This window comes from Streptomyces sp. NPDC052042 (assembly GCF_044548345.1).
In the GTDB taxonomy this organism is placed as follows: domain Bacteria; phylum Actinomycetota; class Actinomycetes; order Streptomycetales; family Streptomycetaceae; genus Streptomyces.
The window spans coordinates 1-49,726 of the sequence record NZ_JBIUBU010000035.1; the positions used below are offsets into that span (position 1 = coordinate 1).

Genomic DNA, 49,726 nt, shown 5'->3' on the forward strand with positions numbered 1-49,726 from the left:
ACCTCTTGGAGGTTTTTGGTGCCGTGTTGTTCGAGTTCGGCGCAGACGTGGTCGAGGGCGGCGGCGAATACGGGGTTGGTTGCGTAGAGTTCCCGCCCCATGCCGGAGTATTGGGCCCCCTGCCCGGTGAAGAGCATCGCCAGACGACCACCGCCATCCGCGCTGCCGATCCTCACTCCCTTGGGGACCTGCCCCTCGGCGAGTCCGTCAAGGGCTGAGGCCAATTGGTCCCGATCGCCGCACGGCACTGCCGCGCGATGCTCGAACCGGGTCCGTGTGGTGGCCAGGGAGTAGGCGACGTCCAACGGGTCGGCACCGGTGCGTTCCATGTGCTCACGCAGACGTGCTGCCTGCGCCCGCAATGCCCCGTCGGAGCGGGCGGAGAGCAGAAGCATCGGCGACGCGGAGAAGAGGCGTGACTCGTCACACTCCACAACGAGGCCACCAGGCTTCCCTTCAGCCGGCCTCGTCGCCCCGTCCAGCTCCTCCAACACCACATGGCAGTTGGTCCCTCCCATCCCGAACGCACTGACCCCGGCCAGCAGCGGGCCACTCTCTGCGTCCGACCGGAGCTCTGCGTAGCCCGTCTGTACCTTCAGCCGGAGCCGCTCCAGTGGTATCGCCGGATTGGGCGTCTCGAAGTTCAGGGAGGCGGGCAGGGCCCGTTCGCGCAGGCACAGCGCGGCCTTGACGAACCCGGCGATACCGGCGGCACCCTCCAGATGCCCGATGTTGGTCTTGACGGAGCCCACCAACAGCGGCATGTCCGTCGGCCGTCCCGCGCCGTACACCGCGCCGAGCGCGTGGGCCTCGACCGGGTCACCGGTGGGGGTCCCTGTTCCGTGCAGTTCGACGAACCGCACGTCCGCGGGGCGTACTCGGGCCTGGGCGCATGCCGCCCGGATCACTGCCTCCTGGCCGGCGCGGTCCGGGACGGTCAGCCCCGGGCCGCCGCCGTCGTTGCCGGTCGCGACGCCTCGTACGACGCAGTAGACCCGGTCGCCGTCGGCCAGCGCGTCGGCGAGGGGCTTGAGGACGACGACGGCGCCGCCTTCGCCGCGTACGTAGCCGTTGGCGCGGGCGTCGAAGGTGTGGCAGCGGCCGTCGGGCGACAGCGCGCCCATCCGCTCCATGGCGGCCGAACTCTCCTCGGCAAAGACGAGGTTGACGCCTCCGGCGACGGCGATCCGGGACGTTCCGGATCGCAGGCTCTCCACCGCGAGGGCCACGGCGACCAGTGAGGAAGACTGCCCCGTGTCGACCACCAGGCTCGGCCCGCGCGTGCCGAGGACGTACGACAGCCGGTTGGCGATCATCGAGTGCTGGAGGCCGGTGGCTGTATAGGTGCCGGCCGGTGCGCCGACGCGATGCAGCAGCGTCGCGTAGTCGTCGTTCATGGCGCCGACGAACACGCCGGCCGTCTCACCGCGCAGTGACTCCGGCACGATCCCGGCGTCCTCCAGGGCCTCCCAACCGAGTTCCAGCACCAGGCGCTGCTGCGGGTCGGTGGCGGCGGCCTCGCGGGGCGACATGCCGAAGAACGCGGCGTCGAAGTCGGCGGGAGAGTCGATCACGCCGCGCCGCCGCCCGTCGGCCGCCCGGCCCACCGCCTCGCCGCCGCTGCTCAGCAACCGCCAGAATTCCGCCTTGCCCGGTGCGCCCGGAAAACGGCATGACATACCGACGACGGCAATGGCGTCAGACCGGTCTTCGCTTTTCTTCGTGCCCTGCGCCTCTTGCGCCGCGGTGTCACCATGCTGTGCCATGGAATTCCTGCCCCTCCGATACGCCCGCGACGGACCAAAACCAGAACTCGCTGAGTGACTCAACAACACGGCGAAGGAACGCCACAACGCTGCCGCGGCGAATATGTCAGGTTCCGGGAAGAGACGAGTCGGAAGCCGCGAACGCGCCGGACGTGCCGGAAGACGGAGACGGCGAACGGGCCCGGACTCGGTCTTGACCAGGGTTTTCGAGTGGAGTCGTCAGTGTGTCAGGTCCGTCTTGGCGACGGACCCGCCGGTTCGTACACTCGGCCGGCATCGAGGGTCCCGAATACCTTTCGCAAGGAGAGTGCCGATGGTCGACAGCGTGACGGAGCCGAAGGAGCTCAATAAGGACGCGAACGCCAAGGAGCTGCTCGACTGGTTCACCCATAACCGGACCCACCATCCGGTTTTCTGGGACGATGGCCGTCAGGCATGGCAGGTCTTCCGCTATGACGACTACCTGACCGTCTCGAATCATCCGGAGCTCTTTTCCTCGGATTTCACCGAGGTCGCGCCGACCCCGCCCGAGTTGGAGATGATCATTGGGCCAGGCACCATCGGTGCGCTGGACCCGCCGGCCCACGGCCCCATGCGCAAGCTGGTCAGTCAGGCGTTCACGCCCCGGCGGATGGCCGCTCAGGAGCAGCGGATCAAGGTGATCGCCGAGGAGCTGCTGGATCGGGTGCGCGGTCGGGAGATCATCGACGTAGTCGGTGACATCGCCTACACACTGCCGGTGATCGTCATCGCGGAACTCCTGGGCATCCCGAGCAGCGACCGTGACCTTTTCCGGGAATGGGTCGACACCCTGCTCTCCAATGAGGGCATGGAGTACCCCGATCTCCCCGACAACTTCGCGGAGACGATCGCGCCCGCACTGCGGGAGATGACCGAATATCTCCTGGGGCACATCCGCGCAAAGCGGGAGAGTCCCACGGAGGACCTGATCAGCGGCCTGGTCCAGGCCGAACAGGACGGCCGCCGGCTCACCGACCTGGAGATCATCAATATCGTCTCGCTGCTGCTGACCGCAGGGCATGTTTCGTCAAGTACTCTGCTCAGCAACCTCTTTCTGGTACTGCAGGAGAACCCGCAGGCATGGGCGGATCTGCAGGCCGACCGCGAGCTGGTGCCGGGCGCGATCGAGGAGACGCTGCGCTATCGCAGCCCCTTCAACAACATCTTCCGTTTCCTCAAGGAAGACACCGAAATCCTCGGTTCCCCCATGCAGAAGGGGCAACTGGTGATCGCCTGGGGCCAGTCGGCCAACCGCGATCCCGAGCACTTCCCGGACCCCGACAGATTCGACATGCGGCGCTCCGGCGGCACCCGCCACATGGCTTTCGGCCACGGCATCCACCACTGTCTGGGCGCTTTCCTGGCCCGGCTGGAAGGCAAGGTGCTGCTGGAACTCATGCTGGACCAGATCACGGGGTTCCGTATCGATCACGACAACGCCCGCTACTACGAGCCGGATCAGCTCACCGCGAGGTACCTGCCCGTCCACATCGAGTGGCGCTGACGGGAGCCGCCGGCCCCGGGCTTCGCGGTCCGCGTGACGGTCGTGGAGTCGCGCCCGCCTGAGAGGAGCGCCGCCATCGCCGAGAAGACAGCCGAGTCGTCCAATGCCGTTCGTGTCGGCAGGATCAAGCCGTGCCGGCTGATCCGACTGGAACAGCACATCGATCCGAGGGGCAGCCTTTCCGTCGTCGAGGCCGGCACGACCGTGGACTTCGCCATCGAGCGCGTCTACTACATGCATGGTCAGAGCGAGTCCTCGCCGCCTCGCGGACTGCATGCGCACCGCACCCTGGAACAGCTGGTGATCGCCGTGCACGGTGCGTTCTCGATCACGCTGGACGACGGTTTCCGAAGCATCACCTACCGGCTGGACGAGCCGGGCGCGGGACTCTACATCAGCCCCATGGTGTGGCGGGTCCTGAAGGACTTCGCCGCAGACTCCGTCGCCCTCGTACTGGCCTCCCAGCACTACGAGGAGTCGGACTACTACCGCGACTACGACACCTTTCTCCGCGACGCCTGGAGCCTGAAGTGACCGAGGCCTTCACCGTGCCCTTCGTCGACCTCGCAGCGACATACCGCGAGGTGCGGGCCGACGTCGACGCGGCCCTGGCCCGGGTGGCCGCGTCCGGCCGCTATCTGCTCGGCGCCGAACTGAAGGCGTTCGAAGCGGAGTTCGCCGCGATGTGCGGGAACGAGCACTGCGTCGGCGTCGCCAGCGGCACCGACGCGCTGGAACTGGCGCTGCGTGCCCTGGGGGTCGGCCCCGGTGACGAGGTGGTGGTACCCGCGCACACCTTCATAGGCAGCTGGCTGGCCATCTCCGCCACCGGCGCGCAGCCGGTGCCCGTGGACCCGGACCCGGACGGGCTGTCCATGGACCCCGCCCGCGTCGAGGCGGCCGTCACCCCGCGGACCGCGGCCGTGATGCCGGTCCACCTGTACGGCCATCCCACCGACCTGGACCCGCTGCTGGCCGTCGCCGAGCGGCACGGCCTGGCTGTCGTGGAGGACGCCGCCCAGGCCCACGGCGCCCTCTACCGGGGGCGGCGGATCGGCTCCGGCCACGTGGCCGCGTTCAGTTTCTACCCCACCAAGAACCTGGGGGCCATGGGGGACGGCGGCGCGGTGGTCACCGGGGACGTCGCCCTGGCCGAGCGGATACGGCTGCTGCGCAACAACGGCTGCCGCGAGCAGTACCGGCACGAGGTGCGCTCGCCCCACTCCCGGCTCGACGAGTTCCAGGCCGCCGTCCTGCGGGCCAAACTGCCGCGCCTGGTCGCCTGGAACGCCCACCGGAGCCAGGTCGCCGCCCGCTACACCCGGGCGCTGGACTCCGTCGCGGGAATCACCGTTCCGGCCTGTGCGCCCTGGGCGGACCCGGTGTGGCATCTCTACGCGATCCGCAGCCCCGAGCGCGACGCGCTGCGCCGCAGGCTGCACGCGGCCGGTGTGGAGACCCACATCCACTACCCCGTACCGCCGCACCGGTCGCAGGCCTATGCCGACGACGCGGCCGGCGGGCCGGAGGGCACCCACCCGAACAGTGAACGCCTGGCAGCCGAGGCACTCAGCCTGCCCATGGGGCCCCACCTGGGCCGGGACGCGGTCGACGCCGTGGTGGACGCGCTGCGCGCCGCCGCCGAGCCGGTCGACGGCCGGCTCCTGCCGGTGAAGGGGCGGACATGACCGAAACCACGCGACGGCGTCCCGGCACCGACCGCGGTATCAAGGGGATCATTCTCGCCGGCGGAGGAGGCACCCGGCTGCGGCCGCTGACCGGGACGCTGTCCAAGCAGGTGCTTCCGGTCTACGACAAGCCCATGATCCACTACCCGCTCTCCGTGCTCATGCTGGCCGGCATCCGCGAGATCCTCGTCATCTCCTCGCCCGAGCACCTCGATCTGTTCCGGAGGCTGCTGGGCGACGGGTCCCGGATCGGCCTGGACATCACCTACGCCGAGCAGCCCGAGCCCCACGGCATCGCTCAGGCCCTCACGATCGGCGCGGGTCACATCGGCGATTCGCAGGTTGCGCTCATCCTCGGCGACAACATCTTCCACGGCCCCGGCTTCTCCTCCATCCTTCAGGGCAGCATCCGGCATCTCGACGGCTGCGTGCTGTTCGGCTACCCCGTCAGCGACCCACAGCGATACGGGGTCGGCGAGATGGACGACCAGGGGCTGCTGCTGTCGCTGGAGGAGAAGCCCGCCCGTCCACGCTCCAATCTCGCCATCACCGGGCTGTACCTGTACGACAACGACGTTGTCGACATCGCCGCGGACATCAAGCCGTCCGCGCGGGGCGAACTGGAGATCACCGATGTCAACAAGGTCTACCTGGAGCAGAAGCGGGCCCGGCTGATCGAGCTGGGCCGCGGCTTCGCCTGGCTCGACATGGGCACGCACGACTCCCTGCTCCAGGCGGGCCAGTACGTGCAGTTGCTGGGGCAGCGCCAGGGGGTGCGGATCGCCTGCATCGAGGAGATAGCACTGCGCATGGGCTTCATCGACGCCGATGCCCTGTGGACGCTGGGCCGTGAACTCGGCACCTCGGCGTACGGCGAATACCTGATGGAGGTGGCGTCCCAGGCGGCCGGAAGAAGCGGCCTCACCGACGGTCTCACGGCCCCCACGAGCCGGGAGCGTGCGGACCGGACGTGGCGGGAGCCCCTCAGGAAAGGACGATGACCTCCGTGTCGACATCTGCGGATCTGCGTAACCTGTCCGACCTGTGGCTCCGCCGCTACCGTCGGAGCACCGCGCCCGTGGTGCGGCTGGCCTGTTTCCCGCACGCGGGCGGATCGGCGAGTGCCTTCCTGCCGCTGATCCGGGAGCTGCCGCAGGAGGTCGACGTGCTCGCCGTGCAGTACCCGGGTCGGCAAGACCGCCGGGCGGAGCCCCTGATCGACAACATCGAGAACCTGGTCTCCCCGCTCGTCGAGGTGCTGCGGTCGCAGACCGGCCCGCCCCTGGTGCTCTTCGGGCACAGCATGGGGGCCACCGTCGCCTACGAGGTGGCGCGGGCCCTGGAACAACGGGGGGTGGGGCCGGCCGCGTTGGTGGTCTCCGGCCGCCGGGCCCCCACCACGAACGTCGGGAGCCTGGTGCACCTGTACGACGACGACCGGCTCATCGACGAACTGCGCTCCCTGGACGGCACCGACCGGGGCCTGCTCGCCGATCCCGAACTCCTGGAGTTGGTGCTGCCCGCGATCCGCAACGACTACCACGCGGTGGGGAATTACGTCCACCGTCCGGGCACACCGCTCTCCTGCCCGCTGACGGTGCTCACCGGCGCCGCCGACGCCAATGTGAGCGCGGGGGAGGCGTCGGCCTGGAGCGACGTGGCGGCGGGCAGCACGCACGTGCACACCTTCCCGGGCGGACATTTCTTCCTGTTCGAGCGGGCTGCCGAGGTCTGCTCGGTCATCATGGGCGCCATCGCTCCGCTGCTCCCGGGAAGGAACCGGGCGGCCCGACGCCCGGAACCCGGGGCGGTGGCCAAGGCCGACTACGTCGACCGAAGCCGCACGGCCGAGCGGGTGCGCATCTCGGCCGACGCGACCGACAGCCCGGTGCACCCGATGGCGGACGTGTCCGGGTGGCTGGACGGCTACGCGCGGGCGCACCACTTCCATGCCGAACCGATCCCGTTCGACCGGCTCAGGCGATGGTACTTCGAGCCCGGCACCGGCGACCTGCGCCACGAGACCGGGCGCTTCTTCGCCGTCGAAGGGCTGCGCACCAGCTCGGACAGCAGCCCCGCCGACCAGGTGCAGCCGATCATCGCGCAGCCCGAAGTGGGCCTCCTGGGCATCCTGGCTCACGAATTCGACGGCGTCCTGCACTTCTTGATGCAGGCCAAACCGGAGCCCGGCAATGTCAACGGGCTGCAATTGTCGCCCACGGTGCAGGCCACGCGCAGCAACTTCGACGAGGTGCACCACGGCCGTTCGACCCCGTTCCTCGACTGGTTCATCCAGCGCCCGGACCGGCGTGTACTGGCCGACAGCATCCAGTCGGAACAGGCCGACTGGTTCCTGCACAAGCGCAACCGCAACATGGTCGTGGAGACCGATTCGGTGGTGGATGCGGACGACTCCTTCCGTTGGTTGACACTCGGTCAGATCCGTCGGCTGATGCTGCGGGACGACCTGGTCAACATGGACACCCGCAGCGTGCTGGCCTGCCTGCCGACCGCGGGCGGGGCGCCGGACGGCGGGGAGGGGTTCGCGGATGCGCTGCGGCAGTCCTTCTACGGGAAGGCCGAGCCGCTGCACGAGCCGCACGCGGTCACCAGCTGTCTCACCGATGTGCGGGCGCTGCGGATCCTGCGTCAGCAGAGTGTGCCGCTTGAGCAGGTCTACGCGTACGGCTGGGAGCGGACGGAGACCACCATCCGGCACCGTAGCGGCCGGCATTTCGAGATCATGGCCGTCGAAGTCACCGCGGAACAGCGCGAAGTGGCGTCGTGGACCCAGCCGCTGCTGCGGCCCTGTTCCCAAGGGCTGGTGGCTCTGATCACCCGCCGCATCAACGGCGTGCTGCATGCCCTGGTGGCGGCCCGGTCCGGGGTCGGTACGCTGAACGTCGCCGAATTCGGCCCGAGTGTTCAGTGCAGGCCGGCCGAGCCGTGCGGCAGGGCGGTCCCGTACCTCGACTACGTCCAGGCCTGTGGACCCGAACGGATCCGGTACGACGTGGTCCATTCCGAGGAAGGCGGGCGCTTCTATCACGCGCGCAACCGCTACGTGGTGATCGAGGCCGGACCGGACGTCCCGGTGGACTGCCCGCCCGGCTTCCGATGGGCGACCCTCGGGCAGCTCACCGAACTGCTCGCGCACGGAAATTACCTCAATGTCGAACTCCGCACCTTAATCGCCTGTGCGCACGCAACCTACTGATTCCGCAGATTTGTTCGACAATGTGCGATTCCTGATGAGGCCGCAGCTCGCAGTCCGGGCTGCGGCCTCCTCGTCTTCGTCAGCGCGACTTGATTTCGTATCCGAGGTCAGGGCATGGTGGCGGCGAAGTAAAAAGAGGCAGTAAAGTGGCGCTGTTGGGGTTCCGGCAGGAAATGGCTGCGTTCCGGAGGCGCCCACCTAGGAGACACATGGCTGAAAATCGGCCGGGACGCAGGCGCGTGGCCGCATCGTATCCCCTCGGGACGCGGCAGCAGAACCCGATGCAACGGGCGGGTCGGAGTGAAGCCGACCGCAGGAGAAGGGTTCACGGACAGAACTTCCTCATCGACCGGGAAACAGTTCGGCGCTTTGCGCGATTCGCCGATCCGGATCCCGGGGAGGTCGTTGTCGAGATCGGTGCCGGGAATGGCGTTATCACACGCGAGATGGCGCGATTGTGTCAGCGAGTGGTGGCCTATGAAATCGACCGGAGCTTTGCGGACCGATTACGTCAGTCGACCGCTGCGGATCCGCGGATCGAGGTCATTACCGGCGACTTCTTGAAGTCCCGGCAGCCCGAAGGGGCATTCTCCGTGGTCGGCAACATCCCGTTCGGCAACACCGCGGACATCGTCGACTGGTGCCTGAACGCCCGCCGGCTGCGTACGACCACCCTGGTCACCCAACTTGAATACGCACGTAAACGCACCGGTGGCTATGGCCGCTGGTCGCGGTTGACCGTCTCCACCTGGCCGGAGGTGGAATGGCGGATGGGCGAGCGGATCAGCCGCCAGAGGTTTCGGCCCGTCCCCGCCGTCGACTCGGCGGTCCTGCGACTGGAGCGACGGCCGGAAACGCTGATCCCGCCACGTCTGATGCATGACTTCCGGGACCTGGTGGACACCGGGTTCACGGGCAAGGGCGGTTCGCTGGACGCCTCGTTACGCCGTCGCTTCCCGCCCCGACGGGTGGCCGCTGCGTTCCGGACGGCCCGCCTGGAGCGGGGCGTGGTCGTCGCCTACGTCACCCCGAACCAGTGGATCACCCTCTTCGAGGAACTCCTCGGCCGCTGAGCCGTCGCCTGTGCGGGGCGTGCCGACGGCACGCCCCGCACAGGTCCGCCCGCGAGCCCTCAGGGGGCGGCGGGTACGGAGGGCTCGGACCTCGACGTGGAGCCGGTGTCCGCGGCCCGCCGCGGCCGCCCCAGAGTCCGCATGATCGGTTTCTCCACGAAGAAGTGCAAGAAGGCGGACAGCCCCAGCGCCAGTGCGAAGGCGAGCACGGTCAGCCCGACGGCTGCCGGTGTGTCCCACTGCCGGAAATAGCCCTCGGCCCCGCCGGCGAAACGGTGGCCGTACTGGATGATCAGGTAGTGGACGACGTAGAAGGCGAAGGTGAGTTCGCCCAGCAGGACCATCGTCCTGGTGCCCAGCCAGGATCGGGCCCCCCGCACGTCACCGGCGGCCATCGAGGCGAGCAGCAGCGCGATCACCGGGATCGTCACCGCGCCCGGGTCGAAGTGGTTCGGCACCAGGAACGTCACCGCGAAAACCGCGGTGAACAGCGCGACGCAGGTGAGGGGCCTGGGCCCCTTCCAGTGCCCTCGGATCACGATCTGGGCCATGAGCATCCCGAGTACGAACTCCAGCAGCCGGACCGGCGGGAACATGTAGATGAACCACCACCGCAGCTCCGGCATGTTCGCGTCCCACGGCAGCGGAGCGCTGGTCGGCAGAAGCAGCGCGACCAGGGGTATGGCGACGATGGCGGCGGACACCCCGGCCACCCACCTCCACAGCCGGTCCGTACGGATCTTCGTGAGGAACGCGAACAGGAACGGGAACATGGCGTAGAAGAAGAGCTCGCAGGACAGCGACCACGCCACCGGGTTCATGCTGCCGTACTCGTGGTAGTCGGGGAACCACGACTGGATCAGCAGCAGGTTCGTGACCAGGCCGTCCCATACCGATCGGCCCATGTTGGGCTCGTTGAGGGCCAGCACGATCAGCAGCGTCACGAGGAGCACGGGCAGGTGCAACGAGTACGCCCGGACCGTGCGGCGTCGCCAGAAGTTCAGCCGGGACTTGTCGGGAAGACCGGCCCAGGTGAGGACGAAACCGCTGAGCATGAAGAAGAACGTGACCGTCAGCGGACCCAGCCGGTTCAGCGGGAACTGCAGGACGGAATTGATCTCGGTGTTCGTGAAGAACGGCTGTGTCGATATGTGGGACGTGAATACCACCAGAGCGGAGATGAAGCGCATCCCGCCGAGCGTGGGGAGATGTTTCGGCAGTGGCATGTGAGGACCTCGCGGCGGGCGGACGGATGGAAGCAGATGTCTAAGCCACCGGTCACCCGGGGGGAAGCCGTATCTGACATAGAGCGGGCTCCGCCGCACGATGTGGTGTGCTCCCACCGCTGCTCGGTCGGCGATGGTGGTTTCGTCACCGTCCGCGACACGTATGTCATCGTCCGGATACACGTGTGACGGCTTGCCGCTGGCGCGGTGTGCGATATGCGTGTGAAAAGTGTGTGGCCTCGGCACCTGGATTCACGGAATGACATACCTGAGGCTGACCTGCAAGTCTTGGAATTCAAGCGCCTTGCGAGGGTCATGATGATCGGTATTTCGTGTGGCTCAAAACCGTCGGACTGCAAGGTGGCCGCCGGCGCGGACGACGACTTCGATTCCCATGTCACGGAGACCTGCTCGGAGCTGTTCAGCTCACTGCGCCGGGCAGACCAGCGGAAAAGAGGCGAACAGTACGTTCGCGGTCTGCTCACCGCCCAGGGACGCAAGACCGCCCGGAACCTCGCCGCGTTTGTCGGCGAAGGTGCCGCGGATCAGAATCTGCACCACTTCGTGGCCGGATCGACATGGGACTGGCGTTCCGTACGCGCCGCTCTGGCCCGCTATGTCGACCAGATGGTGTGCCCGGATGCCTGGGTGATCCGCCCGATGGTGGTCTACAAAGGGGGAGGGCGATCGGTCGGTGTGGGCCGGCGTTTCGTTCCGGACCTGGGGCGGGTGGTCAGCTGTCAGCAGAGCTACGGGCTCTGGCTCGCCTCCGACACCATGGCGGCACCGGTGAACTGGCATCTGACGCTGGGCCGTGAGCCGGGCGATCGCCACGACCGGCAGCTCAGTGCGCATGGCGAGGAGGAGCAGTTGGCTGACATGGTGGCGGAACTCGCCCGCGCCAACCGGGCGTTGGCACGCCCGGTGGTGATGGACGCGCGGATCGCCGCGCTGCCCCGGATGGTACGAGCGCTCACCGCGGCCGACCAATCGTTCCTGTTACGTGTCAGCGGCGACCTTCCGCTCGCCCCCGCCGGCCTTCGCGTTCAGCCGGGCCAGCCTCCGCAGGTCGCTTCGGCCCAGCACCTCATGGAACAGCTGAAGCGACTCAGTCGCCCCGTGGAGTGGCAGGGGTCCATCAGTTTCGTCGCACCGTACACCGTGGTGCTGACCGGTTCGCTGCCTCAGCGCACCCTGTTGCTGCTGGGGGTGTGGCGAGCCAACCGCAGGCGCCCGGCGGATCTGTGGCTCACCGACCTCACCTCCTGGAACCGCGGCGCACTGCTGCGGTTGGCATCGTTGACCGCGCGCGTGGACACCGACTTCGCCGGGGTCAGCGTGGGCGTGGGGATCCGCGACTTCGAAGGCCGCTCGTTCCAGGGCTGGCACCGGCACGTGACGCTGGCATCGATCGCGCACGCGCTGCGGCTGTCCGAGAACGGCGCCCGACGCGGACGCCTGGAGCCCTCCCTGGCCCGGTGACCGGGCCGCGGGCGCGGCCGCCAGGACCGGTGCCGCGCCCGTCACACCCGGTCGGCCGGCCGTTGCCTCGTCCTGCGGTTGCGCTCGCCCGTCAAGCGGCCCCGCGCCGAACGCACCTGATGCAGCCGCAGTGCGAGCTGGATGTCCAGCACGCGCTCCGGGGTCTGCCAATTCTCGCCCAGGAGCTGCGAGATGCGCTCCAGGCGCCGGGACACGGTGTTCGGATGGACCTGGAGGATCTCCGCGGCACGGGTGGGGCTCCTGCTGGACTCCAGAAAGACCCGCAGGGTGTCGACGAGATCGGTGTACCGGTCGCTGTCGTAGTCGACCACGGGACCGATGACCTGGTTGATGTACCCGGGCACGTCGTTGTCCTCGGCCAGCAGCATGCCGAGGAAGCCGAGGTCCGAGGCGCACGCGGTGCCGCCCTCGCCGCCGAGGGCGAGCAGTGTTTCCATGCACTGCGCGGCCTCGCGGTACGCGTCGCCGACGGCATCGACCGTGTCGGCGGGCCCGGCGGCCCCCACCGTGACCGGATGGTTCACCCGCGCCGACAGCTCCCGGCGGGCTTGCTGCGCCGCAGCGTCCGGGTTGTCGCCCTGCACGAGCAGGACGACCGAGTCGGCCCGTATGCTGCGCAGTCCGCCGAGTCGGCGCGCGTAGGCGGTGGCGCACGCCGCGAACTCCTCGGTGACCTGCCCGGGCCCGCGTGCGACCAGAACGACGTGGGGGCGCCCGAACGTGAGGGAGAACATCAGGGCGCGTTCCCGGCGCAGCTCGGGAGAGGGCGCAGCACCGACCAGCTCGTCGAAGAACTCCTGGCGGTATCGGTTCTTGGCCGGATTCCCGCGCCGCAGCCGCATATGCAGCGAGACGGCCTGAGAGATGACGACGAGCAGGGGGACGACGGCGTGCTCGGCCGCGTCGTCGGTGTCCGCCATCAGGAATCCGGCGTCCCATGCCTCGGGGTCCAGCGCGACCAGCCAGAAGCCGGAGGCGACTCGTACCGGGCGGCCGGAGCCCAGCGCGCTGCGACAGGCGGTGCGCAGGTCGGCGTGGGCGACGCGACGCAGCCGCCCGTGCTCGGCGAGCCGCTCGCCGAGCACGCCGCAGATGCCCACCCCGCCGCCCAGCGCGTCACCGGCCGTGCGCAGCAACGCGTCGAGCCCGCTGCCGTCGAGGAGGAGCGCGATGAGGTCCGACTGGAGCCGTGACGATCCACGGGTCGCCGCCAGGGCGGCGCTGGCGCTCGACACGTTGGCGCGCAACTGCCGTATGTCGCCGTGCAATTCTTCGACCAGGCTGACCCGCTGCATGGTGGCGGCGGCGAGGTCGGCGAGCGCACCCAGAAGGGTGACCTCGTTGGGGCTCAGGTACCGGACGTGGCGGTCCGCGACGAACAGGACACCCAGATGGTGGTCGCCCACGCGCAGCGGCACTCCGAGGACCGCACGTAGACCCTCCGCCCGGACGATCTCGTCGGTGACGTCGTCATGCGGGATGCCCGGATCGGCCAGGTAGTCGGAGGTCCAGAAGGGTGCCTGGCGGGCGCGCACCATGGCACCCAGCCCACTGTCCGCGGGAATCTTGAGCCCGACGAACAGCGGAGTGGCGTTCCCGTCCGCGCTCTCGACCACCGTCCCGGGGCCGCCCTCCACATCCGTGAGGACATAGGAGACGCCCGCCTTGAGCAGCAGCCGGGCCCGGCGGGGCACGGCGTCGAGGAGGTCCCGATGGTTCCGGGCGCCGGCGAACTCGTGCGCCGCGTCGACCAGCGTGAGCAACTCGGCCTCGCGGTCACGGCGATACTCGATCAGCGAGTGCGCGGTGAGCGCGAGTCGATTCAGCCGCTCCATGTGGCGTAACCGCTTTTCGTTCGCGCCCTGGCGTTCGGCTCGCGCGACGAGCTGGTCGTATTCTGCCCGGGGTGCGGACCGGGCCACTAACTCCAGGAACGCCAAGGAATCCTCTACCTGATTCTCGGCGTCTTCCCCGTCCGCAGAACCCAAATCGCCCATATACGCCCCCGCCCTTTGCATTGCCCAGTCTTTATGAAGGCTAGGTGGCGGCATTGTGCTTGTCCAGGGGGCCTCCGGAATGCGAAAGGTGCCGGGGATGCGTGAAATCGCTGTGTGTGTACCGTGCGCGGAAGGCTATCGATTCTTGGCCGCGGTGTCCGGCGCAGATGTGTCCGGAATTGGATGGCGAAACCGTAGGCACTCCGTGTAGGAGGGCAGGATGCCGCGGTCCGCGGCGGCGCCGAGCGTGGGGGCCGCAGCGTCCCGGGCGGACCGGATTGGCGGTTCCGACAGTGCCCAGGGCAGGCCCAGTTCGGGGTCCAGCGCATCGATGTCGATGATGGTGCCGGGTACGTATTCCCGTGTGCACAGGTAGTTCATGCAGGTGTCGTCCGCGAGCGTGAGGTAGGCGAGGCCCAGCCCGTCGGCCAGGCACAGCGCGGTGCCGGACTGCGCGTCCTGCTGTACGACGTCGTGGGCGCCGAAGGTCGGGGAGCCCACCCTCAGGTCCACGACGACGGTCAGCGCGGCCCCCCGCACACACGTGACGATCTTGCCCTGGCCGGGTGGCAGCGTGGTGCCGTGGATGCCGCGCAGGACGTTGCGCCCGGACACCGTGAAGTGGACCTGCCGGACCTCCAGGGGCTGCCCGGTGGCGGCCAGCAACGCCTCGTGCCGCAGTGCCTCGTAGAACCGGCCCCTGTGGTCCGGTATCGGCTCCGGCTCGACACGGTACGCGTCGAGCACCGCGGTCTCGGTGATGAGCATGATGCGCCCCTGCCGGTCGGAAGTGGTCGTGTGGGGAACGAAGGACGGGGCAGCCCTCAGACGGCGGGCAGCAGTCCCTCGACCGCGTCGGCGGCGGCCGCCGCGCCGCCGGCCGCCCGGATCTCGGCCCGCATCCACCGCAGCCGGTCCCGGAGCCCGGAATCGGCCAGCACCCTGCGGACGGTGTCCTTCAGGCTCTCGGCCGTCAGATCGGAGGTGAGGAGTTGGGCGCCGAGGCCGAGTTCGGTGATCCGCCGCGCCGTGGCCCGAGGCTCGGGCATGACCGGTACCGCCACGACCGGGACCTCGTACGAGAAGACCTCCATGGACGTGCTCATCCCGCCGTGGTTCACCACCAGGGACGCGCGCGGCAGCACGTCGTTGTACGGGACGAAGTCGCGGACTTCCACATTGGCGGGCAGCGAGCCCAGTTCCGGTGCGCTCAGGCCGCCGCCGAGCACGAGGACGACGTGCCAGGGCTCGTCGCGGAACGCCTCCACGCAGGTGCGGAAGAAGTGCGGCCGGGCGTTGTAGAGCGTGCCCAGGCTCACCATGATCAGCGGCCGGTCGTCGCCCGGCGCACGCCACGTGCCGTGCAGCGCGACGCCCGGCGGGCACGGGCCGACGAAGTGGTGCTGGTCGTCGAAGGTCTCGCCCGCGTACTGGAAGCTGCGCGGCATGTAGAGCAGGGCCGGCCCGCCGTGCAGGACCCCGGTGAAGGCGGTGAGGCCGGCCTTGGCCCCCTCGTCGTGCAGCAGCCCCTCGATACGGGCGAGAAGGTCCTGGAGCGCGGGATCGTCGGGCGGTCCGGCCGTGTCGACGGCGGGGTGCAGCGACCAGTGCTCGTTGGTGGCGTAGGTCGGGGTGCTGCGGATGACCGGGATGTCCCAGCGGTCCGCGAGCAGCCGCCCCGTCCAGTGCGAGGAGGGATCGTTCACGATCACATCCGGCCGGTCATCGGCGAAGACCGCCTCCAGCACCGGCAGCGTCTGCCGCGTCATGTCCAGCAGCCACTCCAGTACCCGGGTGAACTCGTCCTGGTCCGTGTAGGCGTCGGAGTCCTGCTGCGGCACCATCTGGGCGAGGAACCGCTCCCTGTCCATCGGGTAGGTGACGACCTCGGCCCCGACGAGGCGGGCCCGCTCGGCGAGATCCTCGGACAGCGCGTACGTCACCCGGTGCCCTCGGGCCACCAACTCCTCGGCCACCCCCAGCGTCGGATTCACATGACCGGCGGCCGGCAGGATGAAGAATGCGATGTGAGCCATGTGAGAAACCCCGGCAATTGTCGGCAGTGGCTGGGCGCCGGAATCTAAGGCGCGAGTACGGGGAGAACAAGACCGAGGTGACATAGTTCGGCGAATCCCGGCCGCATCGACCGTCATGTGACAGAGTCCCGCTGAGTCGGTGGTTCGCCCGCCCGGCCCCGGAGACAATCTCGGAATCACCGCCGTGGATTTCTTGGAACAGCGTCCGGGAACTGGAGGGTTTCGGTGTCCGACAACAAAACGGATGAGCCACTCGCCGTGGTGGGGGCCGGTGTCATGGGCACAGCCATCGCGGCCCTCGCCGTCGGCCACGGACATCCGGTGACACTGATCGACAGCTCACCGCAGGCGCGCGACGGCGCCCCTGACCGGGTCCGGCTGCATCTGCGCACCGCACAGATGATGGGCACGCTGCCCGACGGCCGACCCACGGGGCGGCTCACCCTGGCCAGCACACCCGACGCCGCGGCGGAGGCGTCCTCGGTGATCGAGGCGGTCACCGAGGACCCGAAGGAGAAGGCGGCGGTGCTGGCCGACCTGGCCGCCGCGACGAGCCCCGGCACCCTGCTGGTCAGCAACACCTCCGGTGTCCCCATCGATGAACTGGCCGGCGCCGTGCCGCGTCCCGAGGACCTGGTCGGGGTCCACTTCATGAACCCGGCCTACCTCATCAGGACCGTCGAGGTGATCCTCGGACCGCGCACCGGCGACGGCGCGGCGACGGCCGTGCACACACTCCTGGCCGGTCTCGGCCGCCGGGGGATCGTCGTCGGCGACGGCCCCGGTTTCGTCACCAGCCGGCTGCTGCACCGGATGATCAACGATGCGATCGAAGTGGTACGGGAAGGCCGTGCCACCCCCGAGACGGTGGACGCGCTGATGCGCGACTGCATCGGCCACCGCACCGGGCCGCTCGCCACCGCCGACCTGATCGGCCTGGACAATCTCGCCGACTCGTTGCGGGTGCTCCACGACCGGACGGGTGACACGGCCTTCCGCCCGAGCGAACTCCTGCTGGCCAAGGTCCGGCAGGGCCAACTCGGACGCAAGAGCGGCCGGGGGTTCTACGATTACGAGGAGGCCATACGATGACCGCGCCCTCCGGCAGGACGGATGCTGTCCACGCCGCCGGCCCGGTGCCGAGCGACGAGGACGTCGCCGCCGGGCTGCTCGACTTCCTGGCGGAGCGCACCCGGACCCGCTGGGAGCCCGACCAGGACCTGTTCGCCGTCGGCGGCATGTCGTCCCTGTTCGCCATGCAGCTCGTCGTCCACCTGGAGCAGACCCACGGGATCACCGTCAGCGGCGCCGATCTGATGCTCGACAATTTCCGCACGGTCGACGCCATGGTGCGGCTCGTGCGCAGGCTGCGCGCCCCCGCGGGCGGCGGCATGGACGGTACCGGATCCGCCGATGAGTGACGGGACTGCCGCAAAGGACGCCCGCCCGGCCCGGGAAGCCGCGGGGACGGCGGAAGCCGGGGAGGCCGAGGACCTGTTCACCGAGTTGGTCGGCGACAGCGCCGCCGACTGGGACCGCACAGGCGAGATCCCGCGGGACATCCTGCGCACGCTCGGCTCCCGGGGCGTGCTCTGCGCGCAGGCGCCCGTCGCACACGGCGGGCTCGGCTACTCCAGCAGGCGCAACGGGGAACTCACCGCCCATGTGGGCTCCCTGTGCAGCTCACTGCGCAGCGTCATGACCTCCCAGGGCATGGCCGCCTGGACGCTCCACCGCCTCGGCGACGCCGGGCAGCACGCGGCTTTCGTCCCCCGGCTCACGGGCGGGGAACTGGCCGCGGTGGCCTTCAGCGAGGCGGCCGCGGGCAGTGACCTGTCCGCCTTGGGCACCCGTCTCACCCGGGACGGCGACGAGATCGTCGTCGACGGCGCCAAGGTCTGGACGACCAACGCGGCCTACGCCGACCTGCTCGTGGTGTTCGGCCGTACCGAGGACGGCGTGGGGGCCGTCGTGGTGCCCGCGTCCGCCCCCGGCGTGCGGATCGAGCGGATCACCGACCCGCACGGTTGCCGGGCCGCTGGACACGCGAACATCCGGCTGGAAGAGGTACGGGTGCCGGCCGACTCCCTGCTGCGGGGCACGGACCGCACCTCCGCGCTGCTCGTCACCACGGCACTGAGCTACGGGCGGATGTCCGTGGCATGGGGCTGCGTGGGCATCCTGCGCAGCTGCCTGTCCGCCGCCGTACGGCACGCCGTCGACCGCGAGCAGTTCGGCACCCGGCTGGCAGACCATCAGCTCGTCGCCCGGCACCTCGCCGAACTGCTGATCTCCGAGCAGAACGCGGCCAGGGCCTGTGAGCACGCCAGCGACCTGTGGGACCGGGGGAGCCCCGACCTGGTGACCGCGGCCGTCCTGGCCAAGCACGTCGCTGCCACCGGCGCCGCCGCGGGCTCGGCACGGGCGGTGCAGGTGCTGGCCTCCGCCGGGGCCCATGACGGCCATGCGGTGGCGCGGGCCCATCGCGACGCCAAGCTCATGGAGATCATCGAGGGAAGCAACGAGATCTGCGAACTCATCCTGGCGCAGCACGCGGTGGCCACCGCACGATGACGCCCGGCCGCGCCCGGTCGGGGCACCCGGGCGCGCCCGGACACCACGCGAGGGGATACGAAGGGAACAGCATGCGCCGCGACGACGCCACCTCGACCACCACCACGCCCACGGTGAAGTGCCTGGTCTGGGATCTCGACAACACCCTGTGGCAGGGCACGCTGCTGGAGGACGGCGAGGTCCGGATCCGGCCGGGCCTGCGCGAAACAATCGCCGAACTCGACACACGCGGCATCCTCCAATCCGTGGCCAGCAAGAACGACCACGATCACGCCTGGGAAAAGCTCGAACAGCTCGGCATCGCCGAGTACTTCGTACTTCCGAGGATCGGATGGGGGCCCAAGTCGGCGTCGGTCCGCGACATCGCCGACCGGCTCAACTTCGCGATGAACACCATGGCGTTCATCGACGACCAGCCGGTCGAGCGGGCCGAGGTCACCCACGTCCTGCCCGAGGTCCGCGTTTACGACGCCGAGCACGCCCCCGACCTCACGGCCCGGCCCGAGTTCACCCCTGCCACGGTCACCGTCGACTCACGTCGTCGGCGGTCGATGTACCAGGCGTCGTTCCGACGCGACGCCCAGCGGGCCGAGTTCACCGGACCGGACGCGGACTTCCTGCGGTCGCTGGACATCAGGATGCGGATCGACCGCGCCACCCCGCAGCAACTGTCCCGGGTCGAGGAACTCACCCTGCGCACCAGCCAGATGAACGCCACCGGCGTGCACTACTCGGAGGACGACCTGCGGGCGCTGATCGACGACCCCGGGCACGAGGTGCTCGTCGTCACCCTCACCGACCGCTTCGGCCCCTACGGCGCGGTCGGCGTCGTCCTGCTCCAGCGCTGTCCCGGCACGTGGCGGATCAAACTGCTCGCCACTTCCTGCCGGGTGGTGTCTCTCGGCGCCGGTGCGGCGATCCTGCGCTGGCTGACTGACCAGGCGTACCGCGGACAGGTCCATCTGAACGCCGACTTCCGCGCCACCGAACGCAACCGGATGATGGAAGTGGCCTACCGCTTCGCCGGCTTCACCGATGACTCCTGCCCCTGTCAGAACGCCCTGGAGCGCACCGGCGGCATCAGCCCGCTGCATCTCGTGCCGGCCCTCCAGCCCGCCGCTGACACCCTCCATCTGGAGGCCCCCGATCTGGGGCGCCCCTGAGGGACCTCCGCGGCGTCGCGCCACCCGGCCCGCCCACCCGCCGCCACTGCCGAGTGCCTCGAAAGGACCCCGATGATCGTCACCGCGTGCCGTATCTGCGACAACAGGGAACTGCTTTCCGTACTGGACCTGGGAGAACAGGCGCTCACCGGGGTGTTCCCGGCAAGCCGGGACGAGGTCGTCCCCTCGGTTCCCCTGGAGCTGGTCGCGTGCTCGCCCGCCGGCTGCGGTCTGGTGCAGCTCCGGCACACCCCGGACCCCGGGCTGATGTACGGGGAGGGATACGGCTACCGGTCCGGCATCCGGCCTTTCATGATCAACCACCTGCGCGGCAAGGTCGCGACCGTCCGCGAGCTGGTCGACCTCGGACCCGGTGATCTGGTCGTCGACATCGGCAGCAACGACGCGACGCTGCTGCGCGGTTACCCGGCGGACGGCCCGCAGTTGGTGGGCATCGACCCGACCGGCGGGAAGTTCCGCGAGCTGTACCCGCCGAACGCCGAGCTGATCGCCGACTACTTCTCCCGCGAAACCTTCGTGAACCGCTTCGGCGCACGGCGTGCGAAGGCCGTCACCTCGATCGCGATGTTCTACGACCTGCCGGACCCGATGGGCTTCATGCGGGACGTGCGCGACATCCTCACCGAGGACGGGGTCTGGTTGCTGGAACAGAGCTACCTGCCCGCCATGCTGGAGGCCGACGCCTACGACGTCGTGTGCCACGAACACCTTGAGTACTACGCGCTGCGGCAGATCGAGTGGATGGCGGAGCGCGTCGGCCTGACCGTGATCCGGGCCGAACTCACCGACGTCTACGGCGGAAGCCTCTGTGCGGTCCTGGCCAGGACCGGGTCCCGCCACCGCCGGGACGAGGCGGGCCTGGCCCGGATCCGCGCCCTGGAGACGAAGCTCCGGCTGGACACGATGGCGCCCTTCGAGGGGTTCGCCCGCCGCGTCCACGACCAGCGGGACACCCTGCGAGAGTTCCTGGCCGACTCGCGGGAGGCGGGCCGGCTCACCCTGGGATACGGCGCCTCCACCAAGGGGAACGTGATCCTGCAGTACTGCGGAATCACCGAGACGGACCTGCCCTGCATCGGCGAGGTCAGCGCGGAGAAGGCGGGCCGCTTCACGCCGGGCACGGGTATTCCCATCGTCTCGGAGGAGGACGCCAAGGCCCAGAAGCCCGACCAATTGCTGGTCCTGCCGTGGATCTACCGGGACGGCTTCGTCGAGCGCGAGCAGCGGTTCCTTGAGGGCGGCGGCAAGCTGGTCTTCCCACTGCCGAGGCTCGCGGCCGTATGACGCGGAGTGCGGCACACTCCGTGCCGCACCACCGCCTTCGGGAGCGAGACCACGCCGCCCGGCGCGCGCCGCCGGACGGGGACGGCCCGACGAACGGCGCCGCAGCGGCTCGTCCGCTGCGGCGCCGACTCGTTCCCGGTCTCCTCGCCCCGCCGTCTCCGGGCGGCCGGGCTCAGGCGATCCACGCCTCCGGTGCCTCCCGCCCATTGCCCACGGGCGGGAAGATGGCGTCCAGCGCGGCGAGTTCGGCGTCACCGAGGACCAGGTCGAGCGCGCGCAGCGCCGAGTCCAGTTGCTCCGTGGTACGGGGCCCGATCACCGCGCCGCTGATTCCCGGCCGGGACAGCACCCAGGACAGGCCGACCTCGGCGGGATCCTCACCGATCCGCTCGCAGAAACGCTCGTACGCCTCGACCGCGGGCCGCACCTCCGGCAGCAGCTGTTGGGCACGTCCCTGCGCCGACTTCACCGCCGTACCCGCCGCGAGCTTCCGCAGGACCCCGCTGAGCAGGCCACCGTGCAGCGGGGACCAGGCGAACACGCCGAGGCCGTAGGCGCGGGCGGCGGGCAGCAGCTCCAGGTCGGCATGGCGGACAGCCAGGTTGTAGAGGCACTGCTCGGCCACGAGCCCGAAGGACTGTCGGCGCATCGCGCACTCCTGCGCGGCGGTGATGTTCCAGCCGGCGAAGTTCGACGAGCCCACGTAGCGGACCTTACCCGAGGTCACCAGCTGGTCCATCGCCTGCCAGATCTCGTCCCACGGGGCGCAGCGGTCCACCCGGTGCATCTGGTAGAGGTCGATGTGGTCCAGCTTCATCCGCCGCAGCGACTGCTCACAGGACGAGATGATGTGCCGGGCCGACAGGCCGCTGTCGTTGACCCGTCCGCTCATCTCCTCGCCCACCTTGGTGGCGATCACGATGTCCTCACGCGGTACGCCGCTCCTGGCCAGCCACCGGCCCACGAGCTCCTCGGTGTGCCCCTTGTGGATGCGCCAGCCGTAGATGTCGGCGGTGTCCACGCAGTTGATGCCCCGGTCGAGGGCCTCGTCCATGAGGCGTATGGCAACGGAGTCGGGGACCCGGCCGCTGAAGTTCACCGTACCCAGCCAGAGTCGGCTCACCAGCGTCGCGCTGCGTCCCAGCCGGGTGTACCGTCCTTGCTCGCGATTCTCGCTCACTGCTGGGTCCCGTCCTTCGCTCGTGCTCTTGTGAGCATTGCTGTCACCAGGTCGTCCAGCCCCTTGCGCAGTGGTACGCGGGGGCGCCAGCCCGTCACCGCGCGAAAGGCGGACGGGTCGCAGAGCGGGCTGGAGAAGTCGCCCGCCTCGGCGTAGTCCGGAGGTGCCACGGAGACGACCGGGACCGGTGCCCGTCCGGTGTGCTCCGCCACGAGACGGGCCACGGCGGAGAAGACGTCGCCGAGCTGTGCCATGGTGCCGGTGCCGATGTTCCACGGCCCGCCGTCGCGCAGGGCGTCCACGTGCGGGAGCGCGGCGACGAAGGCCCGGGCCGCGTCGTGCACATGGAGGAAGTCGCGCTCGACCGAGCCGTTGTGCCACATCGTGAGGGGATCACCGTCGATCGCCTGCCGGGTCATCGCGGTGAGCACGCCCCGTCCGGCCGAGCCGGACGGCTCGCTTAGGCCGAAGACAGTGGTGAGCCGCAGTACCGCACCGCGGACCGTCCCCTCGGAGATGGCCCGAGCCAGCACCCGCTCGGCGGCGATCTTCTGCTGTGCGTACGGCCCCGGTCGGGCACCCTCGGCCGCGCCCGCCTGGAGCGTGCTGGCGAAGACCACGGCCGGCGGCGTTCCCGTGCCGCCGCCCAGCGCCCCGACGATGTTCCGCATGAGGGCGGCGGCCACGTCCTTTGATCCCTCGTCGGCCGACCGCCACGACTGTGCTCCACCGATCTCGGCGGCGAGGTGGATCACCGCGTCCGCGCCGTCCACGGCGTCGGCGACCGCGGCCGGCCGGGTCAGATCCGCCCGGCACACCGTGATGTCCGCCGCGCGAGCCGCATCGGTGGCGGCTGCCGTGTCCCGTAGCACCGGTCCGGTGCCGCGCGTCACCGCTCGCAGCCGTACCGGAAGGCGGGCGAGTTCGCCGACCACGGCGGATCCGATGTATCCGGACGCGCCGAGCACCGTGATCAACGGTCCGTGTGCGGCACCCGACCGGTTGAGCGACTCGAGACTCGTTCTCATCACGCACCTCCTGCCGTGCGAGCGGCCGTCGGCAGGCGTTCGAACAGGGCGACGGCGGCCGACGGCGCGGGCATCAGCGCCACGTCCTCGGCGAGCCGGGTCGCCGCCTTGGTGTACGCGGGGTTTCCCAGCAGTTCGGCGCAGCCCGCGGATACAGTCCCCGGCGTCGCCCGCGAGGGCGGGACGAGCACGGCGACGCCCGCCGCGGACAGGGCCTCGGCGTTGTCGAACTGATCGTCCAGGTGCGGCATGACCACCTGCGGCCGGCCCGCGGCGACAGCGGTGAGCGCCGTTCCCTGACCGCCGTGCGTCACCACCGCGTCGCAGGTCGGCAGCACGTCGGCCAGCGGCAGTCGGCCCGCGTGCCGTACCGCGGAGGGGAGCCGCGGCCAGCGTGCGGCGATGTCGTCGTCCACGGCGATCAGCAACTCGGCGTCCAGACCGGCTAGTTCGTCGACCAGGTCCATCATGTAGCCGGGTGTGCCGGTCGCCCCGTACCGGGGGAGGAGGGTTCCGAGCGTCACACAGATCCGGGGTCTGCCGCGCCGCTCGAACAGCCAGTCCGGCAAGGCCGCGTCACCGTGGGCGGCGACATGCCGGACACCGTGATGGTCCGCGGCGTGGGCCCGGCGCAGACATGTCGGCCACGGGTCGAGGATCCGGACCGGCTCCGGTAGTCCGCAGATGCCGAGCCGTTCCAGCTCCGGGGCGAGTTCCATGGCGGCCGCATAGCGGTACTCGCGCAGGTCGGAGACCGACCAGTGGTGTTGCACCCAGGGAATGCCGAGGGCGGTCGCGGTCAGTGGTCCGGCGAACTCGGCGCGTTCGCTGACGATCAGGTCGGGGCGCCAGGACCGTGCGAGCTTCCCGACCCCCGCCAGGCTTCCGCTCGCCATGCGCGCCAGCGCGCGGCCGTGCACATAGCGCTGTCCGATCATGCCGTCCGGCAGCGGCGGCGGCTCGCCGTCGACCAGGTCGGTGAACTCGGCCGCCGGGCCGCACGCCGCGGCGGGCAGCCCGGACCGCAGGGCGGCGGGCACGAAGTTCTCCCGGGTCGTCACGAGTACGTCGTGGCCGGCTGCCCGCAGTGCCCAGGCCAGGGGGACAAGAGGGAACAGATGACCGGCCAGGGGCGCGGTGGTGAACAGGACCCGCATGTGTGTCTCCAGTGTCCGGCGTCAGCGAACGGCGTGAGAACGGTGCTGTCGGTAACGGGGGGTCACGGGCGGAGTGTGCCAGGAGACTCCGCCCGGCGCAGGGGCAACCTGACGGACCAGCCGTGACCTTCGACGAACGACGGCAGACCGCCAGATCGGCTCCGGGCGCGGCCGCACGGACAGCGCCGGATGCGCCTCGGCCGTGTGGGGCTCCTCCTCCGCGGGCGCCGGCCTCCCGGGCAACCTCTCCCCGTGACCGGAGAAGGAGACTCTTCCCGCGAGATTCCGGAGTGGCTGAGTGGGAGTGCCCCGTGCGGCGCTGCGCCGTCCGGGTCGCACGGCATACCGGAATCGTGATGCGTCGTCAGGGGCCGGGGTGGAGGCCCGTCGGCCATGATGGGGCGATCATGGACGGCTTGAGGGGTAACGGAAGGACGCATCGATGGGCGATGACCACGGCCGGGCGGCCGCCGCGGTGTTCGACGCGCTGGGAGCGGAGTACGAGCGGGCGTTCGCCGGATCACCGGCCCGCCACGCCTCGCTCCGGCGCCTGATGGATGAACTCCCGCCGCATGGAAGGGTCCTGGACGTCGGCAGCGGCACGGGGCGGCCGACCGCGTGGACCCTGGCAGAGGCCGGGCACACCGTCCTGGGGGTCGACGTCTCCCGGGTCATGGTGGAACTGGCTGTGCGTCAGGTGCCGAATGCCTCGTTCGTCTGCGCCGACATTCGTGAACTCGACCTGGAAGAAGGAGGCTTCGATGCGGTCTGTGCCTACTTCTCGCTGTTGCAGATGCCCCGCGACGACCAGGCGAGGATGTTGCGGAGGTTCGGGCGGCTTCTGGCGCCGGGAGGAGTCCTGGTCGTTGGGACGGTGCCGCTGGATGTCGAGGACGCCTCCGTCGTCTTCATGGGCCAGGAGATGAGGGTGTCCAGCTTCGATGCCGCGTCCTTCACCGAGACGGTCACGGCGGCCGGTTTCACGGTCCTGTGGGAGCGCGGCGACCTGTTCACCCCGGCTCACGGGGCGGCGGTGCCGGAGCCGGAACTGTTCCTGCTCTGCCGCCGCGCCTGACCGGGGCGTCCGACCCGGGGCGGTGCCGCGTCAGCGCTCGCGCGTCCGCCGGGTCCTCGCGCGCAGCCGTACGCGGGCGGCCGCCCGCCGACGGCCGTCGAGTGGACCCCGCCGTCCGCGCAGCGCCCGGACGCCGCAGCCACGCCACTGCGCGGGCGAGAGGGGAACGGCCTGACCGCCCCTGGTGGCCAGGGCGTTGACCGGCGTCAGCGGGTCCGCGGCCATGGACTTGGCCAGCAGTACGCCGATGACCAGCGGGGCCAGGGACACGGCCAGGGCCGTACCGGTCGAGGCCATGTGCCGGAGACGGGGGCGGTGCGGTGCGTCGGGAACCATGACCGCCATTCGACCAGCCGCGCTTCGGTGCGGGATCGGACGACGTACTCAGTCCGGCCGTCTCTCGTACTCAGGCCCGGGTACGTCGGGCTGCCCGCCGGACGGCCACGTCCGGTGGGCAGCCCGATGGTGTCTACGCGGTGGTGCCCGGGCCGGAGTCCCTCGTGGAGACTGCCTTGATGCCCTTGGTGATGTCGTCCATGACGGAGAGCGCGGGCGCCTCGGGACCGATGTCGAACCCGGAACGGACGACGATCATCATGTCCTTGTCGCGGGGAGACGGGAAGGCCAGCGACTGCACGTACCCGTCGTCGCCGTTCTTCGTCACCACCTTCCAGCGCACCAGGTAGCCCTGACGGCCCGCGACCGTGACCGGTCCGGACTTCAGTTCCCGGTGCGAGGTGATGCCGCCGTAGACCTTCTCACCGTACGACTCCGAGGCGTTGGCGGAGATGTCCTGCGTCGCCGTGGCCTTCGCCGTCGTCGTGTCGAGCCTCAGTGCCTTCGCCGGTGCGGAGAACACCCCGCCCCGCACGCACTGCTCGGAGGTGTCGCCCGGACAGGGGTACTCACCGGTCGTCACGTGTGCCTCCGACATGCCCGACCGGCCCGTCCAGCCCTGCGGCACCGGAATGCTGATGCCGCTGACCAGGTCCGTGGCGTAGCCGTCCTCGGTCCGCGGCCGCTCCCGCCCGGGTGTCCGGTCCTCGCCGCCCCCGTTCTCCCGGCCGCGGCCTCCGTGCGCGCCGTCCGACCCTTCGGACGGCGCCGGGGCCGCGCCGCGCCCGGCGCGCGAGCCGCCGAAGTCGTCCACGAGGACGGCGAGACCGCCCCCCACGGCGGCGAGGGCCACCACACCCGCGATGACACCGCTCGCGATACGGATCCGGCGCCGCCGGATCGTGGCGGGTGGCACACGGAGATGGTCGGTCCACCGGGTACCGTCCCACCAGCGTTCGTGAAGGGGGCCGATTCCTGTATGCCCGGGGTCGGGATGCCAGCCGGGCGGGCTCGTCTGGGTCACGCGGCCCACCGTAGAACGATTGCCTGAGAATCAGATGAATTCGGTGAAGTGGTGGGTGCCCGACGAGCACCATCGGGGCGCTTCCCGGCGGCGGGACGCTTCGCCGGTGACGGGCGCTCCCCTGTGGGAGGGCCGACCCTGGACGAGCGGCCGGCGGTACGGATCGAGCGGGACGGGGCCGTGAGCGCCGTCATCCTCCGCCGTCCGAGGCGTGCAATGCGGTGGACGGCCCGACCGCCGCGCAACCGGCCGACGCCTTCCGGGAGTTCGAAGCCGACCCGGGTGCGGCCGTCGCCGTGCTCCGAGGCGAGGGCGGCGCGTTCCGCGCCGGTGACGGTCTGAGGGCCGTCGGCACCGCGCGCGGCGACCGGGTGCGGGCGGAGGGCGACGGGGCCGCTGAAACCACCGGGGCGACCCGGGCCGGGGTCGTGGAGGGGGCGAGCGGTCGTTGGGGCGTGATCCGGCCGGAGCTCCCGTACGGTACGGCGGCGGTCCTCGCGCAATGACCGAGCCGACCGTGCGACTCTTTGGTCCGACCATACGTTATATGTGACATAGTTGAAGAAGAGTGCAGGACGTGACGGCGGCCGTATGGTTCCGGCCGGGGCAGGGGGTGGCGGATGCCGGTCGAGTGGCAGCCCGTACGGCAGTCCCGCACGCATGAACTCGTGCTGCAGAGCATCGAGCAGCGGGTGTTCGCCGGGGAGCTCAAGGCCGGTGACCGGCTGCCTCCCGAGCGGGAGCTCGCGCCGGTTCTCGGGGTCAGTCGGTCCGCCCTGCGGGAAGCGCTGAGGGTGCTGGAGACCATCGGCGTCCTGGTCGCCCGGCCGGGCCGGGGGCCGGACGCCGGCGCCCGGATCGTGCGCAACCCCGATGACGCCCTCGGGCGGCTGCTGCGCCTGCACTTCGCGCTCGGCAGCTACGGCCTCCAGGACGTCCTGGAGGCGCGCGTCGCGCTGGAGCGGTCCAGTTTCGAGGCGGCCGCGCGGCATGCCTCGCAGGAGGATCTCGACGAGGCGGGAGCCCTGGTCGGGCGGATGGGGGAGCCGGGGATCGAGGTGGCCGAGTTCAACGACCTGGACACCCGGTTCCACGTCCACATCGCCCGCAGTTCCGGCAACGCGCTCATCTCCACGCTCACCTCCGCCGTGCGCGAGTCGGTGCGCCCGCTGATCCTCCGGGCCCTGGAGCGGGCCGAGGACTGGCCGGGCACGGCCGCCGCGCTCAACGCGGAGCACGCCGAACTGCTGGGGCTGGTCCGCGCCGGCCGGGGTGCGGACGCCGCCGACCTGGCCGAACGCCACATCCGGAGCCTGCACGGCACGCTGGTGGACGGCGACGCCGCCCAGGAGTGAGATGGGCCGCCGCCTGTGGTGGGCGAAGGGCAGAAATTGTCAGGCGCATGCCGTTTCTCGATTCTCGGGCCCGGAGGCCCAGGGTGTGGATCGCTCGGTGCGCGCCGCCCTCGGCCGTTTTCTGGACCGAGGCTAGTATGGTCGGACCATAAAAGAATCGGAGAATCGATCGGAGAGACCCATGCGCATCGGACTCTTCGCCACCTGTCTGGGAGACACGCTCTTTCCCGAGGCGGTGAAATCGACCGCGGTCCTGCTCGCCCGACTCGGCCACGACGTGGTGTTCCCCCCGGGACAGACCTGCTGCGGGCAGATGCACGTCAACACCGGCTACCAACGTGAGCCCGTCCCCCTGGTGCGGAACTTCGCCGACCAGTTCGGTGACGCGGCGATCGACGCCGTCGTCATGCCGTCGGGCTCCTGCGCCGGAACGGTCCGCCATCAGCACGAGATGGTCGCCCGGCGGTACGGTGACGCGGCGCTCCGCTCCGGGGTGACCGCCGTCAAGGACAAGACGTACGAGCTGTCCGAACTCCTCGTCGACGTCCTGGGGGTCACCGAGGTCGGGGCCTACTTCCCGCACCGCGTGACGTACCACCCCACCTGCCACTCCCTGCGCATGCTCCGGGTCGGCGAGAAGCCGCTGAAGCTGCTCCGCGCCGTCGACTCCATCGAGCTCGTCGAACTCCCCGAAGCCGAGGCGTGCTGCGGGTTCGGGGGCACGTTCGCCCTCAAGAACGCCGACACGTCGACGGCGATGCTCCAGGACAAGATGCGCCACATCGCCACCACCGGAGCCGAGGTGTGCACCGCCGGTGACTCGTCCTGCCTGATGCACATCGGCGGCGGTCTCTCCCGGATCAGGTCGGGAACCCGGACCCTGCACCTCGCGCAGATCCTCGCCGCCACCCGCACCGCGCCGTACGCCCCGATGGAGGCCCTCCGATGAGCAGCACCTTCCTCGGCATGCCCGCGACCCCGCCCCGCTCCCCGTACGGAACGGGCAACCTGCGCGGCGACCGGACCTTCCCCAAGGCCGCCCACGACGAACTGCGCAAGGAGCAACTGCGCCGCAATCTCGGCAGGGCCACCCGCACCATCCGCGCCAAACGCCTCCACGTCACCGGTGAACTGCCCGACTGGGAGGAACTGCGCGAGGCCGGTTCGGCGATCAAGACCGACACCATGAACCGGCTCCCCGAACTCCTGGAAGAACTGGAGCGCGAGGTCACCGAGCGCGGCGGCACCGTCCACTGGGCGCGCGACGGCGTCGAGGCGAACGAGATCGTCACCCGGCTCGTCGAGGCCACCGGCAGCACCGACGTCATCAAGGTCAAGTCGATGGCCACCCAGGAGACCGGCCTCAACGAGCACCTCCGATCCGCCGGCATCACCGCCTACGAGACGGACCTCGCCGAACTGATCGTCCAACTCGCCCACGACAAGCCGTCGCACATCCTGGTCCCCGCGATCCACCGCAACCGCGACGAGATCCGGCGGATCTTCCTCAAGGAGATCCCCGGCGTCGACCCGCGCCTCGACAACGTCCCCGCACATCTCGCCGCCGCGGCCCGCGCCTATCTGCGCGAGAAGTTCATGACGACCAAGGTGGCGGTCTCCGGCGCCAACTTCGGCATCGCGGAGACCGGAACACTCTGCGTCGTCGAGTCCGAGGGGAACGGCCGCATGTGCCTGACCCTGCCCGACACCCTCATCACCGTCATGGGCATCGAGAAGGTGCTGCCGCGCTACCAGGACCTCGAGGTCTTCCTGCAACTTCTGCCGCGCTCCTCCACCGGTGAGCGGATGAACCCGTACACCTCGATGTGGACCGGGGTGACGCCCGGCGACGGGCCGCAGGAGTTCCACCTGGTCCTGCTCGACAACGGGCGCACGGCGGCGCTCGCCGACCGGATCGGGCGCGAGGCCCTCAACTGCATCCGCTGCTCCGCCTGTCTCAACGTCTGCCCGGTGTACGAACGGGCCGGCGGCCACGCGTACGGCTCGACCTACCCCGGACCGATCGGCGCGGTCCTCACCCCGCAACTCGCCGGGATGGACGTGGTCAAGGGCGACCCCAACGGTTCGCTGCCGTACGCCTCCAGCCTCTGCGGCGCCTGCTTCGACGCCTGTCCGGTCAAGATCGACATCCCGTCTCTCCTGGTGGAACTGCGCCACCAGCACACCGAGAAGGCCGGGACGACGCCGGAGAAGCTGGCCATGAAGGCCGCCGCCGCGGTGATGCGGCGGCCCGGGCTGTACACGAGCGCGCAGAAGGCCGCGGGGGTCGGCCGTGTCCTCGCCGGGCGGGACGGCAGGATCGCCCACCTTCCGCCCCCGTTCCACGGCTGGAGCGCCGGCCGCGACACGGCCGCCCCGCCGAAACAGACCTTCCGCTCCTGGCTGGCATCGGCCGAGGGGGCGGCCACGATGCGCGCCGCCGCCGCAGCGCATCGGGACAACCCGCGGAAGGGGGAGGAGAAGTGACGACCGCACGCGAAACCGTGCTGGGCCGGATCAGGGACGCGCTGACCCTCGCCCCGGCCCAGGACGCACCCGTACGCCGGGCCTACCGCACCGGCCGCACGCTGCCCGACGGCGAACGCCTGGCGCTCTTCACCGACCGCCTCGTCGACTACAAGGCCGAGGTGCGCACCTGCACCGCCGAGGGCACCGCCGAGACCATCGCCGAGGCGCTGCGGGAACACGGTGCACGGCGGACCGGTGTCCCGGCCGGACTCGACACCTCGTGGCTCTCCGCGTACGACGGCGAGGTCCTGGTGGACTCCGCCGACATTCCGGCGCCGCGCCTCGACGCACTGGACGGCGTCGTCACCGCGTCGGCCGTCGGCTGTGCCGAGACGGGCACGATCTTCCTGGACGGGTCGGCCGAGCAGGGCAGGCGGGCGCTGTCGCTGGTACCCGATCTCCACGTGTGCGTCGTCGACCTGTCAGCGGTCGAGGTCGGGGTGCCGGAAGCGGTGGCCCGGCTGGCGCCGGACCGGCCGACGACGCTGATCAGCGGGCCGTCCGCCACGTCGGACATCGAGCTGGAGCGCGTGGAGGGCGTGCACGGCCCTCGGACACTGGTGGTGGTGATCCGCACCGACCTCTAGTGCCGTGGCCGGGGTACGCGACCCGGCGGGTTGCGCACCCCTGCGTGCGCCCGAGGCCGGGCCGGGGCCTGATCGTCGACCGGGGGCCCTGGCCCGGGTTCGGCCCCGGGGCTCAGTCGTGCGTGACCGCGAGCGGCTCGAAGCGGATGCGGGTCGTGGTCGCGTCCTTCGCCCAGGACACCGCCACCGCATCCCCGTCCACGACGACACCGCTCACCACGGCGTCGAGCGGCTCCGCGCCGACCTCGGCGGTCAGCGAGGCGAGCGCCACCAGCACCACCGTCCCCCGCACCGGTGCGGACAGCCGGGGTACCTGCGCCCAGGGTGTGTAGGCGGTGCCCTGCGGGGCCCGCACCAGATCCCGCGTCTCCCAGCCGTGCAGACCGTGCAGCGCCGACACCAGCGAGTCATCACGGCCGACCGCCCAGCCCGTCTGCTCCACCCGGGCCCCGTCCGGCGCGCCGAGCACCCGGTGCACCCGCAACTCGTAGCAGCCGCGCGCCACCGTGACGCTCTCCACCCGCAGTCCCGGCGCCATCGGCTGGCCGGAGGCGAACACGGGCCGGTGCCAGGAAGCCGCCCATCCCCAGCCGTCGCCGGTGCCCGCGCCCAGGGGACGGATGGCCCGGCGACCGCTGCGCGCCCCGGCGACGACCACCGCGAGATGGTTGTCCGCCGGGTTCCCGCGCGAGGTGGGACCGGTCACCGTGGAGTACGACTGGCGGCTGTAGAGCGGATCGGCCGGCGCACCGGCCTCGCCCTCGTGCGGAAGCACATGATCGCTGCCGTGGTTGTGCAGCCGCACGATCCCGTCCACCCCCGTGGACTGCACGAGCAGCCCCGGCGCCGGCAGGGCCAGCACCCGGTCGGGCCCCTCGCTCGGCGCGGGCTCCTCGGTCGCCGTCCACAGCGGGTGGCCCTCCGGGGCCAGCAGCGATACGAACGCCTTGGACGCCCAGTAGGGCGAGGCGGGGGCCGAGTAGTCCTGGAGACCGGCCGCGTGCGGACCGTGCCAGCCCAGGCTCAGCAGCCCGTCCGCGCCCACCGAGCCGCGGTCCAGGAAGTAGCGCAGCGCACCGCTGACCAGCCGTCGGGAGACACCGGGGGCGAGCGGGGTGTGTCCGGTGACCGCACCGAGCGCGACCGATGAGGCGGCGGCGAAACGGTAGGTCAGGGACCGGCCGAAGTGGATCGGCGCGCCGTCGCCGCCGAACAGCAGCGAGAAGCCCTCCAGGTGCTCGCGCAGCCGTGCGCCGTAGTGCGCGGACAACTCGGCGTCGCCCGACAGATGGGCGTCCAGCACGGGGTAGAGGTGCAGTGCCCAGCCGTTGTAGTGGTCGAAGGCGCGCCCGTCGCCGTCCGCGTACCAGCCGTCGCCGCGGTACCAGCCCTCCAGCAGATCGCGGGCGCGCTCCTTCGCGCGTGCCGTTTCCGCGTCGCCGCGGCCCACCGACTCCAGGAACCCGGCCACCGCGTGGGGGAACAGGTACCAGTTGTTGGGGGCGGGGAGGTGGCGCAGGGCGTCGCGCAGCCACGCCTCGGCCCGGTCCTGCACCCCGGAGTCCAGGCGGTCCCAGAGCCACGGCCGGGTGAGCCGCAGCGCGATGGCGACCGAAGCGGACTCCACCATGGGCTGGCCGAAGACGGGGTGGTCGCGGATCAGCGGCCACGATTCGGTGTCGTCCCGGCCCGGCGTGAGGGTGCCGGCCGCGAGCCCGTCTGCGTAGCGGTCGAGCCAGCCGCGCGGGTCCTCACCGTCCGCGCCCGCCACCCGGAAGGCGGCGGCCAGAAACGTGCGCGCGTAGCCCTCCAGGCCATCGGAGCGCACCCCGGACACGGAGGGTCTGCCGGGCAGGTCCAGCAGCGCGCCGCCGGGGGTGGCCCACTTCCAGGCGGCTGCGAGCAGCCCGTCGGCCGCGGCCTCCCAGTGGGGGCGGGTGTAGCCCGTGCGCGGGCTCAGCAGCCGGTCGTCGGAGGGGAGGGGGAAGGGAGGGAGCAGAAGGGGTGCGGTCATGCGGGGAAGGCCGGCCTTTCAGGTCGTACGCGGTGGGCGAATCCGTCGCCCGCGGCTCGTCTCCCGGGCCGGACGTCCGCGCCGCCGACGCGGCTCCTGATTCGGGGCATGGGGGGATTCTGATCGATTGATCGTTCTTGGGTCAAGGGATCGATCGGAAGGGGCTTGGTGATCGAACGATCAACTGTGGGGGTGGTGACTCCCACACAACGCCCCCGGCCCTCCCGATCACCGCTCGTGGCGGTGGGGGAGGGCCGGGGGCGCGGGCGCCTGAGCACGCTCCGTCAGATGATGTCCTCCTCGATCTGAGCCTGCTCGCGAGCGTTCCCGTAGGCCGCGGGCGTGCTGTACGAACTGCGTGCGACGAACCACCACACGGTGGCCAGGACCAGCACCGCGACCAGCGCGATCGACGCGTAGTTCATCGAGTCGATCGTCACCGGGGACGACTGCGGGAGCAGGAACAGCACGGTGACGAAGGCCACCCACACCACGGCGATCCAGCCGATCGGCTTGCTCCAGCGGCCCAGATGCCATGGCCCGCGCTCGAAACGGTCGCCCGAGCGAAGCTTCAGGAAGATCGGGATGGCATAGGCGGGCGTGATGCCGATGACGTTGATCGCGGTCACCGCGCCGTACGCGGTGGCCGAGTACAGCGACGGCACGGCCAGCAACCCGGCGACCACGACCGACAGCCACACCGCGTTGGCCGGCGTCTGGGTGCGCGAACTCACCTTGCGCCACAGCGCGGATCCCGGCAGGGCGTTGTCACGGCTGAACGCGAACACCATCCGGCTGGCGGCGGCGACCGCGGCGTTGCCGCAGAACAGCTGCGCCGCGATCACGATCAGCAGCAGGGCCGTGGCCCCGGAGGTTCCCAGCGCGTCGATCATGATCTGGGCGGGCGGCACATTGGTCGCGGTCTCCTGGGTGCCCCGGTAGTCCTGGATGGCGAACGTCAGACCGGCGAGCAGGACGAAACCGGCTATCCAGGAGACCCAGATCGCGCGGACGATGCCCTTGGCGGCCGTCACCGAGGCATTCGACGTCTCCTCGGAGAGATGCGCGGAGGCGTCGTAGCCGCAGAAGGTGTACTGGGCGAGGAGCAGGCCGATCGCCACCACGTACAACGGGTTGTCCCAGCCGGTGTCGTTGACGAACTCGGTGAAGACGAACTTCGGGGACTGGTGGTGCGAGGGCACGACCGCCAGCACGATGACGATGATCGCGACACCGGCGAGATGCCACCACACGCTGATGGAGTTGAGCACGCTGACCAGGCGGACGCCGAAGAGGTTCAGTACCGCGTGCAGCAGCAGGATGCAGATGAAGATGATCATCGTCTTGCCCGGTGTCGGGACAAAACCCCACTGCAGGTTCAGGAAAGCGCCGGTGAACAACGCGGCACCGTAGTCAATGCCGGCGATCGCACCGAGCAGCCCGAGTAGATTCAGCCAGCCCGTGTACCAGCCCCATTTACGGCCGCCGAGCCGGTCGGCCATGTAGTAGAGCGCCCCGGACGTCGGGTAGGAGCTGGTGACCTCCGCGAGCGCCATGCCGACGCAGAGCACGAAGAGCCCCACACCCGCCCAGCCCCAGAGCATCACCGCAGGACCGCCGGTCGACATGCCGAAGCCGTACAGCGTCATGCAACCGGACAGGATCGAGATGACGGAGAAGCTGATGGCGAAGTTGCCGAACCCGCCCATGCGGCGGGCGAGAACCGGCTGATAGCCGAGTTCGCGCAGGCGCTGTTCCTCATCGAGCGGCGGGGCCGCCTGGGCGCCCGAACGGGTGGGGGTGGACAGGGACACGAAAGGACCTCCATGAGCGGTGGACAGGGGATGGCCGGACCGGTGGGTGCGCGAGGACCGGTCCGGAACGGGGGCACGGTGAGGTGCCGCACCGGTGCGGACCTGACGGCACGACGGCGCGCGCGGCGCACGGGCTCAGCGGTGCGGGCCGTGTCAGGGATCGCGGGGCGCGGCCAGGCAACGGCTGCGGGCGCGGAGGAAGACCTCCTCGGCGCCTCCGGGCCCCTTGCGGTCACGCGTCCGGTACGCCCACGGGACCGAGGTGAAGTACGGTCCGAGACTCTCGAACACCGGGGCCGCCTCGGCGAATTTGAGCGCCCCCCACAGTGCGTGGGCCAGATGGTTCAGATCCGGCAGGGAACGGGTCGGCCGGGGGGTGCGGTGGAACCACAGCCGCAGCGCGCGCAGCGCGTCCCGTTCGGCGTCCTCGGTGACCCAGTGCAGGTCCAGGGCCTTCTCGTGGCCGTGCTCGCGCCGGTACCGCTCGACCCGTACGTACAGCGGCAGCACATGCAGTGCCGAGCCATCGGGCGCCGAAGAGGTCGCCCACTGAACGAAGTTGAACGCTTCGGAGAGCGACCCCCCGCCCCTGCGCACGTACACGAACTGGAGCATCCGGTGGTACGCCTCGCGGTTGTACGGGTCGCGCCTGTCGGCCTCCGCCAGCAGTCCCCAGGGGCCGGGGAAGAGCATCGGCCCCGGCGGAGCCAAGCGGTGCTCCTCCAGTTGCTGGCGCTCGTCCAGCCGGGACAGGGCCAGCAGGCACACCCACGGCACCGGGTCGGCGGGCGAGGCGTGTGCGGCCGTCCGGCAGGCCTCCCACGCCTCCTGCCACAGCTCCCGGGCGTGGTGATGGCCCTCGCGGTGGGCGCGGACGGCCCGCTCCACGGTGACCCGTGCGCGCATCACGGCGGCGGCCACACTCCGGGGCTCCTCGGCCAGCCACGCCTGCACCGCGTCCGAACCTGCGGCGACCGCGCCCAGCACTTGCGTGCGCTGGGTCCACAAGGGCCAGTCCGGAGTGCTCTCCAGCAGTTTCCGCATGGACAACCAGCGACCGGTGCGCAAATCCTGTACCGCGACCCGTAAATCGTTGTCATGGCCGGCCGGGTGATAAACCGGCCGGAATTCACTGTTGGCCATCGACGTTCCCTGCTCCCGAACGGCGGAACGCGGAGCGGCGGACGCATTCTCTCCTCAGCACGTCGCACGATCCGACGGAATGGAACCCATGGGGAGGTGGAGCGCCCGGGAGGCGGAGTCTCGGCGCTCGGGGCGGGGTGTCGGTCTCATGAGTCCTCGGGACGTGGGGGGCTGTGAGTCTGTTGAAATGCGAACTGCTTTAAAGTGTCGGGTTGTTGCTCGGCGGTGAGTGTAAGGCCACTTGAGCCGGACTCCCGACCGATTCGCGGATCTTACTCAAGTGCGCTGATCTGTAGTCGTGTTGATTGGCCATATCGCATCCGTTCCCTCGAACGGCACGACACTTGACGTGGGCGGTGGCCTGCACCACTCTGGGCGTCGCAAACCAATGATCACGATGCCGTTCGAGCCCGGGATCCGTTCGCGCCGCAGGGCTTCCGCACCGCTGGAGTGTCGATGACAGGCCCGGTACTCGCCGTCGACCAGGACACTTCGGGTGCCGAGGAGCTCGTGGTCCGCCCCGAACACGGCGTGATCGGTTCCGGGGCGGCGCCGGTCCGGCCGCGGCACGGCGCAGGAGATGCCGTCGAGGCCGAGCCCGCGGACCTGCTCGAATCGGTCGTCGCCGCCGGTCCCTGGACTTCTTCGGACTCGGCGGCGAACGCCCGCACGGCGTGGAGGGCGCCGGTGTCGCGTCCATCGGGGGACGCGACACCGTACCGGACCTGCGCCACCTCGCGGTACCCGGCCGGCCCGCTGCCCGGCATCCCGTCGCGGCCGACGCGCCGCTGCGATGCGTCGCAGCGGACCTCGTCGGCCCCGCCCGATCTCGCGCCCCACGGACATTTCGGTGTGCGGACCAGTGGGAGGCGGACAGTGTCACCGACCGTCGTCCAGCAGGGCGGGAGGGGGGCTCCACCGGCAGCGGCTGCTGCTGCCGGTCGCCCGGGGCGACCGTTCCACCTGCGCGCGGACCGGCTGGACCGGGTCGGCCCACACGGCACGACGGCACGGATCACCATGGCCTGATGCGGTGTCCTCGGTCCGCCGTGCCTGGTTCGTGCTATCGCCGGCTGTTCTGATCGGGCATCAGGGAATCAGCAGCCAGTCGGAGCCGATCGCCGCGGCCAGTCCCGCCACGAGGAGCCAAGTGCCGAGCCGGGTGCGGCCGTTCCTGCTGAGTTCGATCACGATCCCGCACAGGATCAGCGCGAGTCCGTACACCCCGACCACGAGTACGGAGGACCGGCTGGCGATCCGCAACGCGAGGACGACGCCCATCGCGACCATGCCGACCGAGGACAGCACGACGCGGAGGCGCCTCGCCTGGCGTGGCGTCAGCTGACGCTTTCCGGACTTGGGGCCGGTCTGCGCCACGGGCTCCGGACCGGCATCGTCCCCGGTGTCGGCGGCGGCTGCGTCCGCGGCCTCGTCAGGGGCTTCGGAGACGGCCTTCGCACCGGCCGCCGCATCCGTCCCCACGTCGGCCGACCGCGCCGCCTCACCGCCTGCCCCCGTGTCCGGCCCCGCACCGTCCGACCGCGCCCGCTCCGTGCCCGCCCCCGCGTCCGGATCGGCCCGAGTCCGGCCCGCCCGCTCCATGTCCGGCTCCCCGTCCGGCCGCCGAGACCGCTCCGCGTCACCCTCCGGACGGCCGTGGGACGCGACTCCGGCGGCGTCTATCGGGCTGTCCGCGGCCTGGTCCTGGTCAGAAGTGCTCATGACGCCGGATCGTAACGGCTGCGGGCACGCCCCCGTTCACCGCTTGGGCGGGGGGAGACGGGCGTGACGTAGGTTCGACCCATGCCCGGCCACATCCTCATCCTCGGCGGTACGGCCGAGGCCCGGCAGCTCGCCGCCGAGCTGACCGCGCCCGGCCGTGATGCGACGACGCGTGTCACCACATCGCTGGCGGGACGGGTCGCCCGGCCCCGGACGCCCGCCGGTGACCTGCGCGTCGGCGGCTTCGGTGGTCCCCGCGGCCTCGCCGACTGGCTACGCGCTCACCACGTCGACACCGTCGTCGACGCCACCCACCCCTTCGCGGACACGATCAGCGTCCATGCGGCCGAGGCGGCCGAGGCCACCGGAACGGCGCTGTTCGCGCTGCGCCGGCCCGGCTGGACGGCGGGCCCCGGCGACCGCTGGCACCCGGCCCACGACCTCTCCCACGCCGCCGCGCAACTGCCCGGCCTGGGGGAACGGATCTTCCTCACCACCGGCCGCCTTGGCCTGGCGGCCTTCGCCGCCGCGCCCGGCGCCGACCGGCTCCACTTCCTCGTACGGTCCGTGGAACCCCCTGGTCCGCCCCTGCCCCGCCACACCGAGGTGATCCTCGACCGCGGTCCGTACACCGTCGAGGGCGAAACGGCGCTCCTGCGCGCGCACGCCGTCGACGTCCTCGTCACCAAGGACAGCGGAGGCCCCGCCACCGCCGCGAAACTCACCGCGGCCCGGCACCTCGGCCTGCCCGTGGTCGTGGTCCGCCGTCCACCGGCACCCGACGGTGTGCCCGTCGTCCACGACGTGCCGTCCGCGCTCCGACTGCTCCACGGGAACGAGGAGTTCAGCCTCGACGCAGCAGATACGTGTCCATGATCCACCCCTTGCGGGCGCGTGCCTCGGAGCGCAGCTCCTCGATCCGGTCCGCCACATCGGCGAGGCGTCCGGAGACCAGGATCTCGTCCTCGGTTCCCACGTAGGCCCCCCAGTAGATGAAGAGGTCCTGGTCGAGATGGCGGGTGAACGCCTGCCGCGCGTCGAGCATCACCACCACGTCGTCGACGCCCTCGGGCCAGCCCTCGGCCAGCCGCCGCCCGGTGGTGATCTGCACGGGCCGTGCGACCCGGTTCAGCCCCGTGCGGTGCTTGGCCAGCAGCGCGGACACACTGCTGATCCCTGGCACCACCTCGTGCTCGAAGGCCACGGAACCGCGGTCGGCGATCTCTTCGAGGATGCCGAGCGTGGAGTCGTACAGCGCCGGATCGCCCCACACCAGGAACGCTCCGCACTCGCCCTTGTCCAGCTCCCGCGCGATGAAGTCCTCGTACAGGTCCGCACGGCGCCGACGCCAGTCGTCCACCGCGGGAGAGTAGTCCGATGCCACGCGGTCGCGCTCCGGATCCCGGGCCTCGACGACCCGGTACGACCGGTCCTTCGCGTGCGCGTCGAGGATGTCCCGCCGCAGCCGGACCAGATCGGACTTCTCCTCGCCCTTGTCGAGGATGAAGAACGCGTCCGCCCTGTTCAGCGCCTTGACGGCCTGCAGGGTCAGATGGTCGGGGTCGCCCGCGCCGATGCCGATGACATAGATCTTCCTCACCGCACCGAGTCTGCCCCATGACCCCGCGCCGGGGGAGGGCGGACCCCGGCCCCTAGACCCTCGCCGACCGGGCGGCACTCAGGTCACCGGCTTCACGGCCGGGCGGCGACCCGGTCGCCGGGTCCGCGGGTCCGACCGGCCCCATGGGCCCTTCGCCGCCGGGGTTCGGCCGCGCGGGCTCCGGTCACCGGCCCCGGTCGCCGGCCCCACGGACCCTTCTTCGCCGGGTCCGGTCGTCACTCACCGGCTCCCGGACCGCAGACGGGGTGCCTCACCGGCCGCGTCGACGGGTTCCGCGGGCCGCGCCCGGCCGCCGGGGACGGTCCCGCCCTCCCCGGTCTCCACCCGGTGCGCCAGCTCCCCGGCCCAGTCGAGCAACGCGTCCACCGCGATCCCGTGCGGCCGGGCGTCCCGGAAAGCGGCGAGCGCCGACGCGCCGCGCCGCAGCAGCCGGGCCCCGCCGGTCGCGTTGCCACGTGCGGCGTGTGTCAGCCCCACCGCCAACTGCGCGAGCCCGCGCCACAGTTCACGTTCGGACGAGGGCCCCGACTTCCACGCGTCCTCGAACACCTCGTGCGCGTGGAAGGGCATCCCGGCGTCCAGCAGACGCTGTGCCTCCCGCACCGTCTCGTCGGGGGTGCGGGGTACTTGCTCGGGCTGCCGCTCCACTCCCGGAGCCCCGTACGGCAGGGGGCGGCCCAGTCCGTCGCGGGGGCGTGCGTTGCGTGCCCGTCCCTCGGAGTCCCGGTCCCTGCTGGTCGCGTCCACGATTCGATTGTGCCCCGCACCTGCGATGAAGTGTACGAACCACTGTCCGTGGACCCGGGTTCACGACTAGTGTCGAGTCGATCGCACCATTTTGGGGAGGGTAGGGATGAAGCAGTCCCGGCCACTGTACGAGCGCGAACCGGAACTCGCCGCTGCCGCACAAGCCGTGGACGCCCTGTGCGGCGCCCAGGCCGCCGGAGGACTGCTCGTCTTCAGTGGCGAGGCGGGCATCGGGAAGACGGCACTGCTCGACGAGATCCGGTCGACGGCCGCCGACCGCTGCACGGTCTGGTCCGCTCGCGGTGGCGAAACGGTCACCTCCGTCCCCTTCCACGTCGTGCGGCAATTACTGCAACCGGCATTCGACCAGTTCTCGCACGACGAGGTGCGGGATCTGTTCGGCCCCTGGTACGAGATCGCCGCACCCGCCCTCGGGCTCGCCGAACCGAGCGGTCCGCAGGCCGACCCGCAGGGCGTCCGGGACGGTCTCGACTTCGTCGTGGCCAGGCTCGCCACCCGGCTGAGCCACCGCCCGCTGCTGCTCATCATCGACGACGCCCACTGGGCCGACGGCGAAACCCTCGGCTGGCTCGACTCGTTCACCGCGCGCCTCGCCGAACTGCCCGTCCTCGTCGTCCGCGCCCATCGGCCGGAGGAGATGGCCGCACGGCAGCACGGGACCGGGTCCGGCGGCGGCCATCCCCGTCAGGTCCGGGTGGCGCTGCGCGCCCTCACCCCGGACGCCACCGCCGAACTGGTCCGCGCCGGTCTCGGCGAGCACGCCGACGACCCGTTCTGCCGCGAGGTCTGGGCCGTCACCGGAGGCAACCCCTACGAGGCGGTCGAACTCGTCGCCAAGGTCCAGGACCGGGAACTGGCACCACTGGAGGAATCGGCCGGTCTGCTGCGCGAACTCGGCGCCTCCGCCCGGGGCAGCGGTCTCGTCGCCCGGCTCGAACGGCTCGGCACCAACGCCACCCGGTTCGCCTGGGCCGCGGCCGTCCTCGGCACGGACATCTCGCAGGACCTCGCCGCCACCCTGGCCGGGATGAGCCAGGCCGAGGCCGCCGACTGCACGGCACAGCTGCGCGAGGCCCGTATCGTCACCGGGTTCGACCCGATGGAGTTCGTCCATCCGCTGATCGCCTCCGCGATCTACCGGTCCATCCCGTCGGCCACCCGCACCGCGTTCCACGGCCGGGCCGCCTGGGCGATCACCCGCGCGGGGCTCGGCGCCGCGGCGGCCTCCCGTCACCTCCTGGAAGTGCACCCCGACGACGATCAGGAACTCGTCGGGCAGCTCCGTGAGGCGTCCCGGCAGCATCTCGCCGTCGGTGCCCCGGAGGCCGCCCGCCGCTGTCTGGAGCGCGCTCTGGAGGAACCTCCGCACCCGGACACGAAGGCGACCCTGCTGTACGAGCTGGGCTGCGCCACCCTGCTCACGTCCCCCGCCATCACCGTCCAGCACCTGCGGGCCGCACTGGACATGCCGGGCTTGGACGAGACCCAGCGGATCGACGCGACGTACCGGCTGGCAGCCGCGCACTCCCACAACAACCAGCTCAAGGAGGCGGCGAGCGCCCTCGCGGCCGAGGCCGCGCGCACCCCGCCCGGACCGGGCCTGATGCGACTGCAGGCCGCCCACTTCCTCTGGGAGGGCATGCAGGCCACGGAGGACGACGGGCCCGCCAGATCCGAACGGCTCGCCCGGAACGCCGACCACCTCACCGGCCGCGACAACGCCGAACGGGCCCTGCTCACCCTGCGGGCCTTCGACGCCATGATGCGGGGCGAGAACGCCGAGCTCATCGTCGACCTGTGCGAACGCGCCCTGGTCGACGGCCATCCGGCCCGGGGCCTCGGCTGGACCGACACCGAATGGGGCTTCGAACTCCCCACCCTCGTCGGCATCACGTACGCCTTCACGGACCGGCTCGACCGGGCCGAGGCCCTGTTCGGTGAGGCCGTCCGCGCCTTCGAGATCTCCGGATGGAGCGGCGCGCACCTCGCTTTCGCGCACACGCTGCTGGGACTGGTCCACCGCCGTCGCGGCCGACTCGCCGAGGCCGAGGGCTTCCTCCGCGAGGGTCTGCGCCTCGCGGACCGTGTCGGCAGCGGGCTCCCGGTCCTCTGGGACGCGGCCTGTCTGCTGATCGACACCCTGATCGCCCGGGGCCGGGTGGCCGAGGCCCGCGACATCGCCGACCGCTACGACTTCGGGCCGCCCTACCCCAGCGCGATGGTGCTGCCCGACGCGCCTTGTCTGCGCGGCAGACTGCTCCTGGCCGAAGGCCGCACGAAGGAGGCCGTCACCGAGCTCGAAGCGGTCGGCCAGGCCCTCGAAGCACGGGGCAGATTCAACGGGGTGTGGGCACCCTGGGCCGGTGACCTGGCCCGCGCCCTGGCGGAGGAGGACCCGGAGGGCGCCGCCCGACTCGCCACCGCCCACCGAGTGCACGCCGAACGGTTCGGCACGGACACCGCGATCGGCGAGGCCCTGCGCTGCGTCGCCCTCTTCGCACGCCCCGAGGAGGCCGTCCACCTGCTGGCCGAGGCGGTACGCCACCTGGAGGCGTCCCCGTCCGCGTACGAACACGCCCTGGCGCTGGTCGACTACGGCATAGCGATCCGCTCCCCGCGCGAACTCGCCAGGGCCCACAAACTGGCCACCGCGTGCGGCGCCGAATCGCTCGCCGACCGCGCCCACCAGGCACGGGCGTCGATCCGGGCCTCGGAGTGAGGTAATGTTTGTCCTGCGCGGTTGCCCGGAACACCGGGAAGAACTGCAGCGGGACGTGGCGCAGCTTGGTAGCGCACTTGACTGGGGGTCAAGGGGTCGCAGGTTCAAATCCTGTCGTCCCGACTCGTGAGAGTCGCAGGTCAGGGGCCGTATCGGAGGTATCCGAAACGGCCCCTTGGTCATTTTTGGGGACCAGTTGGGGACCGGCGTGCTTGACTGTGTCAGCGGGTGAGTCCGATCGGGCTCGGCAGGGAGCGCGGGGCGCGCAGCACGCTGAGGTGGGCGGAGAGGGCTGCGCCGGCGGCCGTGATCTTGTGGACGTTCGGGTGCAGGTAGCGCTGGGTGGTGATCAACGATCCGTGGCCGGCGATCCTGCGCAGGACGTGTACCGGGACCCCGGCGTCGGCGAACCAGGTCAGTCCGGTGTGCCGGAGGTCGTGGCGGCGTAGGTGCTCGTAGCCGAGCTTGGTGACCACGTCGTCCCAGTGGGTGGCGTCGCGCAGGACCGCGGTGGAGATGCGTCCGCCGCGCGGGCCGGTGAACAGGCGAGCGTCGGGGGCAGGGCCGGCGGACAAGATGCGCTGGGCGACGAGGGGGCGGATTTCCTCGACGATGGGTACCTTGCGGGCCCGTTTGCCTTTGGTGCCCTTGTCGGTCAGCCCGCCGGGCGCGGGAGTGGTCTGCCGTCGTACGGTCCAGATCCACTGGCTGGTGTCAATGTCCCCGACGCGGCATCCCGAGATCTCACCGATCCGGGCGGCGGTGCACGCGGCGAAGAGAATCACCTCGCCCCAGCCCCGGTACTGGTCATGGGACGCGGCTATGAGTGCGTCGGCCAGGTGCACGAGTGTCTCCCAGTCGGGCAGGGCCAGCGCGCGTGGGTCGCGCAGTTCGCCCTCGGCCTGCTTGTAAAGCTTCTGCCAACCGGTGACACGGGCGGGGTTGACCGTGATGATGCCGTCCCGGACCGCCTGCTCCATGACGCGCACCAGGACGGCGATGGTGTTTTTGACCGTCGAGCGGCTGTGCTCGTCGCTGATCCAGTTCTGTACGGCGCGGTCGACGATCCCATGGGTGATCGTCCGCACTGCCAGGTGGCCCAGGGCGGGTACCACACGCAGCCGCCATCCCGAAAGGTAAGGGTCATGCGTTTTCAACTCCAAGCCACGCAGAGCGAGTTCCATGTTCGCGTCGCCGTATTCGGCAAGCTTCATGGTGGCGAGTGAAGGCGTCAGGCCGGCCTGCGCGGCCTCGATGAGGGCGTTGAGCCAATCCTGTGCTTCGTCTTCGGTGTCTTTTCCCTCGGACATTGACTGGCGGCGTTTGGTGGTGGGGTCGAACCAGCGGACGCGTGCCCGGTAGGGGGTGCGGCGATCGGGGCGGTACTCGATGTCGGTGGAGAGCCGGACGCCGACCGGAACAATGGTTTTGTCGGTCATCAAGCCGCCAGGTGGGGGATGGTGCGACGGCTGTGCAGCCATTCCTCGACGTCGAGGGCGCTGTACATGACGACGCGTTCTGAGAGGGAGACGAACGGTGGCCCCTGTGGAGGCCGGGTGGTTCGCCATCGGCGCAGGGTCGAGGCATCTACTCCCAGGTGAGTAGCGAGGTCGTTGGTCGAATACCAGGCATTGGTCAGGAGAGATGAGTGCCCATCGGCCGAGGCGGCATCGTGGCGGCGGAGTGTGGGGTGCGCTGTGGCCTCCTTCTCACTATGTGGCGTGGCGTGACTAGTTGTTGCTGTCGGCTTGGTGGGCAATTACGAGTGATCTCCAGGGAGTAAGGAACATTAAACGGGTCTGTGTAAGAGTCCAGAGACGGACGGCGCAATTCGCGAACGGAGAACGCATCGGGTACTGGCATGGCCTGCTCGCCTCCCCTCGCGAGCCGATCCGTATGGTGTTCATGGGGGGTGAGAGAACAATCGTCTCTGGAAAGGCCGGTTTTGCTAACCGGTGGTTTGCGGCTATGTTTGTCCGCCCTCATGGCGGGCCCTGGTGGTGCCGTTGTCCGATCTGCTTGGAGATTCGCTTGGGGGAACACGCGCGGTTGGCCGCTGAGGCCCCTGATGTCGAGGCTGGCTTGCCGCGTCCACCTACTCCCGATGACGCATCATGTGGAGTGCGTCGCGATCCTCGAACCGGCCGCAAAGGGCTCCTGACCTGCGGTTTTACTTGTGTGCATTATGTGCGGTGTGGGCGTTACGGGCGATATCTTGACGCTGAAATGACGCTCGTGACGCTCATTTGACGCTCGTTCTGATGAGGCGTCAGGTGCAGGTTGGGCAGGTCAGGCGACGTTAACCTGCGCGTTTCATTTGGGCTTTGTTCGGATCATGAGCGGTAACGCGAAAGTGCCTTCTGAGCTGGGACGATGAACCTTGTCGAGGGGTTCTTTCGGTCCAAGTGGAAGGCACTTTCTGCGTGCAGGGTATCGGTTCGCGTCCCAGGCTTCATGTCTCCGCCGACGGTGCGGGGGTGGTCGGGCATGCCGGGGCGCGGTTGCTTGCTGATCTCGCTGACGTGACCGGACTGACCAGCGCGTACTCCACTGCGCTGAGACCGCTTCGTCCACGCGGCACTGGTCATGATCCGGGCCGGATCGCCACCGACCTCGCGGTGACGGTGGCTGATGGCGGCGAGACCATCACGGATGTGGCTCTGCTACGCGACCAGCGTGAGGTGTTCGGCCCGGTCGCCTCGACACCGACTACCTGGCGACTGCTGGCCGCCGTCGACGAACGCGTGCTGGACCGTCTGCGCTCGGCCCGCGCTCAGGCCCGGGAAGTGGCCTGGCTACAGGCGTCCGAGACCCGATCCGGCATACCCGCGGCGAAGGCCGGCGGACGTGAGGTGCCCGGCCTGGTCCTGGACATCGACGCCACGCTGATCACCTGCCATTCAGAGAAGGAGCAGGCCGCACCCACCTATAAGGGCGGCTTCGGCTTCCACCCCCTGCTGTGTTTCCTGGCCAACACCGGAGAGGGCATGTCCGGGCGCCTTCGGCCCGGGAACGCCGGATCCAATACCGCCGCGGATCACATCACGGTGCTGGACGATGCTCTCGCACAGGTCCCCGACGCGCACCGGCACGGCACCGACATCCTCGTCCGCACCGACAACGCCGGATCCGCAAAGTCTTTCCTCACCCACGTCCGAGACCTGCGAACACGCGGAATCCGTACCTTCTTCTCCGTCGGATACGCCATCACCGAGCCGGTCCGCCGCGCGATCCGAGCCCTGCCCGAGCAGATCTGGCACCCCGCCCTGGACCAGGACGGCACCCTCCGCGAGTCTGCCGAGGTCGCCGAACTGACCGGCATGGTCGACCTTGCCGGCTATCCGGACGGCACCCGCATCATCGTCCGCCGCGAACGTCCCCACCCCGGGGCCCAGCTCTCGCTGTTCGACCAGGACGAGGGCATGCGGCACCAGGTCTTCCTCACCGACACGCCGGTCACCTCCGGCTCGGCCCAGTTCCTGGAAGTCCGCCACCGCGGACACGCCACCGTCGAGGACCACATCCGGTGCGGCAAGACCACCGGCTTCGGGCGCTTCCCCTCCCGACGCTTCCCGGTCAACGCCGCCTGGCTCGAGCTCAGCCTCGCGGCGATCAACCTCCTCGCCTGGACCCGCGTCCTCCTGCTGAACGGTGAACTCGCGGCTGCCGAACCCAAGAAACTCCGCTACCGGATCCTGCACGTCGCCGCCCGGATCACCTGGGGAGGCCGCCGTCTCCGCCTTCGGATATCGGCGACCTGGCCCTGGCGACATGAACTCACAGCCGCATTCCACCGCCTGGCCGCACTGCCCCGTCCTGCCAGCTGACTCGCGGTTCCTGCCCACCCTCGACTCAAGGACCTTGGAGAACCCGACCGCGCGTCGGGCCCTCACCATGTCCACCGGCCGACACTGCCTCAAACAACCTCGCTCAGCTACCCAGCAGACCCAACTGAAACGGCGAGGTTAAGACTGCGAGTGACGATGCAACGCCGAGGGCTGGTGACGCTCAATGCGGTGGCGCCGGGTCCTGCGGATCAGAAGTCCCGGAAGAGACCAGCGAGCGCCGTGACCTGCTGTGATGGGCATGTGGTGGCCGCTGACCTGCGCGAATGGCCCTTCGGCTCTTTCATGCTCGTGCCGGTTGATGGGGCTGGAAGTCCCAGAAAAGTCCCAGGGGACTCCCACGGCTGACGGACACCCTTTCGGTTCTGCTCAACGTAGGGAGGCGCGGCGGGGCGGGGCTGTGTGCTGGAGGTCGGTGCCGCCGAACGGCCCGCCGGCCTGGGCCCTGTCTTACCCAGGCGGCAGCAGGGCGGGCAGGGGTGAGTGAGCCCAGTGCTTGGTTCTTCTGCTGGCCGACTCCATCTGCGAGTCGTTTGGCGGCGTGATGATGACCATGCGGGAGGGGTTCTGCAGGGGCGTCTGGACAGTGTGAACTCAGTCAATGATTGCCCTGGCCTGGTTGGCTGGACTACGGTGATGATCCCCATGTCAACCCGTCCGAAAATCGCCCCGAGCTCGGAGAATCGCATGCCCGACGCCATCGATGCGCCTGTCACACTGGCTGGAATCGCACGGATCGCGGGTGTTGGTCGAGCAGCAGTAAGCAACTGGCGGCGCCGGCACGATTCGTTCCCGACGCCTGTTGGTGGGACGGATGCCAGCTCGCAGTTTTCCCTAAGGGCTGTCCCGTAAATGGTCTACGACATGCCGATTGACCAGCGACGCTGTGCCTCATCCGGCGTGAGTGAGCCTGTGTAGGCGGGCGATGCCGAGCTTGGCATGGTGAACGCCTTCGTCGTTGAGACGGCAGTCGCGGAGGATCCTGCAGAGAGCGGATGGGTGCCGTTGGGACTGAGTGTCAGCGGGGGATCCTCTGTCCTGCTTCGGTGAGGGTCAGTGTGAGGCATCCCAGCCACGTGCCGGATCGCGGGTACTCCCAGTTCTCGGCGTTCGCCAGGACTGCGGGAAGGTCCTGCTTCGGGATAGGGGGACCGGGCTGCTCACCGAGAGAGCCGTCCGGCGCTGTCCAGGGCACGAGCTGGCACACTTCGATCCATCCTCTGTCGACGAGGGGGAGGAGGATCGGGACGAGAGCCGAGGCGGGCCCTGAGACCAGCGGCTCGTCGAGGTCGCCCCAGACCCCGGGGAGGATGTCGATCTCGGTGGCGTTGATCATGAAGGCGCGTTCGGCGGAGGACAGCTGGTCTGTCGCGGGATAAATCACGTGCAGAGTGTCGCAGCTCAGGAGAACAGCCGTGGGGCCCCGGTGTCTCTCTGAAGAAGTGGTCACATGGACGAGATGATCTCGATGTGACTGGTGTGATCACAGCGTCGAAGCCGTCCTGGATAGCCCCGTTCTCCGGGCTGAGCCCGCGAGCCTTCGGGAAGCTGGTGACGGTACTGCGTCGCGCAGGTGCGGACTCGGTCCGCAAGGGCCGACCATGGAGCCTCCCGTTGGAAGACCGGACCTTGCTGGTCACCGCGTACTGGCGAACGAACCTGACCATGCGACAACTGGCCCCGCTGTTCGGGATCTCGAAGTCGGCAGCGGACCGCATCATCGACCACCTGGGGCCGATGTTCGCGCTCCAGTCGCGCAAGCGGTTCGCCAGGGATGCCGTGCTCATCGTGGACGGCACTCTGGTCCCCACCCGGGACCACACCATCGCCGAGCGGTCGAAGAACTACCGGTACTCCACCAACCACCAGGTCGTCATCGACGCCGACACCCGCCTGGTCGTCGTGGTCGGCCATCCGCTCGCCGGGAACCGCAACGACTGCAAGGCATGGGAGGAATCCGGCGCCAAGGCCGCCGTCGGCAAGACCACCACGATCGCCGACGGCGGCTACCCAGGCACCGGACTCGTCATCCCACACCGCCGGCAGCGAGGCCAGGCCGAACTCCCGGCCTGGAAAGAGGAACACAACAAGTCCCACAAGCAGGTCCGCGCCCGTGTCGAGCACGTCTTCGCCCGCATGAAGACCTGGAAGATCCTCCGCGACTGCCGCCTCAAGGGCGACGGCGTCCACCACGCCATGCTCGGCATTGCCCGGATGCACAACCTCGCCCTCGCCGGATAGGCCCACGGGCCACTGCGGCCAACCTCGCCCGAGGCGACGCGTAGATCATTTACGGGACAGCCCTTAGCTGACGTCGAACATTGGCTCCACGCGCACGGGAAGATCGAGCGGATCCGGCTGCGTGAGCGTTTGTGGCCGCACTACGAGGTTCTGGGAGACCGTGCGGTGATGGGAGCGGCGCTTGCGGAAGCCGGTCGTCGTCTTCTCGCCGCGGATGGTGTGGATCAGGCGGTTCCTGTGCAGTCCCCCCTTCCGGAAGAGGCCGCTCAGGTAGTGGATGAAACGGTCGACGCCGCACGCCACGAGGGAGGGCGCGAGACCTTCGACTTCCTGCTGTCGCGTTGGCTGGAGGTTCATGTGCGGCAGGTCAGCACGACTCCAATTCCACTGGGCCGGCTAATACTCCAGTGCGGTTTCGTGATCTATTCAGCGGTTTCGTCGGCGGTTCGCCGTCGGTAGTGGCTGTGTCTGGCTGTTGCCTGGTGGCGTCTGCGC

At 70.1% G+C, this 49,726-nt stretch carries 42 protein-coding genes, 1 tRNA gene and 2 pseudogenes; 24 read left to right on the forward strand and 21 right to left on the reverse strand.

What is annotated here, in order from left to right:
- Positions 1-1,766 (reverse strand): type I polyketide synthase (locus ACIHCL_RS33285; RefSeq protein WP_399867900.1); only part of this gene is annotated, 1,766 nt, incomplete at its 3' end.
- A gap of 313 nt (positions 1,767-2,079) precedes the next feature.
- Here ACIHCL_RS33285 and ACIHCL_RS33290 point away from each other — a divergent pair.
- From ACIHCL_RS33290 to erm, 6 genes are all read left to right on the forward strand, one after another.
- Positions 2,080-3,291 (forward strand): cytochrome P450, encoded by a 1,212-nt coding sequence (locus tag ACIHCL_RS33290; protein ID WP_399867902.1) that lies wholly within the window; start codon positions 2,080-2,082, stop codon positions 3,289-3,291.
- 33 nt (positions 3,292-3,324) lie between these two features.
- Entirely contained in the window at positions 3,325-3,825 is a 501-nt protein-coding gene (locus tag ACIHCL_RS33295) for a sugar 3,4-ketoisomerase (protein WP_399867904.1), read from the forward strand.
- Positions 3,822-4,979, forward strand: a complete 1,158-nt coding sequence (locus ACIHCL_RS33300; RefSeq protein ID WP_399867906.1) for a DegT/DnrJ/EryC1/StrS family aminotransferase — start codon at positions 3,822-3,824, stop codon at positions 4,977-4,979. Before ACIHCL_RS33295 ends, ACIHCL_RS33300 begins: the two co-directional genes overlap by 4 nt.
- A 38-nt stretch (positions 4,980-5,017) precedes the next feature.
- The gene (gene rfbA / locus ACIHCL_RS33305) at positions 5,018-5,980 is read left to right on the forward strand and encodes a glucose-1-phosphate thymidylyltransferase RfbA (RefSeq protein ID WP_399867966.1); all 963 of its coding nucleotides are present in this window, start codon (positions 5,018-5,020) and stop codon (positions 5,978-5,980) included.
- Between the two features lie 5 nt (positions 5,981-5,985).
- On the forward strand, positions 5,986-8,196 hold the full coding sequence (locus ACIHCL_RS33310) for an alpha/beta fold hydrolase (protein WP_399867907.1): 2,211 nt from the start codon (positions 5,986-5,988) through the stop codon (positions 8,194-8,196).
- Between the two features lie 281 nt (positions 8,197-8,477).
- Complete coding sequence (gene erm, locus ACIHCL_RS33315) at positions 8,478-9,269, forward strand: ErmE/ErmH/ErmO/ErmR family 23S rRNA (adenine(2058)-N(6))-methyltransferase (RefSeq protein ID WP_399867968.1); 792 nt, start codon at positions 8,478-8,480, stop codon at positions 9,267-9,269.
- Positions 9,270-9,328: 59 nt separating this feature from the next.
- Here the strand turns inward: erm and ACIHCL_RS33320 are convergent, their stop codons facing one another.
- Positions 9,329-10,495, reverse strand: coding sequence for an acyltransferase family protein (locus ACIHCL_RS33320; protein WP_399867909.1), 1,167 nt, complete (start codon positions 10,493-10,495; stop codon positions 9,329-9,331).
- Between the two features lie 360 nt (positions 10,496-10,855).
- On the opposite strand from ACIHCL_RS33320, the gene ACIHCL_RS33325 reads away from it, so the two are divergent.
- Entirely contained in the window at positions 10,856-11,977 is a 1,122-nt protein-coding gene (locus ACIHCL_RS33325) for an IS701 family transposase (RefSeq protein ID WP_399867910.1), read from the forward strand.
- A 41-nt stretch (positions 11,978-12,018) separates the two neighbouring features.
- Here the strand turns inward: ACIHCL_RS33325 and ACIHCL_RS33330 are convergent, their stop codons facing one another.
- The 3 genes from ACIHCL_RS33330 to ACIHCL_RS33340 all read right to left on the reverse strand — a co-directional run bounded on the left by ACIHCL_RS33330 (position 12,019) and on the right by ACIHCL_RS33340 (position 16,031).
- Positions 12,019-13,833 (reverse strand): helix-turn-helix domain-containing protein, encoded by a 1,815-nt coding sequence (locus ACIHCL_RS33330; RefSeq protein ID WP_399867912.1) that lies wholly within the window; start codon positions 13,831-13,833, stop codon positions 12,019-12,021.
- Positions 13,834-14,130: 297 nt separating this feature from the next.
- Positions 14,131-14,763, reverse strand: coding sequence for a dTDP-4-dehydrorhamnose 3,5-epimerase family protein (locus ACIHCL_RS33335; protein ID WP_399867914.1), 633 nt, complete (start codon positions 14,761-14,763; stop codon positions 14,131-14,133).
- Positions 14,764-14,819: 56 nt separating this feature from the next.
- Positions 14,820-16,031 carry a macrolide family glycosyltransferase gene (locus tag ACIHCL_RS33340; protein ID WP_399867916.1) on the reverse strand — a complete coding sequence of 404 codons (1,212 nt, stop codon included), beginning with the start codon at positions 16,029-16,031 and terminating at the stop codon, positions 14,820-14,822.
- Between the two features lie 225 nt (positions 16,032-16,256).
- Between ACIHCL_RS33340 and ACIHCL_RS33345 the strand changes: the two genes are divergently transcribed.
- The 5 genes from ACIHCL_RS33345 to ACIHCL_RS33365 all read left to right on the forward strand — a co-directional run bounded on the left by ACIHCL_RS33345 (position 16,257) and on the right by ACIHCL_RS33365 (position 21,073).
- Positions 16,257-17,123: a 3-hydroxyacyl-CoA dehydrogenase family protein gene (locus ACIHCL_RS33345; protein ID WP_399867918.1), complete on the forward strand. Its 867-nt coding sequence runs from the start codon at positions 16,257-16,259 to the stop codon at positions 17,121-17,123.
- Positions 17,120-17,452 (forward strand): acyl carrier protein, encoded by a 333-nt coding sequence (locus tag ACIHCL_RS33350; protein WP_399867920.1) that lies wholly within the window; start codon positions 17,120-17,122, stop codon positions 17,450-17,452. The genes ACIHCL_RS33345 and ACIHCL_RS33350 overlap by 4 nt, the downstream gene beginning before the upstream one ends.
- Positions 17,445-18,605 carry an acyl-CoA dehydrogenase family protein gene (locus tag ACIHCL_RS33355; RefSeq protein ID WP_399867922.1) on the forward strand — a complete coding sequence of 387 codons (1,161 nt, stop codon included), beginning with the start codon at positions 17,445-17,447 and terminating at the stop codon, positions 18,603-18,605. The genes ACIHCL_RS33350 and ACIHCL_RS33355 overlap by 8 nt, the downstream gene beginning before the upstream one ends.
- Before the next feature lie 71 nt (positions 18,606-18,676).
- Positions 18,677-19,768, forward strand: a complete 1,092-nt coding sequence (locus tag ACIHCL_RS33360) for an HAD-IIIC family phosphatase (RefSeq protein WP_399867923.1) — start codon at positions 18,677-18,679, stop codon at positions 19,766-19,768.
- A 72-nt stretch (positions 19,769-19,840) separates the two neighbouring features.
- Positions 19,841-21,073: a class I SAM-dependent methyltransferase gene (locus ACIHCL_RS33365; protein ID WP_399867925.1), complete on the forward strand. Its 1,233-nt coding sequence runs from the start codon at positions 19,841-19,843 to the stop codon at positions 21,071-21,073.
- A 172-nt stretch (positions 21,074-21,245) separates the two neighbouring features.
- Here ACIHCL_RS33365 and ACIHCL_RS33370 read toward each other — a convergent pair whose 3' ends face one another.
- Genes ACIHCL_RS33370 through ACIHCL_RS33380 form a run of 3 tightly spaced genes read right to left on the reverse strand, consistent with a single transcriptional unit; the run spans position 21,246 to position 24,438 of the window.
- Positions 21,246-22,253 carry an aldo/keto reductase gene (locus ACIHCL_RS33370; RefSeq protein WP_399867927.1) on the reverse strand — a complete coding sequence of 336 codons (1,008 nt, stop codon included), beginning with the start codon at positions 22,251-22,253 and terminating at the stop codon, positions 21,246-21,248.
- Positions 22,250-23,281 (reverse strand): NAD-dependent epimerase/dehydratase family protein, encoded by a 1,032-nt coding sequence (locus tag ACIHCL_RS33375; protein WP_399867929.1) that lies wholly within the window; start codon positions 23,279-23,281, stop codon positions 22,250-22,252. Before ACIHCL_RS33375 ends, ACIHCL_RS33370 begins: the two co-directional genes overlap by 4 nt.
- The gene (locus ACIHCL_RS33380; protein ID WP_399867931.1) at positions 23,281-24,438 is read right to left on the reverse strand and encodes a nucleotide disphospho-sugar-binding domain-containing protein; all 1,158 of its coding nucleotides are present in this window, start codon (positions 24,436-24,438) and stop codon (positions 23,281-23,283) included. Before ACIHCL_RS33380 ends, ACIHCL_RS33375 begins: the two co-directional genes overlap by 1 nt.
- Positions 24,439-24,880: 442 nt before the next feature.
- On the opposite strand from ACIHCL_RS33380, the gene ACIHCL_RS33385 reads away from it, so the two are divergent.
- On the forward strand, positions 24,881-25,513 hold the full coding sequence (locus tag ACIHCL_RS33385) for a class I SAM-dependent methyltransferase (RefSeq protein WP_399867933.1): 633 nt from the start codon (positions 24,881-24,883) through the stop codon (positions 25,511-25,513).
- 30 nt (positions 25,514-25,543) lie between these two features.
- Here the strand turns inward: ACIHCL_RS33385 and ACIHCL_RS33390 are convergent, their stop codons facing one another.
- Together ACIHCL_RS33390 and ACIHCL_RS33395 are read right to left on the reverse strand one after the other, a co-directional pair.
- Positions 25,544-25,849, reverse strand: a complete 306-nt coding sequence (locus ACIHCL_RS33390) for a hypothetical protein (protein ID WP_399867935.1) — start codon at positions 25,847-25,849, stop codon at positions 25,544-25,546.
- 133 nt (positions 25,850-25,982) lie between these two features.
- The gene (locus ACIHCL_RS33395) at positions 25,983-26,873 is read right to left on the reverse strand and encodes a DUF2510 domain-containing protein (protein WP_399867937.1); all 891 of its coding nucleotides are present in this window, start codon (positions 26,871-26,873) and stop codon (positions 25,983-25,985) included.
- A 138-nt stretch (positions 26,874-27,011) separates the two neighbouring features.
- Here ACIHCL_RS33395 and ACIHCL_RS33400 point away from each other — a divergent pair.
- The 5 genes and pseudogenes from ACIHCL_RS33400 to ACIHCL_RS33420 all read left to right on the forward strand — a co-directional run.
- A pseudogene (locus tag ACIHCL_RS33400) lies at positions 27,012-27,265 on the forward strand (enoyl-CoA hydratase-related protein); the annotation flags it as partial.
- 228 nt (positions 27,266-27,493) lie between these two features.
- Positions 27,494-28,228 (forward strand): FadR/GntR family transcriptional regulator, encoded by a 735-nt coding sequence (locus tag ACIHCL_RS33405; protein WP_399867938.1) that lies wholly within the window; start codon positions 27,494-27,496, stop codon positions 28,226-28,228.
- Positions 28,229-28,409: 181 nt separating this feature from the next.
- The gene (locus ACIHCL_RS33410) at positions 28,410-29,177 is read left to right on the forward strand and encodes a (Fe-S)-binding protein (RefSeq protein ID WP_399867940.1); all 768 of its coding nucleotides are present in this window, start codon (positions 28,410-28,412) and stop codon (positions 29,175-29,177) included.
- Entirely contained in the window at positions 29,174-30,715 is a 1,542-nt protein-coding gene (locus ACIHCL_RS33415) for a lactate utilization protein B (protein ID WP_399867942.1), read from the forward strand. The genes ACIHCL_RS33410 and ACIHCL_RS33415 overlap by 4 nt, the downstream gene beginning before the upstream one ends.
- A complete protein-coding gene (locus tag ACIHCL_RS33420; RefSeq protein WP_399867944.1) occupies positions 30,712-31,344 on the forward strand; it encodes a lactate utilization protein C in 633 nt (210 codons plus the stop codon). The genes ACIHCL_RS33415 and ACIHCL_RS33420 overlap by 4 nt, the downstream gene beginning before the upstream one ends.
- A 112-nt stretch (positions 31,345-31,456) precedes the next feature.
- Here ACIHCL_RS33420 and ACIHCL_RS33425 read toward each other — a convergent pair whose 3' ends face one another.
- The 3 genes from ACIHCL_RS33425 to ACIHCL_RS33435 all read right to left on the reverse strand — a co-directional run bounded on the left by ACIHCL_RS33425 (position 31,457) and on the right by ACIHCL_RS33435 (position 36,315).
- The gene (locus tag ACIHCL_RS33425; RefSeq protein WP_399867946.1) at positions 31,457-33,358 is read right to left on the reverse strand and encodes a DUF2264 domain-containing protein; all 1,902 of its coding nucleotides are present in this window, start codon (positions 33,356-33,358) and stop codon (positions 31,457-31,459) included.
- A 284-nt stretch (positions 33,359-33,642) separates the two neighbouring features.
- Complete coding sequence (locus tag ACIHCL_RS33430; protein WP_399867947.1) at positions 33,643-35,172, reverse strand: amino acid permease; 1,530 nt, start codon at positions 35,170-35,172, stop codon at positions 33,643-33,645.
- A gap of 153 nt (positions 35,173-35,325) precedes the next feature.
- Positions 35,326-36,315: a hypothetical protein gene (locus ACIHCL_RS33435; protein ID WP_399867948.1), complete on the reverse strand. Its 990-nt coding sequence runs from the start codon at positions 36,313-36,315 to the stop codon at positions 35,326-35,328.
- Positions 36,316-36,771: 456 nt separating this feature from the next.
- Here ACIHCL_RS33435 and ACIHCL_RS33440 point away from each other — a divergent pair, with 456 nt between their 5' ends.
- Positions 36,772-37,344 (forward strand): hypothetical protein, encoded by a 573-nt coding sequence (locus tag ACIHCL_RS33440; RefSeq protein WP_399867950.1) that lies wholly within the window; start codon positions 36,772-36,774, stop codon positions 37,342-37,344.
- Positions 37,345-37,404: 60 nt separating this feature from the next.
- Here ACIHCL_RS33440 and ACIHCL_RS33445 read toward each other — a convergent pair whose 3' ends face one another.
- Positions 37,405-38,037 (reverse strand): hypothetical protein, encoded by a 633-nt coding sequence (locus tag ACIHCL_RS33445; RefSeq protein ID WP_399867951.1) that lies wholly within the window; start codon positions 38,035-38,037, stop codon positions 37,405-37,407.
- Between the two features lie 81 nt (positions 38,038-38,118).
- Here ACIHCL_RS33445 and ACIHCL_RS33450 point away from each other — a divergent pair, with 81 nt between their 5' ends.
- Entirely contained in the window at positions 38,119-38,913 is a 795-nt protein-coding gene (locus tag ACIHCL_RS33450; RefSeq protein WP_399867952.1) for a cobalt-precorrin-6A reductase, read from the forward strand.
- Here ACIHCL_RS33450 and cobF read toward each other — a convergent pair.
- Positions 38,882-39,637: a precorrin-6A synthase (deacetylating) gene (gene cobF, locus ACIHCL_RS33455; RefSeq protein WP_399867953.1), complete on the reverse strand. Its 756-nt coding sequence runs from the start codon at positions 39,635-39,637 to the stop codon at positions 38,882-38,884. The two genes, ACIHCL_RS33450 and cobF, sit on opposite strands and share 32 nt — an antisense overlap.
- Before the next feature lie 240 nt (positions 39,638-39,877).
- Positions 39,878-40,405: a DUF309 domain-containing protein gene (locus ACIHCL_RS33460; RefSeq protein WP_399867954.1), complete on the reverse strand. Its 528-nt coding sequence runs from the start codon at positions 40,403-40,405 to the stop codon at positions 39,878-39,880.
- A 106-nt stretch (positions 40,406-40,511) separates the two neighbouring features.
- On the opposite strand from ACIHCL_RS33460, the gene ACIHCL_RS33465 reads away from it, so the two are divergent.
- Both ACIHCL_RS33465 and ACIHCL_RS33470 read left to right on the forward strand, forming a co-directional pair.
- A complete protein-coding gene (locus ACIHCL_RS33465) occupies positions 40,512-43,145 on the forward strand; it encodes an ATP-binding protein (protein ID WP_399867955.1) in 2,634 nt (877 codons plus the stop codon).
- A 49-nt stretch (positions 43,146-43,194) separates the two neighbouring features.
- Positions 43,195-43,268: transfer RNA gene (locus tag ACIHCL_RS33470), tRNA-Pro, on the forward strand.
- Between the two features lie 98 nt (positions 43,269-43,366).
- On the opposite strand, the gene ACIHCL_RS33475 is transcribed toward ACIHCL_RS33470, so the two are convergent.
- Positions 43,367-44,584 carry a tyrosine-type recombinase/integrase gene (locus ACIHCL_RS33475; protein WP_399867956.1) on the reverse strand — a complete coding sequence of 406 codons (1,218 nt, stop codon included), beginning with the start codon at positions 44,582-44,584 and terminating at the stop codon, positions 43,367-43,369.
- The gene (locus ACIHCL_RS33480) at positions 44,584-44,904 is read right to left on the reverse strand and encodes a helix-turn-helix transcriptional regulator (protein ID WP_399867958.1); all 321 of its coding nucleotides are present in this window, start codon (positions 44,902-44,904) and stop codon (positions 44,584-44,586) included. Before ACIHCL_RS33480 ends, ACIHCL_RS33475 begins: the two co-directional genes overlap by 1 nt.
- 664 nt (positions 44,905-45,568) lie before the next feature.
- Here ACIHCL_RS33480 and ACIHCL_RS33485 point away from each other — a divergent pair.
- Positions 45,569-46,972, forward strand: coding sequence for an IS1380 family transposase (locus tag ACIHCL_RS33485; RefSeq protein WP_399867959.1), 1,404 nt, complete (start codon positions 45,569-45,571; stop codon positions 46,970-46,972).
- 909 nt (positions 46,973-47,881) lie between these two features.
- Here the strand turns inward: ACIHCL_RS33485 and ACIHCL_RS33490 are convergent.
- Both ACIHCL_RS33490 and ACIHCL_RS33495 read right to left on the reverse strand, forming a co-directional pair.
- A pseudogene (locus ACIHCL_RS33490) lies at positions 47,882-47,974 on the reverse strand (IS5/IS1182 family transposase); the annotation flags it as partial.
- A gap of 34 nt (positions 47,975-48,008) precedes the next feature.
- Positions 48,009-48,374 (reverse strand): hypothetical protein, encoded by a 366-nt coding sequence (locus ACIHCL_RS33495; RefSeq protein WP_399867960.1) that lies wholly within the window; start codon positions 48,372-48,374, stop codon positions 48,009-48,011.
- Between the two features lie 86 nt (positions 48,375-48,460).
- On the opposite strand from ACIHCL_RS33495, the gene ACIHCL_RS33500 reads away from it, so the two are divergent.
- Positions 48,461-49,231, forward strand: coding sequence for a transposase (locus tag ACIHCL_RS33500; RefSeq protein ID WP_399867962.1), 771 nt, complete (start codon positions 48,461-48,463; stop codon positions 49,229-49,231).
- A gap of 63 nt (positions 49,232-49,294) precedes the next feature.
- Here the strand turns inward: ACIHCL_RS33500 and ACIHCL_RS33505 are convergent, their stop codons facing one another.
- The gene (locus ACIHCL_RS33505) at positions 49,295-49,588 is read right to left on the reverse strand and encodes a hypothetical protein (protein WP_399867964.1); all 294 of its coding nucleotides are present in this window, start codon (positions 49,586-49,588) and stop codon (positions 49,295-49,297) included.
- Positions 49,589-49,726: the final 138 nt, after the last annotated feature.

Excerpts from the sequence above, each read along its gene's own strand:
- ACIHCL_RS33290 (WP_399867902.1), top strand. The coding sequence starts at position 2,080 with ATGGTCGACAGCGTGACGGAGCCGAAGGAGCTCAATAAGGACGCGAAC.
- erm (WP_399867968.1), top strand. The coding sequence starts at position 8,478 with ATGCAACGGGCGGGTCGGAGTGAAGCCGACCGCAGGAGAAGGGTTCAC.
- ACIHCL_RS33320 (WP_399867909.1), bottom strand. The coding sequence starts at position 10,495 with ATGCCACTGCCGAAACATCTCCCCACGCTCGGCGGGATGCGCTTCATC.
- ACIHCL_RS33330 (WP_399867912.1), bottom strand. The coding sequence starts at position 13,833 with ATGGAGCGGCTGAATCGACTCGCGCTCACCGCGCACTCGCTGATCGAG.
- ACIHCL_RS33335 (WP_399867914.1), bottom strand. The coding sequence starts at position 14,763 with ATGCTCATCACCGAGACCGCGGTGCTCGACGCGTACCGTGTCGAGCCG.
- ACIHCL_RS33340 (WP_399867916.1), bottom strand. The coding sequence starts at position 16,031 with ATGGCTCACATCGCATTCTTCATCCTGCCGGCCGCCGGTCATGTGAAT.
- ACIHCL_RS33350 (WP_399867920.1), top strand. The coding sequence starts at position 17,120 with ATGACCGCGCCCTCCGGCAGGACGGATGCTGTCCACGCCGCCGGCCCG.
- ACIHCL_RS33355 (WP_399867922.1), top strand. The coding sequence starts at position 17,445 with ATGAGTGACGGGACTGCCGCAAAGGACGCCCGCCCGGCCCGGGAAGCC.
- ACIHCL_RS33360 (WP_399867923.1), top strand. The coding sequence starts at position 18,677 with ATGCGCCGCGACGACGCCACCTCGACCACCACCACGCCCACGGTGAAG.
- ACIHCL_RS33365 (WP_399867925.1), top strand. The coding sequence starts at position 19,841 with ATGATCGTCACCGCGTGCCGTATCTGCGACAACAGGGAACTGCTTTCC.
- ACIHCL_RS33375 (WP_399867929.1), bottom strand. The coding sequence starts at position 23,281 with ATGAGAACGAGTCTCGAGTCGCTCAACCGGTCGGGTGCCGCACACGGA.
- ACIHCL_RS33380 (WP_399867931.1), bottom strand. The coding sequence starts at position 24,438 with ATGCGGGTCCTGTTCACCACCGCGCCCCTGGCCGGTCATCTGTTCCCT.
- ACIHCL_RS33385 (WP_399867933.1), top strand. The coding sequence starts at position 24,881 with ATGGGCGATGACCACGGCCGGGCGGCCGCCGCGGTGTTCGACGCGCTG.
- ACIHCL_RS33390 (WP_399867935.1), bottom strand. The coding sequence starts at position 25,849 with ATGGTTCCCGACGCACCGCACCGCCCCCGTCTCCGGCACATGGCCTCG.
- ACIHCL_RS33405 (WP_399867938.1), top strand. The coding sequence starts at position 27,494 with ATGCCGGTCGAGTGGCAGCCCGTACGGCAGTCCCGCACGCATGAACTC.
- ACIHCL_RS33410 (WP_399867940.1), top strand. The coding sequence starts at position 28,410 with ATGCGCATCGGACTCTTCGCCACCTGTCTGGGAGACACGCTCTTTCCC.
- ACIHCL_RS33415 (WP_399867942.1), top strand. The coding sequence starts at position 29,174 with ATGAGCAGCACCTTCCTCGGCATGCCCGCGACCCCGCCCCGCTCCCCG.
- ACIHCL_RS33425 (WP_399867946.1), bottom strand. The coding sequence starts at position 33,358 with ATGACCGCACCCCTTCTGCTCCCTCCCTTCCCCCTCCCCTCCGACGAC.
- ACIHCL_RS33435 (WP_399867948.1), bottom strand. The coding sequence starts at position 36,315 with ATGGCCAACAGTGAATTCCGGCCGGTTTATCACCCGGCCGGCCATGAC.
- ACIHCL_RS33440 (WP_399867950.1), top strand. The coding sequence starts at position 36,772 with ATGACAGGCCCGGTACTCGCCGTCGACCAGGACACTTCGGGTGCCGAG.
- ACIHCL_RS33445 (WP_399867951.1), bottom strand. The coding sequence starts at position 38,037 with ATGAGCACTTCTGACCAGGACCAGGCCGCGGACAGCCCGATAGACGCC.
- ACIHCL_RS33450 (WP_399867952.1), top strand. The coding sequence starts at position 38,119 with ATGCCCGGCCACATCCTCATCCTCGGCGGTACGGCCGAGGCCCGGCAG.
- ACIHCL_RS33465 (WP_399867955.1), top strand. The coding sequence starts at position 40,512 with ATGAAGCAGTCCCGGCCACTGTACGAGCGCGAACCGGAACTCGCCGCT.
- ACIHCL_RS33475 (WP_399867956.1), bottom strand. The coding sequence starts at position 44,584 with ATGACCGACAAAACCATTGTTCCGGTCGGCGTCCGGCTCTCCACCGAC.
- ACIHCL_RS33505 (WP_399867964.1), bottom strand. The coding sequence starts at position 49,588 with ATGAACCTCCAGCCAACGCGACAGCAGGAAGTCGAAGGTCTCGCGCCC.